This is a genomic window from Pseudomonas sp. TE4620 (genome assembly GCF_056279045.1).
The window spans coordinates 57,672-114,665 of sequence record NZ_JBWBQO010000001.1 but is presented as its reverse complement, the minus strand read 5'-3'; the positions used below and the strand labels follow the sequence as shown (position 1 = coordinate 114,665).

Here is a 56,994-nt window from a genome sequence, read left to right as displayed (position 1 = left end):
CAACCATCGCCATGCGCTGGCTGATCCCACGGCTGCCGGCCTTTCATGCCGCCCACCCGGACATTCACCTGCACCTGGTGGCGGCTGGCGGGCCGATCGATTTTGCCCGCAGCGGCGTCGACCTGGCCCTGCGCCGCGATGACTTTCGCTGGGACGCCAATCTGTACGCACTGAAGATCTGCGACGAATGGGTTGGCCCGGTGTGCAGTGCCACCCATAACTTTCCCGAACACGGCCTGGCCGGACAACGCCTGCTGCACAGCGCTTCGCGCCCCAACGCCTGGGCTACCTGGTTGCGTCATAGCGGGGAGTCGGCCAAGGGCAGTAGCCGCGCTGACTACGAGCACTTCTACCTGTGCATTCAGGCGGCGGCAGCCGGGCTGGGCGTGGCCATGGCCTCGCGCCTGATGGTCCAGGATGAAATCGACAGCGGCCAGTTGCAGGCGCCGCGCGGCTTTATCCAGGACCAGTCGGCCTACTACCTGCTCAGCCCCCGGGCGCTGCTCGACGACGACAAAAGCCGCTGCTTCGCCGAGTGGGTGATCGGCCAGTCACAGGCCTGCCTCGCTCACCTTGACTGAGCCTTGCTGGCGGTAGCCGGCGCACAGAAGGAGGAGCCGGCACTGAAGTCGCCACCCCAGGTGCGGTAGCCCGCCGTGTCGATGTGAATGCGCCCCGACGGGTAACGCCCCAGGCCCATGTTCCAGTCCTTGCCATGGGCCTGCCAGAAGCTGCACAGCGGGTTCGGGTCGGCCCAGGCAGGTAGCAGCAGGTCGACCGCAAAGGCGCGGGTATGGGCGCTGGCCACGGCGCCACCGGCGCAGCGGTTGAGCACCGGGTCGCGGTAGGCCGAAACCACTTCATAGCGCTTGAGCACGCCCTGTTCGCCCAGGGTCTTGAGCAGCAGTAGGGTCGAACGTACTGCCGGCCACTGCGCCGCGGGCGCAAGCGCAAACGGCTCGGCCTTGCACAAACGCCAGTCACTGGCCGAGCGCAGCAATTGGTGGATAGGCACCACGCCATACAGGCGTGCATCCACCAGCATTTCACGAAAGGGCCGGGTCTGATGATCGCCCGCCCACTGAGCAAACAGGTACAGGTCACGCTCGTCAGCCTGCGCCTGCCGGGCAGCGAGCGCTGTCAGTAAAAGTCCTGCACCGATCCCGGCCTTGCACCACGTTTTCATCAGCCTGCTCCCCCTTCCCAACCCCCGGGAAATTCCTCCAGTATGGCAACCCTCCCGACTGCGGGGAGGAACTGACAAGGAGTTAAGCATGCACACGACTGCTCCACTGACCTTCGCCCTGGCCGCCATGACCCTGAGCAGCGCCGCCCTGGCTGATGCCCGCATCGACCTGGGCAGCCAGGAACGGGTGACCCGGCTGTTTGCCTACCCCAACAACTGCAACGTCATCTGCTTTCGCAACTGGACCCTTGAGCAAACCGTGGAGAACTACCTGACCCAGAGCGTGCAACGCGACGGTTACGCCGCGGCGACGGTAAAGGTCAAGCGCGACAACGACACACTACATGCCGACATCCAGGGCGTACCGAGCGACTACAGCAAGCCCCTGCAAGCGCTGCTCGACACCGGCGAGCTGGCCTACCAGGGCGCCACCCGGCTCAACCGCGAAGGCAAGTGGGCCTACAACTGGAACCTGTTCCTGCCCCTGGGCATGGCCCTGGAAAAGCGCCGCAGCATCGAGCTGCTGCATTTTCCACCGGACTACTCGCTGACCCAGGCCCAGGACTACCTGCGTTCCAACACCACCGACCGCTGGGCCACGCTGCTGACCTTCAACGGCATTCCTGCCGAGCAGACCCCGGCCTACCAGACCATCGTCGACATCGCCCCGATCGCCGCGCCAGCCAGCGCCGGCAAAGACCTGGAGGGCGTGTATGGCTACTTCAAGGATTATCAGCTGCAAATGGTCAAAGAGATGACCCGAACCGGCAACGGCGCCGCCTTGCCGATGGTTGCCTTCGGCTCGCCGGTGCGCAGCTGGATCGAGCAGCAGTACGGACCCAGGCTCTATGTACTGGGCCTGGCCAGCATCAGCCCGACGCCTGGGCAAAAGGTGCCGGTGCTGGGCGCCAATCACCCGAGCGCAATCTGGTATGCGGCAGATAAAACCAACTATGGCGGCGACCAGGACAAGGCCGATCAGGCCGGCCTGAAGATGATGGGCCAGGATTTGAGCGCTGCCTGCTGGCAGGCGGGCATGGGCCGCAACCCGGCGGCGGATGCCAAGGCAACGCTGGGGGCCTGTACTCAGAAGTGGCAGGTGACGGCGAAGAAGCAGACCTGCGAGCTGTATTTTCGCAGCATTCGCAACATGACCCCGGAGCAGGCTGGGGCCAAGTGCAATACCGGGGCGGTGACGCGGACGTTGCGTGATTTGCAGAAGTCTTGAGGTGAAGCCAATCGCGGCGACCCGACTTGCCCCGCGATTGGCTCAGTCCTGCGGACGCAAGCGGTACTGCGGCGGCAACTGGTCGAGGCCGCTGATGGTCGCGTTCAGGCTCTTCCAGCGGCCATCCTTGATGCCATAGATGCAACCATGCACCGACAGGCTCTGGCCACGGTGCCAGGCATTCTGGACGATGGTGGTATGGCCGACATTGGCCACCTGCTGGATCACGTTCAGCTCGCACAGGCGGTCCACCCGCTCTTCCTCGGTCGCAAGCTTGGCCAGCTCCACGCGGTTCTCGTAGTACAGGTCGCGAATCGAACGCAGCCAGCCGTCGATCAGGCCCAATTGGCGATCCTGCATCGAGGCCCGTACCCCGCCGCAACCGTAGTGGCCGGTGACCAGGATATGCTTGACCTTGAGCACGTCCACCGCGTACTGGATCACCGACAGGCAGTTGAGGTCGGTGTGCAGCACCACGTTGGCGACATTGCGATGAACGAACAGATCGCCCGGCAACATGCCGACGATCTCGTTGGCCGGAACCCGGGCGTCCGAGCAGCCGATCCAGAGGAATTCCGGAGTCTGCTGACGCGCGAGTTTGGCGAAGAAATCCGGATCTTCCTGCTTGATCGCATCGGCCCAGCGTGCGTTGTTATCAATCAGTTCTTGTAGATCGTGCATGTTCAAGCCTCATGGTTGGTGCGCATCTTGTGACAGGCGCCGGCCCGTTCAGGTCACGCCTTTGAATCTTCGGCCAACCGTCAGGTCCACCGCATACGCCCACCCGCAGGAGGATCGACCATGAGCCAGGAACACCGCCCGCTGCACGCCCCGCAACCCGCCCCGATCGACACCGACGAAGACCGCATGGGCTCGGTTGAAGAACTGCACTTTGACAAGGATACCCCCAATGTCGATGCCGGTTTCGACCCAACCGACGACGACCTCGAGCCAGAAACCCTGATCCCTGAAGACGGCGCCCGCTCGCCCGGCGAAGCCGGTGCGGATCACCCGGCAGACTGGGATTTGAGCGTAGTCGACGAAGATGACATCGGCGGCGGCAACGGCCTGGATGAAGCGGAACTGGCCCGGCGCGATCCGCTGGACGGCAAGCGCGAACCCTGAGCCGTTACTCGAACAGGGTGCAGGCCATGACCAGGGCGTCTTCGCGACCGCCGGCAACCGGGTAGTAGTCACGCCGGCGGCCGATTTCATTGAAGCCGTAGCGCTCGTACAGGCGGTAGGCCGACTGGTTGCTGGCGCGCACTTCGAGGAAGCACTCGCGACCGTTGCTCGCGTAGGCGCGCTTCATCAGCTCTTCCAGCAGGCGCAGGCCCAGGCCCCTGCCCTGGCTTTCCGGCTTGACGGTAATGTTGAGCAGGTGCGCCTCGTCGATGATCACGTTGATCACGCCGTGGCCGACCTGTTGCTCGCCTTCGAACATCAGCCAGATTTCATAGGACTTGAGCCCGTCGAGGAAAATCCCGCGGGTCCAGGGGTGGCTGAAGGCGGCGTATTCGATCTTCAGTACGGCATCCAGATCCGCCTCGGTCATCCGGCGAAAGCTGATTGTGTCACTCATTGCTTGGTTTCCAGCGCGCCATCAGCCGGCGCATGGCTTGCCAGACGTGCGCCTTGCGCTGCGGCTCGTCCATCAACAGTTCGAGCCCCGGCAAGGCCCAGGCAGCGCCCAGGCCTTCAACCGGCAACTCGCGGTAATAAGCTTCGGCGTCGGCCTCACCGGCAAAGCGCACGGCAGGCAGGCCAATCAGCCACAGACAGACGCACGGCGCCTCTTCAAGCCGGGCCTGAATAAAGCCCTGGACGAAATCGGTCGCGGCCTGCGGGCCCTGGTCAAGGTTGCCGCGCACCAGCAACGGCCAGCGCACCGGCTCGCCGATGATCTGCGGGCTGTCCGGCAGGCCGGCGGCGCGCAGCATGTCCTTGAGCAGCAAGTAGGACGGGTCGCGGCTCTGGAACGGCTCGCCGGTGGCAAGCTCGACCAGCAGCAGGCAGTTGCCGGCACGCAGCAGTTGCAGGGCAAAGCGTGGCGGTGGTACCGGCGCAGGCCTGGCAACCACGGGCTTTTCGGCTTCGTCCACCGCCTTGGCCGTCACTTTCGGCGTACTGCCGGGGCGCGGGATCTCGATCTTCGGGCGCTCGCCAGAACGCACCAGCGGCGCGCTCGGCGCAACGCTGGCGGGGGCAGGTGCCTGCTCCTGCGGCTCGAACGCCGGTTCCTCGAGTGCCGCCACCGGCAACAACAGCTGCGGGCGCGACGGCGCGGCGAACGGCAGTTCGGCACGCGGCAGCCAGTGCACCACTTGCATGGCGTTGAGATAAGCGCGGCGGCGGGACTCGATTAACAAGAAGGATCGGCCATCTGTGGATAAGTCAGGGCCGATATTCTAACGTTGTTCGCCGCTCGGCGCCGCTGTTGATCGGCAGAAAACCGCCCGACAGCAGCTTGAAGCGATCAAGGGGGTGAATCGACAGGCGTCTGATGCAGTACAATCAGCGCTTTTATTTGGCAACGAGTCGACCCGCCAATGATCGAACCCAAGCGCGTCCTGCGCGCCCTAGCCGAACACTGGGCCCTGCTCGAGCCGTTGTGCGAGCGCTTCGACGGGGGCACCCTGAGCCTGGCCGAACTGCGCCAGCAACTGGCCACCCAGCAGCTGGAGAGCACGCCCCAGGACATCACCAGCCTGCTCGACGTGTGGATCCGCCTGGATATCCTGGTGCCGGTGGCAAAAAGCCCGAACCGTTTCGAGCTCAACGCCCAGATCCACGACTTTCTCGCTTACCTGCGTCGCGAGCACCGCCTGGGCCTGTGCCTGGAGATCGAAGCCTACCTGCGCCACCTCGAGCGCCTGGCCGGGCACATCCAGGACGCCTTCGAGATTCGCGACGGCAATGACCTGGCGCGCCAGCTGCGCCTGCTCGACATGCGCGTGCGCGATGTACTGAAGAAGCTCGACAACGACGAACAGGCGCTGGTCGCCGTGGCCGAACGCGCTAAGACCAGCGACCGGCAGATCCCCCTGCGCCAGCGTTACGCCGAAGTCCTGGCGACCTGGGACGAATACGTCGAACCGATGATCCAGCTGGTCAACGCCGATGGCGCCTTCGAGCAGGGCGTGCGCAAGGTCGAGACCGTGCTGCTGCGCCTGCTCGGCGAGCAGGCCCGCCTTGGCCATCTGGTCGACGACGACATGCTCCTGCGCACCCACGCGCGCATCCTCGAGATGCAGACCAGCGCCCAGCTGACCCTGCGCCACGCTCGTGAACTGCTGCTGCCGCTGCGTGAAGAAGCGCGCCGGCACAACGCCGTGACCCGCGGCGCCGCCCTGGCCCTGTCGGTAATCCGCCGCAAAGGCCTGGACGCCGTGCCGCAGGCGGCCATGCCGCTGTTCACCCGCCCGCAGAGCACCTTCCTCGGCAGCGCCAGCCAGGTCGAAGCCTACGTCTATGCCCTGGCCCGCTTCGAGCCCAAGCCTGCGCAGTTTCCCAAGGCCCACAAGAGCCACAAGGGCGATGCCCCGCGTGCGCCGCGTACGGTCAAGGAAATGCTCGAGCGCTGCGAAGACGCCCTGCCGCTGCCGGACCTGATGGTCTGGCTGCTCGACCAGGAGCCCGAAGGCGCCACCGACGAGCTGCTGTACTGGTTCTCGCGCCTGTCGCGGGAAAAACGCTTTACCCGCGCGCGCCTCGAGCGCCGCGAATACACCACCCGCGAACACCTGGTCAGCCTGCGTTCCTTCGCTCTGACATCGAGCCGCGAACCATCGCCTGAGCCAACTGCGAGCCCTGCCCATGCATCTTGATCTTTCCGAACTGTCCCAGCTCGCACCGATCTTCCGCGAGCTGTTCAAGGGCTTTCACATCAGCCGCCGCGACCCGGAGCTGTACGCCCAACTGTCGAATTTCCAGGACCAGTACCGCGGCCTGTTCAAGGCCCTGGGCTTTGAACTGGTGTGCGACACCCGCGGCTTCTACTACTTCGTCCCGGACCTGGCCGCGGCCCAGGTCAACAAGACTGCCCAGCGCCTGTCGCTGTTCACCTTCATCCTGGTCGAGCACCTGGCTGACCAGGGCCGCGACCCGATGTCGGTGCTCGACGGCGGCAGCCTGGGCCGCGACGAGCTGCCTTCGCTGCTGGAAAAATACCGCGACCTGTTCATCCAGGCCGAAGTACAGACCCCCGACGAGCTGGAAGAGAAGATCATGCGCCGCATGACCCAGCTCGGCTTTGCCCACGAAGAGAACGGCATCTACCGCTTCCTGCCGCCGATGCACCGTTTCCTCGACGTCTGCCTGTCGGTGCAGCAGGACCGCGACCTGGCTGCCAGCCTGCACAGCGCCCTGCCGCTGCCAACGCCGGTGCTGGTCGAGGAAGAGAGCCCGGAAGAACTCAACCGTACCGACGACCCGCTGGACCTCAGCCCGTTCGAAGAAAGCGAAGAAGACGCCCTGGCCCGAGCCATAGCGCAAGAGCAACAGGAGATTGACGCATGAGCCAGGAACGCTACGGCATTCGCCGCTTCGCACTGCTCAACACCGCCGGCTACAGCCTCGGCCTGTTCCCCCTGGAACACCCGCTGTCGGTCTACGGTGCCAACAACCTGGGCAAGAGTGCCTCGATCAACGCCTTGCAGTTCCCGATCCTGGCACGCATGTCGGACATGAGCTTCGGCAAGTACAGCCTTGAGCAGTCGCGCCGCTTCTACTTTGCCACCGACACCAGCTACATCCTCTGCGAAGTCAACCTGCCCCACGGCCCGCACGTGATCGGCGTGGTCGGCCGCGGCCCGGGTGGCGGTTTCGGTCACCAGTTCTTCGCCTATGCCGGCGAACTGGACCTGGCCCACTACCAGAAGAACGACACCTGCCTGCGCCAGAAAGAGCTGTTCAGCAACCTTGAGCGCAACGGCCTCAAGGCCTACGAGCTCAAGCCTGACGAGCTGCGCCGCCTGCTGGTCGGCGGCCACACCTCGATCCCGCTGGACCTGACCCTGATCCCGCTGCGCTCCACCAGCGAGCAGAGCCTGAAGACCTTCCGCGCGCTGTTCATCAACCTGCTGCACATGCGCGAGATTACCGCGGCCAAGCTCAAGCAGCTGTTCCTCGACGCCTTCGAGCACAGCCTGCGTTCGGGCAGCGTCGACTACATCGCCGCCTGCGAAGAGGCCTTCCGCGACGTGCGGCGCATGGAGCAGGACTACAACTCGCTGGTCGCCGCCGGCCCGCTGGTCGAGGCCCTGGCCAATGGCGTAGCCCAGCGCGACATCCTGCGCGGCAAGCTGCATCGCCTGTCGCCACTGCTCGACTCGCTGCTCGGTACCTGGCAGGACTACGCCAGCGCGCGCAAAGAAGAGCTGGTGATCCAGGCCGAGCACTACAAGAACGAACAGGACAGCCTGCAGAACGACCAGCGTGGCGGCACCCAGGAACTGATGCGCCTGGAGCGCGAGATCACTGGCGTGCAGCGCTGGCTCGGCGAGTTGTCGGTGCTCAAGCATCGCTTCGCCCTGGTCGATGACGTCAAGGTCCTTGAACAGCAACTGCTGGCCGCCAAGGACGCCCACGACGAACTGGCCGGTGCCCTGGCGCAGTCGCGCCAGTTCAGCGCCGAAGACCTCGAAGAGCGTCTGCGCGAGCTGGAAAAACGCCTCAAATCGGTCAAGCAGCAGCTCGACCACGCCGACAACAACAGCTACGCGCGCCTGCGCGAAGAGTTCTCGCAGCAGGACGTCGAGCGCCTGATGCGCCTGTTCAATGGTGCGCTGTTCAGCCTGCCGCTGGGCGAGCGCGGCATCGAGCTGGACGACAGCGATGTCTGGGTCAAATCCCTGGAAGCGGTGCTCGACGGCTTCAAGGGCGAGCGCTTCGAGGCCCCGGGTCTGTCCATCGACCTCTCGCACATCGAGCCGCCTGCCCTGCAGGCCCTGGCCGACCGCGCCGCCCTGCGCGACCAGAAAGAACGCCTGGAAAAAGAACTCAAGCAGCTCAAGACCCAGCAGGCGGTAGCCGCCGACCGCGCCGCGAGCAAGACCCAGACCGAAGCCCTGTACCAACAGGTGCTGGATGCACAAAAGGCCCTGGAAGACTTCCGCCGCAGCGAGACACTGTCCGCCGAGGAAGGCGACAAGCTCGAGCAACTGGCGCAGATGGAAGCTGCCCAGGACGAGCTCAAGCGCTCCAGCGACGCCTTCACCGAACGCGTCCAGCAGCTGTCGGCCAAGCTGCAACTGGTCGGCCGGCAGATCGCCGACATGGAAGCCAAGCAGCGCACCCTCGACGACGCCCTGCGTCGCCGCCAGCTGCTACCCGCCGACCTGCCGTTCGGCACGCCGTTCATGGAACCGGTCGACGACAGCATGGACAACCTGCTGCCGCTGCTCAACGACTACCAGGACAGCTGGCAGGGCCTGCTGCGGGTCGATGGCCAGATCGAGGCGCTGTATGCCCAGGTACGCCTCAAGGGCGTGGCCAAATTCGACAGCGAAGACGACATGGAGCGCCGCCTGCAATTGCTGATCAACGCCTACTCGCACCGTACCGAAGAGGCCCTGACCCTGGGCAAGGCGCGCCGCGCTGCAGTCACCGACATCGCCCGGACCCTGCGCAACATCCGCAGCGACTACGACAGCCTCGAGCACCAGCTGGCGCTGTTCAACCGCGAGATCAACAAGCGCCAGGTCTCCAACCTGCAGAGCTTCCGCATCGTTTTGGCACCAAACAAGGAAGCGCTCAAGCACATCGACCAGATCATCCACAGCGCCGGCCAGTACGAGGAAGGCGAGACCCTGTCGGTGTTCGACCTCAGCGCCAGCGCCGAGCAGGACAACAAGAACGAAGAGGCCAAGGAATACCTGGCGCGCCTGGTCGCGGCCAACCACAACCAGCTGGGCCTCAAGGACCTGTTCGAACTGGCCTTCGAGATCACCAAGGTCGGTGGCCAGCCGGTGATCCACACCGACATCGACGGTGCGGCGTCCAACGGCACCACCATGACCATCAAGGCGCTGACCAACATGTATTTGTTGCTGCACCTGATGGACCGCGACCTGGCCGGCCGCGTACGCCTGCCGTACTACCTGGACGAAGCCGCCGACATCGACGAACGCAACCAGGCAGCGCTGCTGGAAACCAGCTTGCAGCTGGGCTTCGTACCGATTCTGGCGAGCGTCAAGCCGCAGGTTTCGGCGCATGTCGCCATCGACCTGGAAGGCGGCAGCGGGCCGAACGGCATCTATATCGACGAGGCAGACTGGAAGTACATCAGCCGCCGGGATGTGGAGAAGGCGGTAGTGCGCAAAGAAGCTGAGGAAGAGACTTCAGCCTGAAAGTAATCGCGGGGCAAGTCGGGTCGCCGCACCGCCGCTCCCACCGGTCCAGTGGGAGCGGCGGTGCGGCGACCCGACTTGCCCCGCGATGAACTCAACCCGGTGTTACTGCTGGGCCCACGGCAGGATCGGAATCGCCGTCACCGCATTCTGCGGGCTGCCTTCGATGATCCGGTCGGAGTACACCAGGTAGACCAGCGTATTGCGCTTCTTGTCGAGGAAACGCACCACCTGCATGGTCTTGAACACCAGCGAGGTGCGCTCCTTGAACACCTCGTCACCGTCCTTGAGCTGCTCCTTGAAGCGAATCGGCCCGACCTGACGGCAGGCGATCGACGCTTCGGCGCGGTCTTCAGCCAGGCCCAGGCCACCTTTCAGTCCGCCAGTCTTGGCCCGTGACAGATAGCAGGTCACGCCCTCGACCTTGGGGTCATCAAACGCCTCGACAACGATGCGGTCATTCGGCCCGACGATCTTGAACACCGTCGATACCTGGCCAATCTCCTCGGCCGATGCCATTACCGGCAACGCCAGCAGCGCCGCTGCAATCATCCCTTTGAACACAGGTAGTTCCTCAGACCAGAATCAGGTTGTCGCGGTGCACCAGCTCCGGCTCGGCGATGTAGCCCAGCAGGCCCTCGATCGCGTCAGACGGCTGGCCAATGATTTTCTGTGCTTCCAGGGCGCTGTAGTTGGCCAGGCCGCGGGCGACCTCAAGGCCATCCGGGCCGACGCAAACCACCATCTCGCCACGGCGGAAGCTGCCCTGCACGGTCTTCACACCGACCGGCAGCAGGCTCTTGTTGTCCTTGCGCAAAGCCTTCGCCGCGCCCTCGTCGAGCACCAGGGTGCCGCGAGTCTGCAGGTGCCCGGCCAGCCACTGCTTGCGCGCGGCAAGCATGCCGCGCTCAGGCGACAGCAAGGTGCCCAGGCGCTCGCCCGCCTTGAGGCGGTCGAGCACGCGCTCAAGGCGCCCACCGACGATGATCGTGTGGGCACCGGAACGCGCCGCCAGGCGCGCGGCACGCAGCTTGGTCTGCATGCCGCCACGCCCCAGGGCGCCGCCGGTGCCGCCGGCCACGGCGTCGAGGCTCGGATCGTCGGCACGGGCTTCGTAAATCAGCTGCGCATCAGGGTTGTTGCGCGGGTCGGCGTCGAACATGCCGTCGCGGTCGGTGAGGATCACCAGCAGGTCGGCTTCGACCAGGTTGGCCACCAGCGCCGCCAGGGTGTCGTTGTCGCCGAAGCGGATCTCGTCGGTAACCACGGTGTCGTTTTCGTTGATCACCGGCACCACGCCCAGCTCCACCAGGGTGCGCAGGGTGCTGCGGGCATTGAGGTAACGCTTGCGGTCCGAGAGGTCGTCGTGGGTCAGGAGGATCTGCGCGGTATGCCGGCCCATGCTCGGCAAAGCTCGACTCCCAGGCCTGCACCAGGCCCATCTGGCCGATCGAGGCCGCCGCCTGCAGCTCGTTCATCGCACTCGGTCGCTTGGCCCAGCCCAATCGGCTCATCCCGGCGGCAACCGCCCCGGACGACACCAGCACCAACTCGACACCTGCCTCATGCAACGCCACCATCTGCTCGACCCAGACACCCATGGCCGCGCGATCCAGGCCCTTGCCATCTGCTGTCAGCAGGGCACTGCCGATTTTCACGACCCAGCGCTGCGCACCCGTCACCTTGCTCCGCATCTTCTTCCAACCTATTCAGATCTTTAGATACCAAAACGCCGCTCCTGAGAGCGGCGTTTAGTGTACTGCAACGAATCAGTCGCGCACGTAAATGATTTCCGGGCCGTCTTCGTCGTCCTCGTCCCAATCATCGTCATCGTCGTCGCCGATGTCGTGCACGCTCTTGACCCCGCTGCGGCGCAGGGCGCGAGCGTCGTCCAGGGCCTGCAACTGGGCACGGGCTTCGTCTTCGATGCGCTGGTCGAGCTCGGTCAGCTCTTCGGCGTAGGCCGGGTCGTTGGCCAGACGGTCGGCGCGGTCTTCGAGGTAGCGCATGATGTCGCGGCTGAGCTGCTCGGTGCCCTGCTTGGAGATGGCCGAGATCACATAGACCGGGCCTTCCCACTGCAGGCGCTCGACCACTTCCTTGACCCGCTCGTCACGCTCGTCGTCCATCAGCATGTCGGTCTTGTTCAGCACCAGCCAGCGATCACGCTCGGCCAGCGACGGGCTGAAGCGGGTCAGCTCGTTGACGATGACTTCGGCGGCATCGGCGCTGCTGCTTTCATCCAGCGGCGCGAGGTCGACGAGGTGCAGCAGCAGGCGGGTACGCGCCAGGTGCTTGAGGAAGCGGATACCCAGGCCGGCACCGTCGGAGGCACCTTCGATCAGACCGGGGATGTCGGCGATGACAAAGCTCTTCCAGCGGTCGACGCTGACCACACCCAGGTTCGGCACCAGGGTGGTGAACGGGTAGTCGGCGACTTTCGGCTTGGCGGCCGATACCGAGCGGATGAAGGTACTCTTGCCAGCGTTCGGCAGGCCCAGCAGGCCGACGTCGGCCAGTACTTTCATTTCCAGTTTCAGGTCACGCTGCTCACCCGGCTTGCCCGGAGTGGTCTGGCGTGGCGCTCGGTTGGTACTGGATTTGAAACGGGTGTTGCCCAGGCCGTGCCAGCCGCCCTGGACCACCATCAGCTTCTGGCCTGGCTTGACCAGGTCGCCGATGACTTCCTGGGTGGCCGAGTCGATCACCGTGGTGCCGACCGGCACGCGCAGGATCAGGTCGTCGCCCTTCTTGCCGGTGCAGTCGGTGCTGCCGCCGTTGGAGCCGCGCTGGGCTTCGAAGTGACGGGTGTAACGGTAGTCGACCAGGGTGTTGAGGTTATCGTCGGCAACCATGTATACCGAGCCGCCGTCGCCACCGTCACCGCCGTTGGGACCACCGTTCTCGATGAATTTTTCGCGGCGGAAGCTCATGCAACCGTTACCGCCGTCACCGGCTTTGACCCGGATCGATACTTCGTCAACAAACTTCATAAAAACCGCCTCTCGTCAGCTGGACGAGCTGAGTGACACAAAGACATAAGGCTCTTGCAAAAGTGAGCGCGGCGGCCCCGTCACGACAGTAACAACCCACGCCGGCAGCCCATACAAACAGCTTTGCAAGAGACTCACCCCACAAACGAAAAAGCCCCGTCGCGAGACAGGGCTTTTCCAGCGTTCGCGCGATTACTCGGCGACAACGCTCACGTAACGACGACCGAAGGCGCCTTTAACTTCGAACTTGATCTTACCCGCGATCTTGGCGAACAGGGTGTGATCTTTACCCATGCCAACGCCGTAGCCAGCGTGGAATTGGGTGCCGCGCTGACGCACGATGATGTTGCCAGGGATGATAGCCTGGCCGCCATACATCTTCACGCCAAGGCGTTTGGCTTCTGAGTCGCGACCGTTACGGGTACTACCACCAGCTTTTTTGTGTGCCATGGTTCAAATTCTCCAGAAATGGATTCAGGCGATTAAGCCGAAATACCGGTGATCTTGATTTCGGTGAACCACTGGCGGTGGCCCATACGCTTCATGTGGTGCTTACGGCGGCGGAACTTGATGATGCGCACTTTGTCGTGACGACCTTGGGAGATCACTTCAGCAACAACCTTGGCACCAGCAACGACTGGAGCGCCGATGTTCACGTCGTCGCCATTGGCAACCAACAGAACGCGGTCGAAAGTCACGGATTCGCCAGTGGCGATTTCCAGTTTTTCGATTTTCAGGTATTCACCTTCGGCGACTTTGTACTGCTTGCCACCGGTAACAATTACTGCGTACATGGGTATTTCTCCGATAATCCTGCTCACCCAGCTCTTTATAGGAAGAGTATTGGCTGGCATGGCTGCATAGGGCTGGAACGGCCCAGTGCAATTGCGTAAGGCAGGTGCTGCCCAGGAAGTTCAGGGTGCGCGATTGTACGCAAGCCCCGCTTTGCTTGCAAGTCCCACCCCCGGCCCGCGGGCAGCGCGCCTTGACACGCCGGGACCCGCGACCTAGCATGCCGCGCAACCTTTATGGAGCACCTGTGGCCGATGCAACCCCAAGCTTTCTACCGTGCGGTAGCGGACGACTTCAGCGCCGTTGACGAGATTATCAAGAAACAGCTGACTTCGCGTGTACCGCTGGTATCGAAAATCGGCGACTACATTACCTCGGCCGGCGGCAAGCGCCTGCGCCCGCTGCTGGTGCTGCTGTGCGGCAAGGCCCTGGGCCGCGAAGGCGACGACCTGCGCCTGCTGGCCGCCACCATCGAGTTCCTGCACACCGCCACCCTGCTGCATGACGACGTCGTCGACATGTCCGGCATGCGCCGTGGCCGCTCCACCGCCAACGCCCTGTGGGGCAACGCGCCGAGCGTGCTGGTCGGTGACTTCCTGTACTCGCGCTCGTTCGAGATGATGGTCGAACTGGGCTCGATGCCGGTCATGCAGATCCTCTCCAAGGCCACCCGGGTCATTGCCGAAGGCGAAGTCCTGCAGTTGTCCAAAGTGCGCGACGCCAGCACCACCGAAGAAGTCTACATGGACGTCATCCGCGGCAAGACCGCGATGCTGTTCGAGGCCTCGACCCACAGCGCCGCAGCCCTGGCCCAGGCCACCGAGGAGCAGAGCGAAGCCCTGCGCACCTTCGGCGACCACCTGGGCGTGGCCTTCCAGCTGGTCGACGACCTGCTCGACTACAAGGGCGATGCGCAAACCCTGGGCAAGAACGTCGGTGACGACCTGGCCGAAGGCAAGCCGACCCTGCCGCTGATCTACACCATGCGCGAAGGCACCGCCGAACAGGCTGCGCTGGTCCGCCAGGCCATCCAGAAAGGCGGCATCGAAGACCTCGAGAGCATCCGCGCGGCCGTTGAAGCCTCGGGCTCGCTGGACTACACCGCCAAGCTGGCCCGCGACTACGTGGCCCGCGCCATCGCCTGCCTGGACGTGCTGCCGGCCAGCGAATACCGCGATGCACTGGTCGAACTCAGCGAATTCGCCGTCGCCCGCACACACTGATTCGCCACCTCCCTAGTCGCGGGGCAAGCCCGCTCCCACACGGTGGGAGCGGCCGTGCGACGCCTCGACTTGCCCCGCGATTGCATTCGCCCCACGACAACAAAACCCTATACAATGTAGGTTTTGTACCTGTACGTCTTGAGGAACCTTAGTGAGCACTTTGCCACCCTGCCCCAAATGCAACTCCGAATACACCTACGAAGACGGCGCCCAGCTGATCTGCCCCGAGTGCGCCCACGAGTGGTCGGCTGCCGGTGAAGCCGAAGCGGCCAGCGACGAAGCGGTGAAAAAGGATGCAGTGGGCAACGTCCTGCAGGACGGCGACACCATCACCGTGATCAAGGACCTCAAGGTCAAGGGCACCTCGCTGGTGGTCAAGGTCGGCACCAAGGTCAAGAACATCCGCCTGTGCGATGGCGACCACGACATCGACTGCAAGATCGACGGCATCGGCCCTATGAAGCTGAAATCGGAATTCGTCCGCAAGGTCTGATTCTGCCGGGTTTCGGGGTCGCGCTGCGGCCTCGACAACCCACCGGCGGGAAAAAACCGCCAATAGGCACTTGCTATTTTGATAATAAGAATTATTCTCATTGAACGCTTTCAAGGAGAATAGCCATGACTTATCTGATAGACGCCTGGCTTGACCGCCCCCATCCTTACCTGCGCATCCTGCACCGGGAAACCGGCGAGGTGTGTGCCGTGCTTGAAGAAGAAGCACTGGACGAACTGCGCGACCAGGGCGACCTGGATCTCAATGGTTTGAATTCAAGTGAGCCAAGTGTGCTCAAGGAGCTGGTGAGGAACCTGTTCCTGTTTTGCTATGCCCGGGCGTTGCGCCCTGGCGGTGGAACCGATTGGAACTGAACAGCATCGCGGGGCAAGCCCGCTCCTACCCGAATTGTGTAGGAGCGGGCTTGCCCCGCGATAGGTCTTACAGAACGTCCAGCAGCTCGACGTCGAACACCAGCACGCTGTGCGGCGGGATGCTGCCAACGCCCTGAGCGCCGTAAGCCAGCTCGCTCGGCACGTACAGGCGCCATTTGCTGCCGGCGTTCATCAGTTGCAGGGCTTCGGTCCAGCCGGCGATCACACCGCTGACCGGGAACTCTGCTGGCTGGCCGCGCTCGTAGGAGCTGTCGAACACGGTGCCGTCGATCAGGGTGCCGTGGTAGTGGGTACGCACGCTGTCGTCGCGGCTTGGCTTGGCGCCTTCGCCAGCAGTCAGTACTTCGAACTGCAGGCCCGAAGCCAGGGTGGTGATGCCGTCACGCTTGGCGTTTTCAGCCAGGAAAGCCTTGCCTTCGCCAGCGGCAGCTTCGGCCTTGGCCGCAGCTTCGGCTTGCATGATTTCGCGGATAACCTTGAAGCTGGCCGACAGGTCGGCTTCGCTGACGCGGCTGTCCTGGCCGTTGAAGGCGTCGGTCAGGCCGGCCAGGATGGCGTCCAGGTTCACACCTGGTGGCGGGTTGTCACGCAGTTGGCCACCCAGCTGACGGCCGATGCCGTAGCTGACGCGAGTTTCGTCGGTAGACAGGTTGAGTTCGGACATTTGCTTGCTCCGCTGCAGGGCGCACGACAGCCGCGCCCTTTATGAAAAGGGCGAGCAGCCTAGCACACTGCGCTTGCGCAGATCAGCTACCAGGCCGAACGTCGTGGCATCGGGATTTTCAGGTCGCCATCACCGGCGTCGGCGCCACCGCACATCTCGTCGTCCATCGACCAGTGCACCAGGTGCAGCGGCACAGCGGGCAAACCGTCGAGCAGGCGCTGCGCGTCGACCACCGAATGCACTTGCACACGCTTGCCGTGCTTATCAACCAGCGGATGGGCATGGCCTCTTACCCGGGCCTCGATAACGAACTCACCGCCTTCGAGGGCAATCAGGTTGAACTCATCGACATGACCGGCCCTGGCCTCGGTGTTCAGTTGTTGAAGGTTCATTGCGATACCTCGTTACTGGAACTTCGAGTGACCGTTCATTTTTTGTACAGCGGCAGGCAAAGCACAAGGCAAAAACGCAACCGCCCGTCCGTTTTGCAACGGACGGGCGGTATTTGACTGGCACAACGCCTGATCAGTGCTTGGTGACCTTGTCCAGGTAACCCATGGCAAAGGCCGAGACCACGAAGGTCATGTGAATGATCACGTACCACATCAGGTACTGGGGTTCGATGTTGCGCGCGTCCATGAACACCCGCAGCAGGTGGATCGAGGAAATCGCCACGATCGAGGCTGCGACTTTCATCTTCAGCGAAGACGAGTCCATCTTGCCCAGCCAGCTGAGTTTTTCCTTGTCTTCGTCGATATCCAGCTGCGAGACGAAGTTCTCGTAACCGGAAATCATCACCATCACCAGCAGGCCGCCGACCAGGGCCATGTCGATCAGCGACAGCAGCACCAGGATCAGGTCGGCTTCAGCCAGGGCGAAGACGTTGGGCAGGACGTGGAAGATCTCCTGGAAGAACTTCAGTGCCAGCGCCAACAGGCCCAACGACAGACCAAAGTAGATGGGCGCGAGCAGCCAGCGCGAGGCATACATCGCATTTTCGATAATACGTTCCATTGAAAACTCGTCAGGTTGGCAAAAAAGCGAGCGCGAGTATAACAGCCACCCATGACAGAAAAAGCCCGTGGCACGCTGCCACAGGCGCGGCGCAGGCGTCTCAGGTTTCCGGATGGAACTGGAAGTCGCCGACGTGATGCACGCGTTCGCCGTTGATCCGGCGCAGTTGCGCTTGCAGGTGCACGCACCAGATCTGCGGATCGTCAGCCAGTTGGTAACCGTGCAGGGTCAGGCTGTCGACAATGGCGTTGAGCACCGATTCGGCCACGAATGGCCCGTGAAACGGCCCCTGGGCCTTGATCGCAGAGGGCTGCTCGCCAGCCATGCCGGCGGCAAACAGCAGGGTCCACATGCCGTTGTCACCGGCCAATGGGCGGATGCTGCATTCAATGCGGGTCACCAGGCCCAGGCATTGACGGGTGAGGCTGAGGCTGCGCGGCATGGCGGAGGTCCTCGGTAAACCCTTGTTCAGCCTTCAGGTGAAGGCTGTCTCTTCCTGTACCTACCACTGTCCCTGAACTGAAGAATAGAAGAATTCCGCCCATGCGTGGAAAAACCGGCGCCGAATGGTCATGTTCCATTTAGCGCCGTTTTTTTGACTCGTACCACTCAGGTCAGGACGGTTTGACCTGGGCCAGGGCCTGCTCGGCGTGCTCCTTTTCTGCCTCCTTGAGGTCCTCTTCGCTGATCATCTCGGCAATCACCCGCAAGCGCTCGACGACCCGGGCGTTGACACTGCCTTCCGGGAACTGGCCTTCTTCGTCCGGCTCACCGGCAGGTTCACCGACCAAAAGGCTCAGGGCCTCGTCGGCCTGGCTTACGGCGTAGACGTGGAACATGCCGGCGCGTACCGCCTGCAGCACCCGCTCGTCGAGCATCAGCGTGGCAACGTTGGCACGCGGGATGATCGCGCCCTGCTCGCCAGTCAGGCCACGGGCTTCACAAAGGCGGAAGAAGCCCTCGATCTTCTCGTTGACCCCACCGACCGCCTGCACTTCACCGAACTGGTTGATCGAGCCGGTGATGGCGAAGCACTGCTTGAGCGGGGTTTTCGACAAGGCCGAGATCAGCGTGCAGGCCTCGCCCAGCGAGGCGCTGTCGCCGTCGACATAACCGTAGGACTGCTCCAGGGCGATACTCGCGGAGATCGCCAGGGGGAATTCCTGGGCATAACGGCTGCCCAGGTAACCGGTGAGGATCATCACCCCCTTGGAGTGGATCGGCTGGCCGAGGTTGACCTCGCGCTCGATGTCGACGATACCGCTGCCGCCAGGGTAGACCGTGGCGGAGATCCGCGCCGGCACCCCGAAGGCTGAATCGCCGACTTCCAGTACGGTCAGGCCGTTGCACTTGCCCACCGCGGCGCCGTCGGTATCGATGAGGATGATGCCGGCCAGCATGTCGTCGAGAATCCGCGCCGACACACGGCCGGTGCGCGTGGCCTTGGCCTTGAGCGCACGTTCGATGTGCCCGGCGTCGGTCATTTCGTCATTGGCCAGGTGGCGGATGAAGTCCGCCTCGCTGACCAGCTGGAACAAATCACCAATACGCGCCGACAAACGCCCCTGGTGCTCGGCCAGGCGCGCGCTGTAGGTCGCCAGGCGCGCCACCGCGTCGGCGCTCAGCGGCGCCATGCCCTCCTCGCTGGTGCGGGTCTTGAGCAACTGGGCGAACTGCTCCAGGCTCTCGTCGACCATGGGGATGTCTTCGTCGAAGTCGACCAGCACCCGGAACATCTCCTGGAAGTCCGGATCGTGATCCTGCAGGGCGTAGTACAGCTGGCGCGCACCGATGATCACCACCTTGATGTTCAGCGGGATCATCTGCGGGTTGAGGGTCACGGTGGCCAGGCGGCCGAATTCGCCCAACGGCGATTCCATCTTCAGCTTGCGCGACTGCAGGGCGCGCTTGAGCGCGTCCCAGACAAACGGCTCGCTGAGCATCTTCTCGGCTTCCAGAATCAGGAAGCCGCCGTTGGCCCGGTGCAGGGCCCCCGGGCGCAGTTGCCGATAGGTGGTGTACAACGCGCCCTGGTCGGTGCTGTATTCGATACGGCCGAACAGGTTGTCGTAGGTCGGGTGCGGCTCGAACACCACCGGCGCACCGCCGCTGGCGTGATGGCCGACCACCAGGCTCGGTGCGTACTGCTCTTCGAGCAGCTTGCGCGCCTGGGCGTCGGTCTTGCTGTCATCAACCAGTTGCTCGACCACAGTGCGCAGCAGGTAGACCTGCATGGCTTGCAGGTAGGCACAGACGGCGGCGTTCTCAGCGTACTTTTCAGACAGCGGCGCCAGCAATGGTTGCAGCGCCAGAGTGATGGTTTCTTCGTTGAGTTGACGCAGCTGGTTGCTCGATTCGCGCTTCCATTGCGGCAGGCTCGCCAGTTCTTCGTTGAGGCGTTCTTCCAGCGCGGCGATATCGTCGTGGAAACGCTCGCGCTCGGCTTCCGGCAACTGCGCAAATTCCGCTTCGTCCAGCGCCTTGCCGTCGGCCATCGGGGTGAAGGCAACGTTGCTGCTGTCGCGGTACAGGGCCACGTCCTTTTCCAGCGAGGCGCGCTCGATCACATCCAGGGCACGGTCGTATCGCTGGTTGAAGGCGCGGTCGATGGCGCTTTTTTTCTGCTGGTAGGACGGGTGCTCGAACACTGCCGGAAAGGTTGCCAGCAGGTTGTCGATCAGGCCACCGATGTCGCTGATGAACGCCCCGGCGCTGCCCGGTGGCAACTCCAGCGCGCGCGGCTCGCGTGGCTCGTCGTAGTTGTTGACATAGACCCAGTCCGACGGCGTTTGCAGGCGCTTGCCTTCGGCCTTGAGGTAGCGTTTGACGAACGAGAAACGGCCAGTGCCGGGCTCGCCCATGACGAAGACGTTATACCCGGGACGCGGCATGGCGACGCCGAACTGCAAGGCTTCGACTGCACGCTCCTGGCCAAGCACACCGCGAAAAGGCTCCAGATCATTGGTGGTGGAAAAAGCGAACTGTTCAGCGGAAAACGGCCGGGTCAGGGCTTCGGGCGCAAGACGCAGGCTCGCAGCGACAGGATCGGGCATCGGGCTTCCTTACTTCGGCGGGGCGGATGTCAGCATTCTGGCGCCGTGCGCGTGCACGTTGCAAGGCTCATCGCTGCTAATTGTCGCAGGGGCGAAAAGCCGATCTACGTCAATATTTTCAGGCAATCTTTCGCAATAAATCACGGAACCCTTAGATCGTGCCTAAACTCCAAACTGCGCGGCTGGGTAAATAACCGACCCGCCCTGGCAACTGGTCCTACAGATATGCCAGACAACCCTGACCTTTGGTATGTAATTCTAGAAAGAGAACAATGCTATGAAACGGATTCTTCTGGGTACTCTGTTCACCGCGGTCTCCCTCAATGCCATGGCCCAGGCCCCTGGCGGACCGGATTGCGGCTGGGGCAACATGCTGTTCGAGGGCCAACGCGGCACACCGGCCCACTTCCTTGCATCCACCACCAACGGCACCTCCGGCAACGCCACTTTCGGCATGACCTCGGGCACCAACGGCTGCTCGACCAACGCTGCGCTGACCTATGGCGGTAAATCATGGTTCGCCATGAACGGCATGATGAACGAACTCTCCGAAGACATGGCCAAGGGTCAAGGTGAAGCACTGACCACCTATGCCGTGGTGCTCGGTGTCGCACCGGAAGATCGCGCGCACTTCGCCGCGGTTACCCATCAACACTTCCAGGACATCTTCAAGACCGCCGATGTCACGGCTGAAGATGTACACAGCAACACCCTCGCAGTGCTGAAAAGCGATCCACGCCTGGCCAAGTACGTCACCCAGGCTTAAGCTCGGCCCACCCGCCCCTTCACCGGGGCGGGTTGTTGTCCGCCTCTATCGGCATCATTCAGACTTAGTTGCCCGACATGCTCAAACGCCTTGCCTACCTGGCGCTCTGTGCCTGCGCCCCGCTGCATGCTGCCCCTTCATTCGATGAAGCACGCCTTAAGCAACTGGCGGCCGACCGCTACTGGATCGCCCTCGGCCATTACGAGACGGCCAAGCTGGGCGGCTGGCGCAGTTACGTCGATGACCAACGCTTCTTTCTTGCCGAAGACGGCGCCCATCACCCGGACCAGGAGCTGCGCGCCACCGTCAAGGCGCTGTACGCACCGGCGAGCCTGGGCGACAAACATGCCCAGTGCGTGTTCCCGGCACGTACCCGCTGGCTGCGCGAGCAGTTGCAACTGGACGACCTGCCGAGCCCGGACTGCAAGGACTACACCCAGTGGTTCAAGGACGTCTCGCCGCACAGTGCGGTGATGATCTTCCCGGCCGCCTACCTCAACAGCCCCTCGTCGATGTTCGGCCATACCCTGCTACGCATCGACCAGGCCGACGTGCAGAGCAACGAAACCGCCCTGCTCAGCTACGCGATCAACTTCGGCGCCTATATCGAAGGCAGCGACAACAGCATCCTCTATGCCTGGAAGGGCCTGATGGGCGGCTACCCGGGCCTGTTCGCCCTGGTGCCCTACCAAGAGAAACTCTCCGAGTACCGTAGCCTGGAAAACCGCGACCTGTGGGAATACCGGCTGAACCTGACCCCGGAAGAAACCGGGCGCATGGTCGAGCACGTCTGGGAACTCAAGCAGATCCAGTTCGACTACTTCTTCTTCGACGAAAACTGCTCCTACCGCCTGCTCGAGCTGCTGCAGGTGGCGCGCCCGAGCCTGGACCTGACTTCGCAGTTCCCGCTGACCGCGATCCCCACCGACACGGTCAAGGCGGTCAAGCAGGCCGGCCTGGTCGAGCGTATCGACTACCGGCCGTCGCGCGAGCGCGAACTGCTGGAGCGCGCCAAGCCGCTGGAGGCCGAGGAACAGCAACAGGTGCTGGCCGTCAGTGCCGACACCGCGCAGCTACAGAGCCCCGCGTTCACCGCCCTGCCCCGCGAGCGCCAGGCCCTGGTGCAGGACGCCGCCTACCGCCTGGAGCGTTACCGCGCCAACGGTCAGGAGCGCGACCCGGCGCGGACCAAGCGCAGCTTCGAGCTACTGCGGGCAATCAACCGCAACCCGCCGCCGGAGCTTGAGATCGAGCGCCCCGGCTTGCCTGAGGACGGCCACCAGTCACGTACCTGGCAATTGGGCCTGGGCAGCCGCGATGATCGCGCCTACGCCGAATATGGCCTGCGCATGGCCTATCACGACCTCAACGACAACGCCTACGGCTTCCCCCTCGGCGCACAGATCGAGATCCTCCAGCTCAAGCTGCGCCAGTACGAAGGCAACGACTGGCAGGTGCAGCGTCTGGACCTGGCGACCATCCGCTCGCTGACCCCGCGCAACGCCCTGCTGCAACCCTGGTCCTGGCAGGTCGCCGGGGGGCTTGAGCGAGTGCTGGGCAAGCACGGCGACGAGGTGCTGGTCAGCCACGTCAATGGCGGCGCCGGCGCTACCTGGCAGTTGGCCGATGACGTACTGGGCTTTGCCCTGGGCACGGTGCGCGTCGAGCACAACAATGACTTCGCCGGCTTCATTGCGCCGGCTGCAGGCTTCAATACCGGGATGCTGTGGCGCAACCCGCTGGGCAACCTGAGCGTCGAGGCCAAGGCCGACTACTTCACCAATGGCGAGGTGCGCCGTAGCCTGAGTCTGAATCAGCAGTGGGAGCTGTCCCGCGATCTGGGTGTACGTTTGAGTGCCAGCCGCGACTTCAGCAAGCTTGCGTCAGCGCAGAACGAGGTGATGCTGGAGCTCAAGTGGTATCACTATTAGCAAGGCCCCAATACCTTGATCACATCCTTTTGACGCGCCGCCGACAATTGCCCGCCTAGACTTTCCCTGGCAAGCGGAGAGTCTGAACATGCGGCGGTACTGGCTGGTAATGGTGGTAATGGGTGTGCTCACAGGTTGCCAGACAACCCATGAGCAATTGATCAATCAAGGTTACCCACCGGCCTATGCCGATGGCTTCCAGGACGGTTGCAGCAGCGGTCGCCAGGCCGCCGGGGTGATGGCCGGGGACTTTCGCAAAGACGTGCCGCGCTACCTGCACAACCGCCAGTACGAGTCCGGCTGGGACGACGGCTTTCGCCAGTGCCACGCCATGCAGGAGAACCAGGACCTGCAGGAGTATCGCGCCCGTCACTGGGATGAGCGCGATGAGCAGTGGCAGGAAGAAAAGGATCGCGACGCCGCGCGCGCCTATCGACACAAATAGGCCGCAAGCACCCGAAGTCGTCGCCGTCGAGCCCGAGACTTAAACCACGCCCTGGGCCAGCATGGCATCGGCAACCTTGACGAAGCCGGCGATGTTGGCGCCTTTGACGTAGTTGATGCGGCCGTTCTCTTCGCCGTAGTGCACGCAGGCATGGTGGATCGACTGCATGATGTTGTGCAGCTTGCTGTCCACTTCACCGGCGGTCCACAGCAGGCGCATGGCGTTCTGCGACATCTCCAGGCCACTGACGGCCACCCCGCCGGCGTTGGACGCCTTGCCCGGGGCGAAGAGGATGCCGGCCTCGATGAAGATATCCACAGCCTCGAGGGTGGTCGGCATGTTGGCGCCTTCGGCCACGCAGAGGCAGCCGTTGCGCAGCAGGGTGCGGGCGTCTTCGGCGTCCAGTTCGTTCTGCGTCGCGCATGGCAGGGCAATGTCGCAGGCCAGGTTCCAGGGGCGCTGACCCTTGCGGAACTCCAGGCCGAAACGTTCGGCCAGCTCGCTGATACGGCCGCGCTTGACGTTTTTCAGCTCCATCAGCGCATCCCACTGCTCGTCGCTCATGCCGGCTTCGCAGTACAGGGTGCCTTCGGAGTCGGACAGCGAGATCACCTTGCCGCCCAGGTCCATGACCTTGCGCGCCGCATACTGGGCAACGTTGCCGGAGCCGGAGATGGCCACCCGGCGACCGTCGATGCGCAGGTCCTGGCGCTTGAGCATTTCTTCGGCGAAGTACACGCAGCCGTAGCCGGTGGCTTCCGGGCGGATCAGGCTGCCGCCGTAAGTCATGCCTTTGCCGGTCAGCACCGAGGTGAACTGGTTGGCCAGGCGCTTGTACTGGCCGAACAGGAAGCCGATCTCGCGGGCGCCAACGCCGATATCGCCGGCCGGCACATCGAGGTCGGCGCCGATGTGGCGGTACAGCTCGCTCATGAATGCCTGGCAGAAGCGCATGACTTCAGCATCGCTCTTGCCCTTCGGATCGAAGTCCGAGCCTCCCTTGCCGCCGCCCATGGGCAGCGAGGTCAGGGAGTTCTTGAATACCTGTTCGAAGGCCAGGAATTTGAGCACGCCAAGGTTCACCGAGCGGTGGAAGCGCAGGCCGCCCTTGTACGGGCCGATGGCACTGCTCATCTGGATGCGGTAGCCGCGGTTGACCTGGACCTTGCCCTGGTCATCGACCCACGACACGCGAAACAGGATCGCCCGCTCAGGCTCGACCATACGCTCGAGGATACCGGCCTGCAGGTAGTGTGGATTGGCTTCGAGGAACGGCCAGAGGCTGCGCAGCACCTCTTCGACCGCCTGATGGAATTCAGGCTGGGCCGGGTCGCGTTGCTTGAGGCGCGCGAGGAAATCTTCGACAGATTCGATCATGTAGACATTCACCAGATGGAGTTGGACTTATGTTTTTTCCTCGACTTTACCAAGAAGCCACGGCACCGCAACAGGGCGCAATGTCGTTTTTATGAAATTAAATGGTGCATTTGTATAAGTGTATACATGTTAAGCCGTATCGCGAGGCAAGCCCGATCCTACAGGGCCGGGGTAAATTTCGAGCAAAAAAAACGGGACCCGAAGGCCCCGTTTCAGTGCAAACCCCTGAGGGTCATGCCAGTTTTTTGTGCCGTACGCGGTGCGGCTGGGCAGCCGCTTCGCCCAGGCGTTTCTTGCGATCGGCTTCGTACTCGGTGTAGTTGCCTTCGAAGAACACCGCCTGCGAATCGTCTTCGTAGGCCAGGATGTGGGTCGCCACGCGGTCCAGGAACCAGCGATCGTGAGAAATCACGATAGCGGCGCCCGGGAAGTCCAGCAGGGCTTCCTCCAGCGAACGCAGGGTTTCGACGTCGAGGTCGTTGGACGGTTCGTCGAGCAGCAGGACGTTGGCGCCCTCTTTCAGGGTCAGGGCCAGGTGCAGACGGCCGCGCTCACCACCGGAGAGGTCCTTGACGAACTTCTGCTGGTCGCCGCCCTTGAAGTTGAAACGGCCAACGTAGGTGCGCGACGGAATCTCGTAGGTGCCGATGCGCAGCTGGTCGGAGCCGTCGGAGATCTGCTGGAACACGGTCTTGTTGCCGTCGAGGTCTTCACGGCTCTGGTCGACGCAGGCCAGTTGCACGGTTTCACCGATCTCGATGCTGCCCGAGTCCGGTTGTTCCTTGCCCATCAGCATGCGGAACAGAGTCGATTTACCGGCACCGTTACCGCCGATCACGCCGACGATCGCGCCTTTTGGCATGGAGAACGACAGGTTATCGATCAGCACGCGATCGCCATAGCCCTTGCTGACGTTCTTGAACTCGATGACCTTGTCACCCAGGCGCGGACCGGCCGGGATGTAGATCTCGTTGGTCTCGCTGCGCTTCTGGAATTCCTGCGACTGCATTTCTTCGAAGCGTTGCAGGCGGGCCTTGGACTTGGACTGACGTGCCTTGGCGCCTTTGCGCACCCACTCCAGTTCTTCCTTCATGGCCTTTTCATGGGCCGACTGCTGCTTGGATTCCTGGGCCAGACGATCGGACTTGGCTTCCAGCCAACCCGAATAGTTGCCTTCATACGGAATACCGGCGCCGCGGTCGAGCTCGAGGATCCAGCCGGCAACGTTGTCGAGGAAGTACCGGTCGTGGGTAATCGCGACCACGGTGCCCGGGAAGTCGTGAAGGAAGTGTTCCAGCCAGGCGACGGAATCGGCGTCCAGGTGGTTGGTCGGTTCGTCGAGCAGGAGCATGTCGGGGGCCGACAGCAGCAGGCGGCACAGGGCCACACGGCGCTTCTCACCACCGGACAGGTGCTCGACCTTGGCTTCCCACGCTGGCAGGCGCAGGGCGTCGGCGGCCACTTCCAGCTGGCGCTCGAGGTTGTGACCGTCGCTGGCCTGGAGGATGGCTTCGAGTTTGGCCTGTTCGGCGGCCAGCTTGTCGAAGTCGGCATCCGGCTCGGCGTAGGCGGCGTAGACTTCGTCCAGGCGGGCCTGGGCGTCCTTGATCACGCTGACCGCTTCCTCGACCACTTCACGCACGGTCTTGGACGGGTCCAGCTGTGGCTCCTGCGGCAGGTAGCCGATGTTCAGGTCCGGCATCGGACGGGCTTCGCCGTCGAACTCGGTATCGACACCCGCCATGATTTTCAGCAGGGTGGATTTACCCGAGCCGTTGAGGCCGAGCACGCCGATCTTGGCGCCGGGGAAGAAGGACAGCGAAATGTTCTTGAGGATTTCCCGCTTCGGCGGGACAACCTTGCCCAGCCGATGCATGGTATAGACGTATTGAGCCATGGAAAAACCTAGCGTCAGAGACGAAAAAATAGAAACGAAACAGATGAAGGGCGCCGTGGCGCCCAGGAAAGGGCCAAAGCTACCGTAATGCGCCGGGTTGGGCAAACCGCCGACGAACAGGGCTGGCACTTTGCCACGTTTGCGGGCATGCTAGCCGCCCTTCGGGCGTCCGGCTTATAGTGCGCAACCGGAGCCGTCGCCAGGAACGCGGCACTTGCCAACCAGCAGCTCTAAACCTGCCATCCAGCCATACCGCAGGATCAACGTTTGACCAATCTCACTCAGCCGTCATCCCTGCGCAAGCCGGCCACTGCGTCAGGCTCGCCGCTGCGCGGCTCATTGAAAGGCGCGCTGGCCCTGTTGGTGCTGTTGCTGCTAGGCCTGCTGCTGTGGCAGTTGATCGCCCAGTTCCGTCATACCCAGGCTGACCAGTACCAGCACAGCCTGAACGCCAGCGCCGAGCTCGCCGACCACATGAGCCTGAACATGGCGCTCAAGGCCCAGGTGGCGCTCAACCAGATCCAGCCCTACCGCTCATCGCCTGCCCCTGAGCAACTGGCGCAGGTCATCGCGCAACTGCGCCAGCAGCAGCCCAAGCTGCTCAGCGTCGCCTGGATTGGTGCCGATGGCAGCCTGCAGGCCGACAGCCTGAAGGATACACCCGATTACCAGGCACTGGACGAACTGCTGCGACTCAACCAGGGCCGCGACTTCTATTACAGCAACAGTGCCGACAACCAGCAGGTCTACCTGTTGCTGCGCCAGCCGGGCGAGGCGCCCAGCGGCTACTGGTTCCTGCGCCTGGCCCCGGGTTACTACAGCGACCTGACCAACCACCTGGACCGCCCCAATCACCCGTTGTGGCTGCTGGAAAACAGCCGCACCGGCGAGATCATCAACCGCCATCAGCCGACCCCCGGCAGCGACGAGCCGCTGCAAAGCGTGATGCTGGCGTTCCTCGACAACAGTACCTGGCAACTGCGCGGCCTGTTCGATGCCGGCCTTGCCCGCCAGCAACTGCTGCCGGCGCTGATCGGCAAATGCATGCTCGGGCTGTTCTGCGCGCTGATCCCGCTGCTGGCGCTGATCAACATGCGCCGCCGCCATCGCCTGCTGCAGGAAAGCCGCCGACGCTATCACGATATCTTCGAAGGCACCGGGGTCGCCCTGTGCGTGCTCGACCTCTCGGGCCTACCCGGCCAGCTCGAGCGCTATCGCCTGCGCAGCCGCCCGGCGCTGGAACAGCGCCTGGCTTTCGACCAGCCATTGCGGCGGATTTTGCTCCAGGAGCTGAAAGTCACCGAGGTCAACCAGGTGGCCTTGCAACTGCTGGGCGTCAACTGTTGCGACAGTGCCTGGCAACGCCTGGTCGAAGGCTCGCAGACCGGCAACGAAGGCATCGGCATCCAGCTCCTCGGGGCGATCCTCGACAACCAGCAGCAGCTGGAGCTGGAAGTGCGCCTGCCGGTGCCCGGTGGCGACGACCTGCACCTGTGGCTGATGGTGCGTTTCCCGCAGCAGCGCCGCGATTACCAGGCAGTGATCCTCAGCATCAGCGACATCACCAGCCGCAAGCAGGTCGAGCTGTCGTTGCTCGAGCGCGAAAGCTTCTGGTCGGATGTGGTGCGCACCGTGCCCGACCAGTTGTACGTCCAGGACGTGCATAACCAGCTGATGATCTTCAGCAACCGCAACCTCGGCCAGACCCTGGGTTACAGCCGCACCGAGCTTGCGCAGATGGGCGACCATTTCTGGGAGGTGCTGCTGCACCCGGACGACGCCCAGCTCTATCACCAGTTGCGCCAGCAGCAACGCGATTCGGGCTACGTCGAGCAACTGCATTGCCAGTTGCGCTTCCGTCACCACGACCAGCGCTGGCTGCGTTTCGACATCCGCGAGCAGGCCCTGACCCGCGACAGCGCAGGTTGCGTGACGCGGATCATCGGCGTCGGCAAGGACGTTACCGAGCAGATCGAGGCCAGCGAGTCTCTGCGCGACAGCGAACAGCGCTACCGCATGCTCGCCGAAAGTATCAGCGACGTGATCTTCTCCACCGACAGCCAGTTGCAACTGAACTACGTCAGCCCGTCGATCCAGGCGGTGCTGGGCTTTGAAGTGGAGTGGATTTTCGAGAACGGCTGGCACTCGACCATCGCCAACCCGGCCCAGCTCACCGGTATCTACAGCCTGGTCGAGCGGGTCAACAAGGCCCTGGGCGACCCCGAACAGATGGAACTGCTGCGCACCCAGTTGCCGACCCAGCTGTTCCTGTTCGATTGCCTGCGCGCCGACGGCCGCAAGATCCCGATCGAGCTGCGCCTGGTGCTGGTCTGGGATGACCAGGAGCGCTTCGAGGGCATCCTTGGCGTGGGCCGCGACATCAGCCAGCAGCGCCGCGCCGAGAAAGACCTGCGCATGGCCGCCACGGTGTTCGAGCACTCGACCTCGGCGATCCTCATTACCGACCCGGCCGGCTACATCGTCCAGGCCAACGAAGCCTTCAGCCGCGTCAGCGGCTATGCCGTGGCCGACGTGCTGGACCAGTTGCCGAGCCTGCTGACCGTCGATGAGCACCAGGATGCACACCTGCGCTACGTGCTCAAACAGCTGCACCAGCGCGGCACCTGGGAAGGTGAAGTGTGGCTCAAGCGCCGCAGCGGCGAACATTACCCGGCCTGGGTCGGCATTACCGCGGTGCTCGACGATGAAGGCGACCTGGCCAGCTACGTGTGCTTCTTTACCGACATCAGCGAGCGCAAGGCCAGCGAACAGCGCATCCATCGCCTGGCCTACTACGACGCCCTGACCCACTTGCCCAACCGCACCCTGTTCCAGGACCGCCTGCACACTGCCCTGCAGCAAGCCGAGCGACAAAAGGCCTGGGTGGTGCTGATGTTCCTCGACCTCGACCGCTTCAAGCCGATCAACGACTCCCTCGGCCATGCCGCGGGCGACCGCATGCTCAAGGACATGGCCGAGCGCCTGCTCGACTGCGTCGATGACGACGACACCGTGGCGCGCATGGGCGGCGACGAGTTCACCTTGCTGCTGCAACCGCGCGCCACCCGCGAAATGGCCCTGAACCGGGCCATTCACGTGGCCGAGCAGATCCTTGGCAGCCTGGTGCGGCCATTCGTGCTGGAGAACCGCGAGTTCTTCGTCACCGCCAGTATCGGCATCGCCCTGAGCCCGCAGGACGGCAGCGAACTCAGCCAGTTGATGAAGAACGCCGACACCGCCATGTACCACGCCAAGGAGCGCGGCAAGAACAACTTCCAGTTCTACCAGGCCGACATGAACGCCAGTGCCCTGGAGCGCCTGGAGCTGGAAAGCGACCTGCGCCATGCCCTGGAGCAGAACGAATTCATCCTCTATTACCAGCCGCAGTTCAGCGGCGACGGCAAGCGCCTGACCGGTGCCGAGGCGTTGCTGCGCTGGCGTCATCCACGGCGCGGGCTGGTACCGCCGGGGGATTTCATCCCGGTGATCGAGGAGTTGGGCCTGGTGGTCGATGTCGGCGACTGGGTACTCAAGGAAGCCAGCCGCCAGCTCAAGGCCTGGCACCAGGCCAAGGTGCGGGTGCCGAAGGTGTCGGTGAACATTTCGGCGCGGCAATTCTCCGACGGTCAACTGGGCGAGCGCATCGCCACCATCCTCAAGGAAACCGGCCTGCCGCCGGCATGCCTGGAGCTGGAGCTGACCGAAAGTATCCTGATGCGCGAGGTCAACGAGGCCATGGTGATCCTCGACAGCCTGAAGAACCTCGGCCTGAGCATCGCCGTTGACGACTTCGGCACCGGCTATTCGTCGCTCAACTACCTCAAGCAGTTCCCCATCGACGTGCTGAAGATCGACCGCACCTTCGTCGACGGTCTGCCTGAGGGCGAGCAGGATGCACAGATCGCCCGGGCGATCATCGCCATGGCCCACAGCCTGAACCTGGCGGTGATCGCCGAGGGCGTCGAGACCCACGAACAGCTGGAGTTCCTCCGTGAACACGGCTGTGACGAAGTGCAGGGCTACCTGTTCGGGCGACCGATGCCGGCGCATCAGTTCGAGGCGCAGTTCAGCAACGAAACCCTGTTCATGTTCGAATAGGCAGGAAGCTGCAAGCCTTAAGCTACAAGCGGCAAGTTAGAAGCGTTACGCGTCCGGCCTTTGACTTGCCGCTTGAAGCTTGAAGCTTGAAGCTTGAAGCTTGAAGCTTGCAGCTTGTCGCTCATGAGCCCCATTTGTCTGCGACATGATGCCCTTTCATATGCCAGACAAAAGCTGATGAGGTAGAATGCCCGCCTATTTCAGCACGATCCTTGAGGACCGCCATGTTCAGCCGTGATTTGACCATTGCCAAGTACGACGCCGATCTCTTTGCCGCCATGGAGCAAGAAGCTCAGCGCCAGGAAGAACATATCGAGCTGATCGCCTCGGAAAACTACACAAGCCCCGCTGTCATGGAAGCCCAGGGCTCGGTGCTGACCAACAAGTACGCCGAAGGCTACCCGGGCAAGCGCTACTACGGCGGTTGCGAATACGTCGACGTGGTCGAGCAGCTGGCCATCGACCGTGCCAAGGAGCTGTTCGGCGCCGATTACGCCAACGTCCAGCCGCACGCTGGCTCGCAAGCCAACAGCGCCGTCTACCTGGCCCTGCTGTCGGCCGGCGACACCATCCTGGGCATGAGCCTGGCCCACGGCGGTCACCTGACCCACGGCGCCAACGTCAGCTCCTCGGGCAAGCTGTACAACGCCATCCAGTACGGCATCGACGCCAACGGCCTGATCGACTACGACGAAGTCGAGCGCCTGGCGGTCGAGCACAAGCCGAAAATGATCGTTGCCGGTTTCTCGGCCTACTCGCAGATCCTCGACTTCCCACGCTTCCGTGAAATCGCCGACAAGGTCGGTGCCTACCTGTTCGTCGACATGGCCCACGTTGCCGGCCTGGTCGCTGCAGGCGTGTACCCGAACCCGGTGCCATTCGCCGACGTGGTCACCACCACTACCCACAAGACCCTGCGCGGTCCACGTGGCGGCCTGATCCTCGCGCGTGCCAACGCCGAGATCGAGAAGAAGCTCAACTCCGCAGTATTCCCGGGCGCCCAGGGCGGCCCGCTGGAGCACGTGATCGCCGCCAAGGCCATCTGCTTCAAAGAAGCGCTGCAGCCTGAGTTCAAGACCTACCAGCAACAAGTGGTGAAGAACGCCCAGGCCATGGCCGGTGTGTTCATCGAGCGCGGTTTTGACGTGGTCTCCGGCGGTACCCAGAACCACCTGTTCCTGCTGTCGCTGATCAAGCAGGAAATCTCCGGTAAAGACGCCGACGCCGCCCTGGGTCGCGCCTTCATCACCGTCAACAAGAACTCGGTACCGAACGACCCACGTTCGCCGTTCGTCACCTCCGGCCTGCGCTTCGGCACCCCGGCTGTGACCACTCGTGGCTTCAAAGAGGCCGAGTGTAAAGAACTGGCAGGCTGGATCTGCGACATCCTCGCCGACCTGAACAACGAAGCGGTGATCGACGCCGTTCGCGAGAAGGTCAAGGCCATCTGCGCCAAGCTGCCGGTATACGGCAACTAAGCTCAGTTGTGATGTGAAAAAGCCCGGCTCTAGAGCCGGGCTTTTTTGTACCTGTAGGAGCGGGCTTGCCCCGCGATGCAATAGTGATCGCACCATCGCATCGCGGGGCAAGCCCGCTCCTACAGAGTCAAAGCCTCAAACCCTTCGCGAATCTTCGCCTCCGGCAAATCGTCGGCAATGAACACCATCACACTCTCGCGCACTTCCCCCTCTGCCCACTCGGTATCCCAATCAAAGCCATAAAGCTTGAGCACCCCCTGGAACACCAGGCGCCGATCCTCGCCGGCAATGTTCAGCACGCCTTTGTAGCGAAGCAGTTGCTTGCCGTGCTCTTCAAGCAACTGGTTCATGAACTCGCTGAGGCGGTCGATATCCAGCGGCAGGTCGGTGCGCAGGACCATGCTGGAGATCCGGTCGACACTCGGCGCCGCTACTACCGGGCGCACGTTCAGACTGGCATTGAGGTTGAAACCCCGCACATCGAGCAACTCGGCCAGATCGATCTTGCCGTGTTCCACCACCCGGATCGGCGCACGGCGGTTGATCCGCCCCAGGCGCTCGCTCAGGGCCTGGAAGCTGGCGGCGTCGACCAGATCGGTCTTGCTCACCAGCAGGCGGTCGGCAAAACCGACCTGGGCCTGGGCAATGGCCTGGGTCAGGTGCTGATCGGCGTGCGCGGCATCCACCAGGGTGATGATGCCGTCGAGGATGTAGCGCTCGCGCAGCTCTTCATCGATGAAGAAGGTTTGCGCCACCGGCGCCGGGTCGGCCAGGCCCGTGCATTCGATCACCAGCCGGTCGAAGGCGATCTCGCCGCTGTCCAGGCGCTCGAGCAGCAGGAACAGCGCCTTGGTCAGGTCGGTGTGGATACTGCAGCACACGCAGCCGTTGGCCAGGGTCATGACCTGCACCGGCTCGTCGCCGAGCAGTTGGGTATCGATGCCGGCATCGCTGAATTCGTTTTCGATCACGGCAATCTTCAGGCCGTGCTCGGCCTTGAGCAGGTGGCGCAGCAAGGTGGTCTTGCCGGCGCCGAGAAAGCCGCTGAGCACGGTAACGGGAATTGGAGGTAACAAACCGAATACTCCTGAACGCTGAAAATGACTGTGGGAGCCCGGCGCGAACCGGGCTCCCACAGCTTTGTCACTGGCCTTGCATGCCGCTTTTCAACAGCACTTTGGCCCACCCTTGCCGCCGTAACGTGCCTCCTGGCGTTCGCGGAAGAACTCCTCGTAGGTCATTACCGGCTTGTCCGGGTGCTTGGTCTGCATATGCTCGACGTAGTTGTCGTAGTCGGGCATGCCGACCATCAGGCGGGCTGCCTGCCCCAGGTACTTACCCAGTCGACCGAGATCGTTGAACATCACTGCATTCCTCTTGGGTTACGCATCCGGCAGGGCCTGGAACGGGGACTCTTTGTCAGTCCGCTCTTTTTTGCCCAGGGCAGCGATGCCGACCTTGAGGGCGAAGAACAGAATGCTGAAGACCACGAACAGGAACAGGCCGGTCAGGGCCGCGTTGGTGTAGGCGTTGAAAATCACGTGCTGCATCTGCCCGATGTCCTTGGCCGGGGCCAGCACCTGGCCGGCGTCGAGCGCGGCGCTGTACTTGTTGGCCAGGGCCAGGAAGCCAACCGCCGGGTTCGGGTCGAACAGCTTGATGAAACCGGCGGTGGTGGTGCAGATCAGCAGCCATACCGCAGGCAGCAAGGTGACCCAGATGTAGCGCTGGCGCTTCATTTTGATCAGCACCACCGTGCCGAGCATCAGGGCGATACCGGCGAGCATCTGGTTGGAGATGCCGAACAGCGGCCACAAGGTGTTGATACCACCTAGCGGATCGATCACGCCCTGGTACAGCAGGTAACCCCAGAGCGCCACGCAACCGGCGGTGGCGAGCAGGTTGGCGCCCCACGATTCGGTGCGTTTGAGCGCAGGCACGAAGCTGCCCAGCAGGTCCTGGAGCATGAAGCGCCCGGCACGGGTACCGGCGTCCACCGCTGTGAGGATGAACAGCGCCTCGAACAGGATCGCGAAGTGGTACCAGAAGGCCATGGTGTTTTCACCCGGCAGCACCTGGTGAAGGATCTGCGCGATACCCACTGCCAGGGTCGGCGCACCGCCGGCACGGGCCAGGATGGTGTGCTCGCCGATGTCCTTGGCGACCGCTTCGAGGGCATCAGGGGTGATGGCAAAGCCCCAGCTGCTGACGGTTTGCGCTACCGAGACGACATCAGAGCCGACCACCGCGGCCGGGCTGTTCATGGCGAAGTACACGCCAGGCTCGATCACCGAAGCGGCAACCATGGCCATGATCGCCACGAACGACTCCATGAGCATGCCGCCGTAGCCGATGTAGCGGGCGTTGACTTCGTTATCCAGCAGCTTGGGCGTGGTCCCTGAGGAAATCAGCGCATGGAAGCCCGATACCGCGCCGCAGGCAATGGTGATGAACAGGAACGGGAACAGGGTGCCCTTCCACACCGGGCCGGTACCGTCGGTGAACTGGGTCAGCGCCGGCATTTTAAGCTCCGGGGCGATGATCAGGATGCCGATGGCCAGGCCAACGATGGTGCCGATCTTGAGGAAGGTCGACAGGTAGTCACGCGGCGCCAGCACCAGCCAGACCGGCAGCACGGCGGCGACGAAACCGTAGCCCACCAGCATCCAGGTGATCTGCACGCCGGTAAAGGTGAACGCCGGGCCCCAGACCGGGTCGGCGGCAACCTGGCCCCCCAGCCAGATCGACAGCAACAGCAGCACCACGCCGATCAGCGAGATCTCGCCGATATGGCCCGGGCGGATGTAGCGCATGTAGATGCCCATGAACATCGCGATCGGGATGGTCGCCATCACCGTGAACATGCCCCACGGGCTCTCGGCCAGGGCCTTGACCACGATCAGCGCCAGCACCGCGAGGATGATGATCATGATCAGGAAGCAGCCGAACAGGGCGATGGTGCCCGGGATCCGGCCCATTTCTTCACGGACCATGTCACCCAGCGAGCGGCCGTTGCGGCGGGTGGAGAGGAACAGGATCATGAAGTCCTGTACCGCACCGGCCAGCACCACCCCGGCAATCAGCCAGAGCGTACCGGGCAGGTAGCCCATCTGCGCCGCCAGCACAGGACCGACCAACGGGCCGGCGCCGGCAATCGCGGCGAAGTGGTGGCCGAAAAGAATGTGTTTGTTGGTCGGCACGTAGTCCAGACCGTCGTTGTTGACCACTGCCGGGGTGGCCCGACGCGGGTCCAGCTGCATCACCTTGGTGGCGATGAACAGGCTGTAGTAGCGGTAGGCGACCAGGTAGATGGCCACCGAGGCGACGACGATCCACAAGGCGTTGATGGCCTCGCCACGACGCAGGGCAACCACACCCAGCGCACAGGCTCCTATGACTGCCAGCGCCAGCCACGGAATGTGGCGTAGCAGGCTATTATTGTTGTTCATGGTTTGCTTCCAGCTAGTGGATAAAAGACAGCCTTTCGAGTCTAGCGATACTGGCAGGAAAGGCCAGCCCCCACGTTGGTCTAGAGCCTTCCAGCGTGGTTGAACAAATCTCGTTATGCGCCCTTGCGCGGGCCTTGGCAAGTGCTGAGCTATAGTCAGGAAGAACCCCGGAGTGCCTGAACATGAGCGACCACCTAGAACGTCGACGTTTCAAACGCATTGCCTTCGACGCCCCCACCGAACTGGTGCAAGGCGAACACCGTTGGCAGGTCAGCCTGCTGGACATCTCCCTCAAGGGCATATTGATCGAATACCCCGAACCCTGGGACGCCGACCTCGAAGAGCTGTTCGATGCGGTGATTCACCTGGGTGAAGGCGCGCAGGTCGAGATGCAGGTGCAACTGCGCCATATCGATGAACAGCAGCTCGGCTTTATCTGCCTGCACATCGACCTGCCTTCGCTGGAGCATCTGTGCCGCCTGATCGAGCTTAATCTGGCCGATCGCACCGAACTGGAGCGCGAGTTCCACCAACTGATCGAAGTTTAGAAACTCTTAGCTTCCTACCTACCTTCCCCCAAATACCTTTCTTGTCCGTTTGGACAGCTTTATAGCCAGCCCCACGGTGCCCGCACGAGGCCCTGTGGCGCTGGCCTGTGGCTCTTGGAACAGAATCTGCATCCAGCCCTGAAGCCAAACCATGGGTAGGACTGTTCCTACGCAAATCTAAAAATTGTATACAATTGTTCTGGCATTCACGTGTAGGACTTGTCTACAGTAGCGCCACAACAATAAAACTGAGAACTTGCCCCATGAATACGTCCTCCCCTAGCACGTCTTCAGCCCAGCGTCCCGAAGACGAGAACCTGGGCCTTGGCGCCAACCTGGCTTATGGCCTGCAGCATGTTCTGACCATGTACGGCGGTATCGTCGCCGTGCCGTTGATCCTCGGCCAGGCGGCCGGCCTGGGCCCTGCCGACATCGGCCTGCTGATCGCCGCCTCGCTGTTTGCCGGTGGCCTCGCCACCCTGCTGCAAACCCTCGGCCTGCCGTGGTTCGGTTGCCAGCTGCCGCTGGTGCAGGGCGTGTCGTTCGCCGGTGTAGCAACCATGGGCGCAATTCTCAGCAGTGAAGGTGGCGGTGGCTTGCCCGGGGTACTGGGCGCGGTCATGGCGGCGTCGCTGATCGGCTTTCTGATTACCCCGGTGTTCTCGCGGATCACCAAGTTCTTCCCGCCGCTGGTGACCGGCATCGTCATCACCACCATCGGCCTGACCCTGATGCCAGTGGCCGCGCGCTGGGTCATGGGCGGCAACAGCAAGGCCCCGGATTTCGGCAGCATGGCCAACATCGGCCTGGCCGGGCTGACCTTCGTCATCGTCCTGGTGCTGAGCAAGCTGGGCAGCGCGACCATCTCGCGGCTGTCGATCCTCCTGGCCATGGTCATCGGTACCCTGATTGCCTGGTCGCTGGGCATGGCTGACTTCAGCAAGGTCCTCGACGGCCCGCTGGTGGCGATGCCGACGCCGTTCCACTTCGGCATGCCGACCTTCCACATCGCCGCCATCCTGTCGATGTGCATCGTGATCATGGTGACCCTGGTGGAAACCTCGGCGGACATCCTCGCAGTCGGTGAAATCATCGACACCAAGGTCGACTCCAAACGCCTGGGCAACGGCCTGCGCGCCGACATGGCCTCGAGCATCCTGGCGCCGATCTTCGGCTCCTTCACCCAGAGCGCCTTCGCCCAGAACGTCGGCCTGGTGGCCGTGACCGGGGTCAAGAGCCGCTACGTGGTGGCCACCGGCGGGGTGATCCTGGTAGTGCTCGGCCTGCTGCCGATCATGGGCCGGGTGATTGCCGCGGTGCCGACCTCGGTACTCGGTGGCGCCGGCATCGTGCTGTTCGGCACCGTTGCCGCCAGCGGTATCCGCACCCTGTCCAAGGTCAGCTACAAGAACAACGTCAACCTGATCATCGTCGCCGCCTCCCTGGGCTTTGGCATGATCCCGATCGCTGCGCCGAACTTCTACGCGCAGTTCCCCAACTGGTTCGAGACCATCTTCCACTCCGGCATCAGCTCGGCAGCGATCATGGCGATCGTCCTCAACCTGGTGTTCAACCACTTCACCACCGGCAACTCCGACCAGCAGTCGGTGTTCGCTGCCGCTTACGAACGCACCATCCACTACTCGGACATCTCCGCCCTGCGCGATGGTGACTACTTCGAAGATGGCAAGCTGTTCAACGCCGAGGGCATAGAAGTGCCGGTGATGAGCGAGGGCGAGCATGGAGAACCGCCGGCGCGACGAGAGACGGTTTCGGAACACTGAATGAGTTAGCGGTTGAATCTTCGGGGCCGGTGCACATGCACCGGCCTTTTTGTTTCAGTGCGAAGCAAAGTAGCCATTCAATTGCTGCAAATCCTGCGGCTCCAGCACCCCGGCCAGATAACGTAACTGCAGCCAGGCGCGCAGGTAGTCGTAGCGCGCCTGGGCCAGGTCGCGGCGGGCGCTGTAGAGCTGCTGCTCGGCATCGAGCACGTCGAGGTTGACCCGCTCACCGCCGGCCACGCTTCTGCGCGTAGCGCTAATCAAGCCGCGGGCGGATTTGACTGCCAGTTCATAGGCACGGATCTTCGCCGTGCTGCTGGCGCAGAGATTGAATTGCTTGCGCAGCTGGTTGACGGTATCGGCGATCTGCCCGTCGAGGCTGAAACGCGCACTGTCACGCTCGGCAGCTGCCTGGCGGGTCGCGGCCGACACCCCGCCGCCGGCGAACAGCGGCAGGCTGATCTGGATGCCGATGCTGTCGGTGTCATAGCGCTGGTCGTAGCTGCTTTCCGAGCTTGAGCTGGATTTGCCGCTGCTGGCGTAGGCGCTCAACGTTGGCAGGTGACCGGCGCGCTGGCGCTCGACGGCGTAGTCGGCGGCAACCAGGGCGTGTCGTTGGGAGGCCAGCTCGGCGTTGTGGGCAACCGCCAGGTCGCGCCAGCTTTCAAAACCCAGGGGCTGCAAAGGTTGAACGCGAAATTCGCCACTCAAGGGCGCCAGGTCGGCGACTTCCAGCGGTTCGCCGATGATCGCCTGCAGGCTCCGCAAGGCCGCATCGAGGTTGTCGCTGGCTTCGATTTCCTGGGCCTGGGCCAGCTCGTAACGGGCCTGGGTTTCCAGCAGGTCGGTGCGGGTGCCCTCGCCGCCCTTGAGCAGGCGCCGGTTCAATTGCAGTTGCTCGGCATAAGCGCGCCGCTGGGCCTGGGCCAGGGCGATCTGTTCGTTGGCGAACAGTGCTTCGCTGTAGGCGGCGAACACCCGCACCGCCAGTTCCTGGCTGCGGCTGCGAAAGCGCTCGTCGGCCAACAGCGCCTTGGCCACGCCCTGGCGGTACTCGGCCCAGGCGCCATAGTCGAATAGCGGCTGTTGCAAGGTCAGGGTCGAGGAATAGCTGCGGTAGTCACGCTGGCTGGTGACGTTGCCGCGGGCGTTGGTCTGGGTCACTTCGGAGTCGTTGCGGGCATTGTTGTAGCGGTAGGACAGGTTCGGCAGCAGCGCCGCACGGCCAATGGCGCGGCTCTCAAGGCCGGCATCGCGTTCGGCGATGGCGGCATGGAAGACCGGATCGTTACGCACCGCCAGGGCATAGGCATCGCCCAGGTCGACGGCGGCGGCCGAAAGGCTGGCACCCAGCAACAGCAGGCAGCATATCGCACGCATCGACATCATTCCTCCGCCAGGGCGACATGCACCCGGTCGGTCAACGGCTTGAACAGATAATTGAGCATCGAGCGCTCGCCGGTACGCACGAAGGCTTGCACCGGCATGCCGGGGCGAATGTCCTGGCCGGCCAGTTGCTGCAAGCCGGCATCGCTGACCTTGGCGCGCACCTGGTAGTAAGGTTGCTGGGTTTGCTCATCGACCAGGCGATCGGCCGAGACCAGGGTCAGTTCGCCATCGACGCGCGGAGTTTTGCTCTGGTTGAAGGCGACGAACATGATCTCTACCGGCAGGCCCGGATGCAGGCGATCGACCAGCTCCACCGGGGCGCGCGCATCGATCAGCAAGGGCGCGTCCATCGGGACGATCTCCATCAGTTGCTGACCACGGGCAATCACCCCGCCATTGGTGAACACGCTCAGGCCCACCACCGTGCCGCTGGCCGGGGCGCGCAGTTGGGTGTTGGCCAGTTCGAAGGCGGCGCTGCGCAGGCGGTTGCCGAGGTCTTCAGCACTGGACTGCATGTCGCTCAACTGCTGGCCGACTTCGCGCTGGTATTCCTGCTGACGTTGGGCCATGCGCAGTTTCAGCTCCAGGACCTGGCGGCGGCTGCGGCCGATATTGCCCAGGTCTTCGGAAATCGCGCCGTTGATCTGCGCGTACAGGCGTTCGCTGTCGAGCAGGCGGTTGCGCGGGATATAGCCGTCACGGGCCAGTTCGCGCAGGCCCTGCAATTGCTCGGCAAGCGCGGCGCGCTGTTCCTGCTTGTGGCTCATCGAGCCCTGCACGCCAGCCAGCATGGCCTCGGCGCCGGCGATGTTTTCGCGCAGGCCGGCCAGTTCCATGTCCAGCGACTGGCGTCGGCTGCTGCGCAACTGGCGTTGCAGTTCCAGGGCGGTGGCGACCCATGGCTCGCTGACCAGTGCCTGCAACTCGGCCGGGAAAGTGATGCTTTCCAAGCCGTCACGCTCAGCTTGCAGGCGCGCCTCGCTGGCCCGGGCGTTGACGTATTGCACCCGCAACGAATCATGCTGGGCCTGGGCCTGGGTGGCGTCCATCTGCACCAGCACCTGGCCGGCGCTGACGCTGTCGCCATCGTGCACCAGCAGGCGTTCGATAGTGCCGCCGGTGGGATGCTGCACCGCCTGGCGGCTGCCGGCGACCACCACGTTGCCCGACACCGGCACGCCCTTGTCCAGCGGCGCCAGGGCTGCCCAGAGGATGAAACCGCCAAAGCCGCCGATCACCAGCCAGCGGCCCAGGCGGCTGTGACGGCGGGCATCGAGGCTCAGCAGGTTGTCGGGAATGGCTTGAGCGTGAAGCGACTGAGGGGCGGTCATGATCAGGATCTCGGGGTGCCATAGCTCATGCTGACGCTGGCCGCGCTGCGCAGCGCCGGAGTCGGAGCAGGCGTGGGAATGCCGGCTGGTTTGTGGCTGCGCTGCAAATCCTGCAGCACCCGCGCGGTCGGGCCGAAGGCCTGCATCTGGCCGTTCTGCAGCACCAGCAGCTTGTCTACTGCGGCCAGCAGGCTGGATTTGTGGGTAATCAGGATCAGCGTGCGCTGTTGCGCCTTGACCTGGCGGATCGCCTCGAGCAAGGCGCGTTCGCCGAAGTCATCGAGGTTGGAGTTGGGTTCATCGAGCACGATCAGTGCGGGTAGACCGTATAGCGCTCGGGCCAGGCCGATGCGCTGGCGCTGGCCACCGGAGAGCCCCGCCCCGCCTTCACCAAGCTGGGTGTCATAGCCATTGGGCAGTTTCAGGATCAGCTCCTGGACACCGGCCAGTTGCGCAGCAGCCACCACCTGGTGTGAATCGACTTCACCCAAGCGGGCGATGTTCTCGGCAATGCTGCCGGCGAACAACTGCACGTCCTGGGGCAGGTAACCGATGTGCGCGCCGAGCAGGCCCTTGTCCCATTGCTGTAGCTCGGCGCCATCCAGACGCACCTTGCCGGCAGCCGGAGTCGCCGCGCCAACCAGCAAGCGCGCCAGGGTCGACTTGCCCGAGCCCGACGCACCAATGATGCCCAGGCTGTCGCCGGCCGCCAGTTCGAAGCCGAGGTTGGCCAGGCACGGCTTGCGCGTGCCCGGCTGCAGGGCGCTGAGTTGCTCCACCAGCAAGCGCCCGCTGGGTGCCGGCAACGGCATGCCGAGTGCACGCGGCGGTTGCTCGCTGAGCAAGCTGTGCAAGCGCTCATAGGCCTGGCGGGCCGAACCCCACTGGCGCCACACGGCAATCAATTGGTCGATTGGCGCCAGCACCCGGGCCATAAGGATGGAGCCGGCGATCATCATCCCCGGGGTAATCAGTTGCTCGATTGCCAGCCACGCGCCCAGGCCCAGCACCAGCGATTGCAGGGTCAGGCGCAGGCTCTTGGACACCGCAGTCACTGCCGCCGTGCGCTCGCTGCCCAGGTTCTGGCGCAGGAGAAAACCATGGTGCAAGCTGGCCCAGCGCTGGCCCACCGCCGCCAGCATGCCCATGGCTTCCATCACTTCGGCATTGCGCAGGTTGGCGCCAGCCTGTTGCCCGGCCTGCTGCGCCAACTGCCCGGCTTCGGCGAACGGCGCCTGAGTCAGGCGCTCGTTGACCCAGGCGAGAATCGTCAACAGCACCGCGCCCACCAGCGCCATCAAGCCCAGCCATGGGCTGAACAGAAACATCACCAACAGGTACACCGGGAACCACGGCGCATCGAAAAAGGCGAACAGCGCCTGGCCGGTGGCGAACTGGCGCAAGGTGGTCAGGTCGCTCAGCACCTGGTTCGCTGCACCCTTGTGGCCGGCCAGACTGGCTTGGTAAGCGGCCTCGAACACCCGCGGGTTCAAGCGCATGTCCATTTGCGTGCCAAGGCGGATCACCACCAGGCTGCGTACCCATTCCAGCAGGCCCATGAAGGCGAACAAGCCCAGCACCATCAGGCTGAGCATCAGCAGGGTCATCTCGTTGCCCGAGGACAGCACCCGGTCGTAGACCTGCAGCATGTACAGCGCCGGCGCCAGCATCAGCAAGTTGATCACCGCAGTGAACAGGCCGATGTTGGCAAAGCCGGCGCGGCAGGCCTTGAGCGCCTGCAACACTTCGTTGGCAGGGCGGGAGCGGGTGGCTTTCATGAACGTCCTCGACAGGGCAAGCCTGCGGGCGATTGACCTCGCCGGCGCAGGCTCGCAGAATTCGCACCACCGCCACCTGGGCCCGGCAAAGACGCAGGCGGCGGGGTAAGCAAGCAGCGAATGGAGGAGTGATCTTCCATTCGCTTTTTTTTACCTGGGGTCAGGCGGCCAGGGCGAAGTCGTCAGCCAGGGCCTGGACACCCACGACATCGGCCGAGGCCACGCTCAGCGGGCCGGCAGCCAATGCAGCACTGACCACGTCGAAGCTGTCGTCGGTAGACACGCCGTAACCGGCCAGCAGGTTGTCCAGCACGCCTTCCAGGGCCGAGGTGTTGCCCTGCATCAGGCCGTAGATCACGCTCTGTACTTCGTTGCCGGCACGACCGGCGCCCAGCGCGGCGTCCAGGTCCAGGCCGTTGAAGCTGACCACGTAGTTGCTCAGGGTGAAGTCGCTACCGCTACCGCCGCCCAGCACCTGGCCCAGGGAAACGTTGTCCAGTTCGCCCCACAGGTAGTGGTTGAGGTTGTCACCGGCTGGCAGGCCGCGGTCGAACACATAGTGCAGACCATTGGCAGTGTTGCTGTCGGCGATGAATGCGTAGTCGGAGCCCTGGCTACCATGGGTAGCGTACTGGTCGCCGCTCAGGCTGCCGTTGCTGAAGCCGCCGGTATTGCTTTGTCCATGACCTGCAGTGACGAAGCCCGAAGTCCAGAACGCCAGGTAGTCATCGATCGACGAGCTGGAGAAGGCGGCATCGTAAGTAACGGAAAGAGTCATAACGGTTCCTCGTTGCATTGCATGATTGCGAAGGCGTATTCCCTGCCTTCGTGTCGCCCGACATGGGCAAACCCGGTGTGGATCAGAATTTGTATTCGAGCATCCCGCTCAAGGTCCGGCCGCGGGCCAGCGACAGGTTGTCGGTGTCGCCCATGGCCACGAAATAGGCTTCGTCGGTGGCGTTCTCCAGCGACAGCGCGAGGTTCAGGCTCGGCGTCATCCAGTAGCTGGCGTACAGGTCGTAGACCTTGTATTTGGGCCACTGCGCCTGGTCGATCAGGCGGTAGCCGTGGTCGTTGAGGTTCTCACCATTGCCCTTGCTGTAACGCAGGCGGGCGCCGACATCGAGGGTGCGGTCCAGAAAGCGCATGCCGACCGTCAGCGAGCCGCGATCTGCCGGCATGTAGCTGGCGTTGCCCATGATGTGACCGCAGCTGACTGTCTGATCGAGGTCGGCAGCGTCCTCGGCCCGCGAAACGCGCACTGGCAACATGATCACGCGGCTGCCGACCCGCACCGGGCGCAGCACCGTCCCGGCGCTGACCAGGCGCTGCCCTCCCCCCATGTACAACTGCTTGGAGCAGAAATCGTTGCTGCCAATCATGTGGGTATAACTGAGCTGGCTGTAGTAACGCCCGGCGTCGTAGTCGAGGCTGTATTCGACCCCGCGAAAACGCGTCTGCTCCAGGTTGTTCTGATACGCCGAGCGCCCGAGTGAAGTCCCCAGTGCAGAGGCGCCGGGCACATCGGCGTTGACATCCATGAACGAGAAATTGTCGATGCGGGTGTCGAAATAGGCGACCTTGGCGCCAAAGCGATCACCTTCCTGCAGCAGCGATTCCTTGAACAGGTTCACCCCCAGTTCCCAGTTGTGCGACTCCTCGGGCTTGAGGAAGGGGTTGGGATAGAGCATCTCGCTACCGCCACCATGGGGACGACCGCTCATGAACACTTCAGTCACTGACGGCGGACGCCAGCCACGTCCCCAGCGGGTGTAGACCTGCATCCAGTCGACACCGGGCTTCAGCGCAATGCCGAAGGTGGGCGAGAAACGGCCCTGCTCCTGTTCTTCGTCAAAGATCAGGTGAGTCTGCACGCGCTGAAGGTTTTCACCCGTGACACCCCTTGGGTACATCCAGGTGGTGATGCCGGTTTCGCCGGTGAGGCGGTAACGGTCGTAGCGCAATCCGGCATCGACCGTCAGCCAGTCGCCATGCTCGTACTGCACATCGCCGAACAGGCTGGCCATGATGCGCTTGCCTTCAGGCGTGGCCCCCTGAACGTAAGGCAAAGCCTGTTCGTTGAGTGCCGGGACCCGATCGGTTTTCGGTTTGAAGCGATCCTGGAAGAGTTCGGTGCCGTAGTTAAAGGTGAGCTTGTCGGCGTCCCCCAAATAGAAGCGCGAAGTATTTTCCAGTTGCAGACCCCAGGTATCGGTCTGAAAACGATCGTCATACGCCTCGACGCGGTTGTTGCTGCTGGCCGAGGCGTCATTACCGGCGTTCCAGCGATCCTGGCGGGTCGAAACGAAATACAGCTTGGCCTTCAGATCGACCAGGTCGTTGTCCGGGCTGTAGCTGTAGTCGAGCGAGGCGTTGCGGGCGTTGAAATCACTGCTGCCGGTGCGCTTGTAATAGAACTGCCGAGTCTGATTGTCGTAATAGGTCCAGGCGTCTTTGCTGTCCGTGTCGGTTTCCATGTAGTTGAGCTGCAGGCGCTGGTCGTTGGGCAGGTTCAGGCCCAGCTTGAGCAGTTGCGAGCGCGTGACGCTACCGGTCTCGCCGACCTCGGAGTGCAGCCAGTCCTTCCAGGCTTCGGGGTAGCTGGTCTTGCCGCGGATCTGGGTGCCGAGGTTGTCAGCGTTGTTGGTGCCGGCGCGGTAATCACCGAAGTGCCGCTCACTGACGCCCAGCAGTACATCGCCTAGCTCATTGCCGAAGGCAAACAATGCGCTGCCATTGAAGTTTGTGCCATTGCCCAGCTCACCGATGCCGTTGCCGGCGCGCAGGCGGCCACCGTACTCCTTGTCGGGGCCGAGAAAATCACGGGCCTGGACCGTGTTGAAGCTGGCAATACCGCCAATAACACCAGCACCGCCCATGCCCGCCTGGGTACCTTTTTCGATCTCGATGGAGCTGATGAACTCCGGGTCGATGAACATCACCCCGTTGCGCTGCTGATGGCCGTTGACGTTGAAGTTCTGGCGCATGCCGTCGATGTTCATGTTGACCCGGCCATAGTCCTGCACGCCGCGAATGTTCACCGACAGCCCCGGATCGCGCTGGTTGACCGCGGTGTAGACGCCGGCGGTTTCTTCGAGCATGTCAGCGGCGTGGCGCGGTGGGCGCTTGTCGATCTGCTCGCGGGTGATGACGCTGACCGAACGCGGCGTCTGGTAGACCCAGTCGGCATCGCTGTTGGAGTCGACATGGGTGGTACCCAGCTCGAGGGTCTGGCCATCATCACTGACCCGCTCCAGGCCGACCCGGTCAGTGCCGCTGAAGCGATAGCGCACGGGCGAACCGCGCAACAACAGGCCAAGCCCTTGCTGAGCCGAGTGCTCGCCGCGCAAACCCTCACTGCGCAGGCCAGCCAGTTTGCGGCTGTCGAAAAACACCTGGACCCCAGCCTGTTCGGCGAAGGCCAGCACGGCGCTGTCCAGCGCCTGGGCGGGAATGTCAAAGCGGATCAGGGCAGTAGTTTGGCTCGGGTGAGCGGGCTCGGCGGCCTGCACGCTACCGATCCCCATCGGCAAGGTCCAGGCCGCCAGCATCAGGCTGCTGGCAAGGGCTACCCGACCGAACGGCCGGGTGCGTCGTTGTTGTTGATTGCTCACGTCTGTTGCTCGCTGTGTTGGCGTTTTCTAGTAATGAAAATCAATCTCAACAAACAGACGTGCAACGCGGGAAAAGTCAGTAACGAAAGTTCAAAAGAATTTCAGGGTGCTTGTTTCAGACGCCGCAGGTGAGCGCCGACAGCCCTTGTTGGCGGGCCTTGTCGCTGGTTTCGATGATCGATGCGGTGACCGCGACCTCATCACCACTGGCCGACATGTCACCGTCTTCGGCCACGCGGTAGCCCAGTTGGCGAAACAGCGAACGCACCTGCTCGGGCGGCGCATCAAAGTAGATCCCGTGCCATTCATAGCCGATGAACACCGCTGTGACCTTGATGCCGTGGAAGGGCAGATCGACCGGGTAGCTCACCTCCTCTTCCTGCGCCTGGGCAGGCAACGCCTGACGTTTGGCGATGGCCTTGTCGTAGTACGGCTCAAGCTTTGCGCCGAACTCGCACGTAGCGGGATCGAATTGCACCAGGTCGTCGGCCGCCAGCACGTGAGTGCTGGACACTCCGAACAGCAAGGCGCCACAGATGGATGAAGCAACACACGCGAGAAAACCACTGGCCATATCCCTGCCTTGAGATCGTCGTCAAAATGCCAGTTTCGTGGAAAACAGCGCAACCGACAATCGCCGGCGCAGCGATCAATAGATCAGCGTCAGCCCGGGCAGGTCGAGGCGGCTGGCCTTGAGCTCTTCAGTCAGCATGGCCAGCGCGGCATCGAGGTTATCCAGGCGAAACATGCCGCTGACCTCACGCCGGGCCAGGGCCTGGTCGCTGATCAGCACATGACCGCTGCGATAGCGATTGAGCTGTGCGGCCACCTCGGCCAGCGGTTCGCGCTCGAACACCAGCACGCCGCGCTGCCAGGCGCTGGCGCGACGCACGTCCTGCTCAGGCCATGGGCGAATGCCATGGGCGGCGTCGTAGCGCAGGCTTTGACCTTCCTTGAGCACCTGCTCGGAACTGCCCGCTTGCGGGCTGGCCTGCAAGGTCACGGCAACACTGTGTTCGAGCATGCCGACCCAGGTGCCGCCGTCAGGCTCGGGGCCCACCACGAAACGCGTGCCCAGGGCGCGACTGCTGCCCCCTGCCCGCTCGACCACAAAGGGCCGTTGTTCAGCGCCAGAAACCGCTGCAACGGTGAACACTGCTTCACCGGCCAACAGGCGCACGCGGCGCTCACTGTCGTTATAGGCCAGCTCGATGCCACTCTGGCTGTCGAGGTCGACCTGGCTGCCATCGGGCAGCGTCACCTGGCGAACCTCACCCTTGGCCGTGGCGTAGTCGGCGCGCAATGCCAGCGCCAAGTTCGGCGCCTGCTCCACGCCCACTACCGCCAGCACCAGCAGCGCCGCCGTACTCAGCGCCCAGCGCAGGCGTGAACGGCGCCGACGCCCGGCCAGTGGCCGAGCCAGCGCCGGGGCTGCCATTGGCGCGGACTGGTGCATGCGCCCAAGACGGCCGAGATCAGCCCAGGTCGCCTGGGCAAAATCCAGCGCCTGGGCATGGCGCGGATCACAGGCCAGCCAGCGCGCCAGCGCCTGCGTCTGTTCGGGGTTCAACGGGCCGGCGCAGCGCAGCACCGCCCACTCGGCGGCCTGCTCGCGAATGGCTTGCTCTGGCGAGTTCTGGCTGGTCACACGGTTCTCTCGAATTCTGGTTATGTGAGTGCTGACGTCTGAAGGCGCATTTCCCAGTAAACCGTTCGTCATCCTGGTTCCTGCAGACACTGCATCACATAGGCCAGGGCCTTGGCCAGATGCTTCTGTACCGAGCTGTCGGAAATATCCAGCGCCCGCGCCACCTCGGCGTGGGTCATGCCCTCAAGGCGGTTCAGACGAAACACTTCCTGGGTGCGTGGCGGCAAGTCGGCCAGGGCCCGGCGCAGGCGGCGCATGTGCTGCTCGGTGGCGGCGTTTTCGTCCAGGCCCGGGCTGTCCTCGACGATGGTTTCCAGTGCTTCGTGGGGCACCGAATCGGTCTTTCGCCGTTGCTGCTGGCGAACATGATCGATCATCAGGTTGTGCGCGGTGCGATACAGGTAGGCCGGGGTGTTGTCGATTCGTTCGCGGCCCTGTTGCTCGGCCAGGCGCAGGAAACTTTCCTGCACCAGGTCGGCAGCCAGCTGCGGGTCACGCACCTTGCGCGTCAGCAACCCCTGCAAGGTTTTCGCGTGCTTGAGGAACAGCCGCTTCAAGTCGGACTCCGCCACGCGAACTCCCTGTGGATGGCCGGAAAGAAGGCGGTATGCTACTCGTTAGTGAGAATCAGTTGCAACTTCACCCCGGCACGCCTTGCACGTGCCGGGATGCGAAGATCACTCGAACAGCGCGTCCAGCGCCTGTTCAAGGCGGGTCACGGCAATCACCTGCAGCCCAGGCGGCGCTTCCTTCGGGGCGTTGCCCTTGGGCACGATGGCGCGCTTGAAGCCATGCTTGGCCGCTTCCTTCAAACGCTCCTGGCCGCTCGGCACCGGGCGCACTTCGCCAGACAAGCCAACCTCGCCAAACACCAGCAGGCCGTTGTCCAGCGGGCGGTTGCGCAGGCTGGACATGATCGCCGCCATCAGCGCCAGGTCGGAGGCCGTCTCCAGCACCTTGACGCCGCCGACCACGTTGAGGAACACGTCCTGGTCATGGGTAGGGATGCCGCCATGGCGATGCAGCACCGCCAGCAGCATGGCCAGGCGGTTCTGGTCCAGGCCCAGGGTGACCCGCCGCGGGTTGGACAGGTGGCTGTCGTCGACCAGGGCCTGGACCTCCACCAGCATCGGCCGGGTACCCTCCCAGGTGGCCATGACCACGCTGCCCGGTACTTCTTCCTGGGCACGCGTAAGAAAGATCGCCGAGGGGTTGGAGACTTCCTTCAGGCCACGGTCGGTCATGCCGAACACGCCCAGCTCGTTGACCGCGCCAAAACGGTTTTTCACCGCGCGCAGCAAACGCAAGCGGCCGTCGGATTCGCCCTCGAAATACAGCACGGTATCGACCATGTGCTCGAGCACCCGTGGCCCGGCCAGCGCGCCTTCCTTGGTCACGTGACCGACGAGGAAGATCGCCGTGCCGCTCTGCTTGGCATAACGCACCAGCAAGGCTGCGCTTTCGCGCACCTGGGAAACACCGCCAGGCGCCGACTGCAACTGCTCGGTGAAGATGGTCTGGATCGAGTCGATGACCATCACCTTGGGCTTCTCCAGCCGGGCGGTGGCGATGATGGTCTCGATACAGGTTTCGGTCATCACCCGCAGCTTGTCCTGGGGCAGGCCCAGGCGCCGGGCGCGCATCGCCACCTGCTGCTGGGACTCTTCGCCGGTGACGTACAGCGCCGGCATGCGCGTAGCGATGTTGCACAGGGTCTGCAGGAGGATGGTCGACTTGCCGATGCCCGGATCACCACCGATCAGCACCACCGAACCGTCGACCAGGCCGCCGCCGAGTACCCGGTCGAGTTCGGCACTGGCGGTAGTGAAGCGCGGGATTTCCTCGACACTGACTTCGGCCAGGGTCTTGATCTGCGCCTGCTGCCCGGCCCAGCCGGTGCGCCCGCTCGGTGCGGCGGCCGCGCCACTCTCTAGCACGGTCTCGACCAGGGTGTTCCAGGCACCGCATTCAGCGCATTGCCCGGCCCATTTCGGAAAGGTCGCGCCGCACTCGGTGCAGCCGTACATGCGCTTGGCCTTGGCCATGGGGACGGTCCTCTGGAAAAAGGCACCATCATAGCCGACCTCGGACGCCCCGGCGGGCAGAGAAAACGACAAAACTATTCGGTATAACCGCAGTCTGTTGCAGCAGCGCGGAGCATGAAGCGCATAGCTGAATTACACTGCGTTTACCCAACTCATCTGTTACAAGGAATAAACCATGGGCGTGCTCAATGAATTCAAGGCCTTCGCGGTCAAAGGGAATGTCGTCGATATGGCCGTCGGTATCATTATCGGCGCCGCCTTTGGCAAAATCGTTTCATCTTTTGTAGGTGACGTGATCATGCCACCGATCGGTTTGCTGATCGGCGGCGTCGATTTCAGCGACCTCGCGGTCACCCTCAAGGCCGCCGAAGGCGACATACCGGCGGTGGTGATGGCCTATGGCAAATTCATCCAGACCATCCTCGACTTCATCATCGTCGCCTTCGCGATTTTCATGGGCGTCAAGGTCATCAACCGCCTGAAACGCGAAGAAGCCGCCGCGCCGACCCTGCCGCCGGTGCCGACCAAAGAAGAAGAGCTGCTCACCGAAATTCGCGACCTGCTCAAGTCGCAGAATCGGCAACCCTGAACCCAGGGCTAAAAAAACGGCGCCTGCGGGCGCCGTTTTTGTTGGCGCTTACCAGTAGGTCTCGACCGCGACCTGACCGGGGCGGCGGCTGAGGCTGAGGTTCATGTCGCGCTGCTTGAGCACTTTGCGGGTGTCGTCGATCATCTGCGGGTTGCCACAGAGCATTACCCGCGAATGTTCCGGAGTCAGCGCCAGGCCCGCCGCGCGTTCAAGCTCGCCGTTCTCGATCAGGGTGGTAATGCGCTGGTTCAGCGCTCCCGGATGCTGCTCGCGGGTGACGATCGGGATGAACTGCAGCTTGCCGGCGTACTCGGCCAGGTAGTCGCGCTGCTCCAGGCCGGCGATCAAATCCAGGTAGGCCAGCTCGCGGGCCTCACGCACCGAATAAACCAGTTTGATCGACTCGAATCGCTCCCACACTTCGAAGTCCTGGAGGATCGACAGGAATGGCGCGATACCGGTGCCGGTCGCCAGCAGCCAGAGGTCGCGGCCATCAACGAAGCGGTCGAGGGTCAGGTAACCGAAGGCCTGGCGATCGATCAACAGGCTGTCGCCGGCGCCCAGGCGGCTCAGCTCACTGGTGAATTCGCCGCCCGGCACTACGATGGAAAAGAAATCCAGATGCTCGTCGAACGGTGAGGACACCATCGAATAGGCGCGCCAGACCACACTACCGTCTGCCTTGGTCACCCCAAGACGGGCGAACTGCCCGGCACGAAAACGAAAGCCCTGGTCGCGGCTGGTTCGCAGGCTGAACAGGCTGGGGGTCAGCGGCTGGACGTCGAGCAGCGTCTGGCGGGTGAACTTTTCAGCACTGGCAGTCATGGCTTGCTCCAAAAAACAGATGCCCCAGTGTCGCGCAAACGCCGAGGGATAAACACCGTTGGTTTGTAGTGGCATCAACCGCGGGCGCGGTACCAGCCGCACAAGCGACGCCGAAGGGAGAAAAACCCCTTGTCACAACACTTCAACAGCGACAGGAGAAAATCACTGCACGATGCCGGTAATAGCCCAATGATTTCGAACTGATATCAAGAAGATCGCTAAAGAACAGGCCTGCCAAAATGTTCACATTTCTATAGCCAAAAAACCCAACAAAACCGTGGGACATTTCCTACACTACTTTGCACCCTGCCAGATCTTGGATCCACCCCCTTGAGATCTCCCCCATGCCGCACTGGAAAGAACAGCAACTCGAGCAGTTGCTAGCCGAAACAGATGAACAACGGATGTTTGACCTGGCGGTTTCCCTGGCCCAGCAACTGGACATGGAGTACCTGTGTTTCGGCATGCGCGTGCAGATAGCCACTTTCGCGCCGCAAATGCGATTCTTCAACAACTATCCCGACGCCTGGAACGAACGCTACCAACGTTGCAACTACGTGGACATCGATCCCACCGTCGCCCATTGCCACCACTCCCTGATGCCATTGCTGTGGTGCGATGATGTGTTCCGAGAGACACCGGAATTTCGCGAAGAGGCAAAATCCTTCGGCTTGCGCCACGGCTGGAGCCAGTCGGCCCACGACATGCGTCACAACGAAAGCATCCTCAGCATCGCCCGCAGCCAGGGCGCAATCAATCTAGACGAACTCTATGACAAGGCCGGCCAGACCATCTGGCTGTGCAACCTGCTGCACACGCTGATGATTGACCGCCAACTCGGGCAAGCAACCCCGGCGTACAACCTTTCGGAGCGGGAAACCGAAGTGCTCAAATGGTCGGCCGCCGGCAAGACCGCCGCCGACATCGCCTGCATCCTCTCGCTGTCACAGAGCACGGTGAACTTTCACATCCGCAGCATCATCACCAAAACCAACGCCAGCAACAAAGCCGGCGCAATCGCCATTGCGGCGATGCGTGGCCTGATCTGAGCCAACGCCCCCGTACCTTCGCAAAGCACGGTAGAATCACGGCCCTGTAGAGCGCGCCGCACGCACGCACATCAATGCCCCAGAGCCTTACACCATGCCCCTGCTGACCAGCCCCTTCGCCGAACTCGACCTGCTTCGCCAGCCCGAACAAGCCAACGATCCCCTGCAAGCCTTCGATGCTGCCGACGAGTACCTGCTGGAGCACCTGGCCGAACAGGCACCTACCGCGACCAGCCGGGTTTTGGTGCTCAACGACAGTTTCGGCGCCCTGGCCATCAGCCTGGCAGCGCATGTGTCGGTGCTCAGCAGCGGCGATTCGCACCTGGCGCATCTGGCCCTGGAAAAGAACCTGGTGCGCAATGGCCTGGCCTTCGACGCGGTGCCCTTCGTGGCGGCCAGCAATACCTGGCAAGGCCCGTTCGACCGGGTACTGGTACGCGTGCCAAAGACTCTTGCCCTGCTCGAAGAGCAACTGATTCGCCTGCAGGGCCAGCTGGCGCCCGGCGCACAGGTGGTGGCTGGGGCCATGATCAAACACTTGCCGCGCGCCGCCGGTGACTTGCTGGAGAAATACATCGGCCCGGTGCAGGCATCGCTGGCGAAGAAAAAGGCCCGGCTGTTGATTGCTACCTTCGAGCCGAAGCCGGCGTTCGATTCGCCCTACCCGACCCGCTACCAACTCGACGCGCCACCCCTGGTGCTGCTCAACCACGCCAACGTGTTCTGCCGCGAAGGCCTGGACATCGGCACCCGGGCGTTCCTGCCGCACCTGCCCAAGGACCTCGGCGATGCACGTGTCGCGGACCTCGGTTGCGGCAATGGCGTGCTGGCCATCGCCAGCGCCCTGGCCAACCCGCAGGCGCAGTACACCCTGGTCGACGAGTCATACATGGCCGTGCAGTCGGCACTGGAAAACTGGCAGGCGGCGTTGGGCCCGCGTGAAGTCACGGTGCGCGCCGACGACGGCCTGGCCGGGCAGCCAGCGCAGTCGCTGGATGTGGTGCTGTGCAATCCGCCGTTCCATCAACAGCAGGTAGTCGGTGACTTCCTCGCCTGGCGGATGTTCCAGCAAGCGCGCGAGGCGCTGGTGGTCGGTGGTGCGCTGTATATCGTCGGCAATCGTCACCTGGGTTATCACAGCAAGCTGGCGCGCTTGTTCCGTGGGGTCGAGCAGGTGGCGGCGACGCCCAAGTTCGTGGTGCTCAAGGCGCGTAAATAGGCCAGTACCGCGTCGCCTGAATCACGGGTCAAGCCGCCCCCACAGGGCAAAAAAAACCCTCCGCAGCTGATGCTGCGAAGGGCTGTAAATCCGCCGCAAGGCGGGATGGGAAATATCGTACTAGTGCGTGCTCAGTCCGGCCGCACTCATGAACAGGCGCATCAGCCAGGCGACCAGGGCCAGGCTCACCACGCTGCCGACCCAGATCGCTACCAACCAGCCCAGGCGCTGCCAGAGCGGTTTCTTCTCTTCGTCCATCGTGCCTTTGCCAGTCATTGCCATGCTCCCCTAGTGGTAGCCATCTTCGTGGGTCACCTTGCCGCGGAACACGTAATAGCTCCAGAAGGTGTAACCGAGGATGAACGGGATGATGAACAAGGTCCCGACCAGCATGAAGCCCTGGCTTTGCGGCGGCGCGGCAGCGTCCCAGATCGAGATCGACGGCGGAATGATGTTCGGCCACAAGCTGATGCCCAGGCCGCTGTAGCCGAGGAAGATCAACACCAGGGTAAGCAGGAACGGGGTGTAGTGTGCGTTCCGCGCCACCGCCCGGAGCAAACCGTAAAGGGTTACCAGGACCAGGATCGGTACCGGCAGGAACCAGAACAGGTTGGGCAGGCTGAACCAGCGCTCGGCAATGTCCGGGTGGGCCAGCGGCGTCCAGATACTGACGATGCCGGTCACCGCCAGCAGCACCAGGGCCAGCGGCCGCGCCAGGTCGTGCATCTGCAGTTGCAGCTTGCCTTCGGTCTTCATGATCAGCCAGGTGCAGCCGAGCAAGGCGTAAGCCACGATCAGGCCCAGGCCGCAGAACAGGCTGAACGGGGTCAGCCAGTCGAGGCTGCCGCCAGCGTAGCTGCGATCGACCACCTCAAAGCCTTCGATGAAGGCGCCCAGGGCCACGCCCTGGAAGAAGGTAGCCGCCAGCGAGCCGCCGATGAAGGCCTTGTCCCACAGGTGACGCTTGGCTGCAGTGGCCTTGAAGCGGAACTCGAAGGCCACGCCGCGAAAGATCAGCCCGATCAGCATCAGCATCAACGGCAGGTACAGCGCTGAAAGCACCACGGCGTAGGCCAGCGGGAAGGCGCCGAACAGCGCCGCGCCACCGAGCACCAGCCAGGTTTCGTTACCGTCCCAGACCGGGGCGACAGTGTTCATCATCACATCGCGGTCCTGCTCGCCCTTGACGAACGGGAAGAGGATGCCGATGCCAAGGTCAAAGCCGTCCATGACCACATACATCATGATGCCGAAGATGATGATGATGGCCCAGATAAGCGGAAGATCAACACCCATGGTTCAGTTCCCCTTGTTCAGGCTGGCGTGCTCGCCATTGTCATGATCGTCATCGGCGGCAGACAGCGGCCGTGCCGGGGTGCGTTGCTGGCCGGGGCCACCCGGGTTGGTCTCGTCGCCTTCACCGGTTTTCGGCCCTTTGCGCACCAGGCGCATCATGTAGCCAAGGCCGGTACCGAACAGCGCGAAGTAGACCACCACGAACATCACCAGGGTCAGGCCGAGCTGGCCGTAGCTGTGGTTCGAGGCGCCATCGGCGGTGCGCATCAGGCCGTAGACCACCCAGGGCTGGCGACCGATCTCGGTGGTGAACCAGCCGGCGAGGATCGCGATCAGGCCGGAGGGGCCCATCCACAAGGTCAGGTACAGGAACGGCCGCGAGCTGTAGAGCTTGTCGCTCTTGCGCAGCCACAGGCTCCAGAGGCCGACGAAGATCATCAGCATGCCAAGGCCGACCATGACCCGGAACGACCAGAAGACGATGGTCGAGTTAGGCCGGTCTTCTTTCGGAAACTCCTTCATCGCCGGCACTTGCTTGTCCAGGCTGTGGGTCAGGATCAGGCTGCCCAGCGCCGGGATTTCCACCTTGAAGCGGGTGGTCTCGGCTTCCATGTCGGGGATACCGAAGAGGATCAGCGGGGTCGGTTCGCCTGGCTTGTTTTCCCAGTGGCCTTCGATAGCAGCGATTTTCACCGGCTGGTGCTTGAGGGTATTGAGGCCGTGGAAGTCGCCGATCACCGCTTGTACCGGGGCGACGATCAGGGCCATCCACATGGCCATCGAAAGCATCTTGCGAATCGCCGGGTTATCGCGGCCGCGCAGCAAGTGCCAGGCGGCCGAGGCGCCGACGAAGAACGCTGTAGCAACAAAGGCGGCAGTCGCCATGTGCGCCAGGCGGTAAGGGAACGACGGGTTGAAGATCACCGCGAACCAGTCCACCGGCACGACTACGCCGTTGACGATTTCGTAGCCCTGGGGGGTCTGCATCCAGCTGTTGGAGGCGAGGATCCAGAAGGTCGAGATCAAAGTGCCGATGGCCACCATGACCGTGGCGAAAAAGTGCAGCCCACGGCCGACGCGGTTCCAGCCAAAGAGCATGACGCCAAGGAAACCGGCTTCAAGGAAGAAGGCGGTGAGAACTTCGTAAGTGAGCAGCGGCCCGGTGACGGAGCCAGCGAAATCGGAGAACTTGCTCCAGTTGGTGCCGAACTGGTAGGCCATGACCAGACCGGAGACCACCCCCATGCCGAAGTTGACGGCAAAGATTTTCGACCAGAAATGGTAAAGGTCACGGTAGACGCTGTTGTTGCTCTTCAGCCACAGCCCTTCGAGAACAGCCAGGTAGCTCGCCAGGCCAATGGTGATGGCCGGGAACAGGATGTGAAAGGACACGGTAAACGCGAACTGAATTCGGGCGAGATCTAGAGCCTCTAATCCGAACATAGTGCTTCCTCTGTCAGGTAATCCGGCGTCAGGCGGTGGCCTTGGCGCCAACTGCCCCCACGGTAGTTGAGTGCGGCAAGTTGGAATTGTTCTGTAAACATCACATCGCAGGGAATTCGGCCGTCTGGCCATGCCGTTGCAAATGAAACAATTGATCCAGATCAACGGATGCCTGAAAGGATAGTCCTGAACGGGCTGTGCGCTTGTGTGGTTGATTGCCGCGTGACCGGTTGTCTCACCCCCTTTACCGCGCCCCAAAACAGTGCGTTTACCGCACACAGGTGCCATTCCTCGCAACTTGCTGTTACAAAGTGGTGATAACCTGCAGCGTCGATCCCTGCGCCGAGGCTCTGTTTCGCCGATGTCAGACCCCGTTTTGCTGCTGCGTCATCACCGTCCCTTCCTGGCCTTCTGGCTGGCCCGGGTATTTACCGCCAGCGGCTTTCAGATGCTTACCGTGGCGATCGGCTGGCACCTCTACCAAATGACCGGCAATGTCCTCGACCTGGGCCTGGTGGGCCTGGTGGAATTCGCCCCGCGGGTGCTGTTCATGCTGCACACCGGACACGTCGCCGACCGCTATGACCGGCGCCGGGTCGCCGCCC

General features: G+C 63.1%; 51 protein-coding genes and 1 pseudogene (2 of these 52 running past the window's edge). 20 read left to right on the top strand and 32 right to left on the bottom strand.

The features are described from left to right. On the top strand, window positions 1–581 hold the 3' portion of the coding sequence (locus tag ACZ9A3_RS00505) for a LysR substrate-binding domain-containing protein (RefSeq protein WP_476252034.1). Its footprint begins 298 nt before the window's first position; the window shows 581 of its 879 coding nt (coding positions 299–879); its start codon lies beyond the left edge, outside the window; it ends in the stop codon at window positions 579–581. On the opposite strand, the gene ACZ9A3_RS00500 is transcribed toward ACZ9A3_RS00505, so the two are convergent. Continuing rightward, complete coding sequence (locus ACZ9A3_RS00500) at window positions 569–1,186, bottom strand: D-Ala-D-Ala carboxypeptidase family metallohydrolase (protein WP_045195956.1); 618 nt, start codon at window positions 1,184–1,186, stop codon at window positions 569–571. The genes ACZ9A3_RS00505 and ACZ9A3_RS00500 overlap by 13 nt on opposite strands. 88 nt (window positions 1,187–1,274) lie before the next feature. On the opposite strand from ACZ9A3_RS00500, the gene ACZ9A3_RS00495 reads away from it, so the two are divergent. Continuing rightward, window positions 1,275–2,414 (top strand): hypothetical protein, encoded by a 1,140-nt coding sequence (locus tag ACZ9A3_RS00495; RefSeq protein WP_476252033.1) that lies wholly within the window; start codon window positions 1,275–1,277, stop codon window positions 2,412–2,414. A 42-nt stretch (window positions 2,415–2,456) separates the two neighbouring features. On the opposite strand, the gene can is transcribed toward ACZ9A3_RS00495, so the two are convergent. After that, complete coding sequence (gene can, locus ACZ9A3_RS00490; RefSeq protein ID WP_038614773.1) at window positions 2,457–3,095, bottom strand: carbonate dehydratase; 639 nt, start codon at window positions 3,093–3,095, stop codon at window positions 2,457–2,459. Between the two features lie 120 nt (window positions 3,096–3,215). Between can and ACZ9A3_RS00485 the strand changes: the two genes are divergently transcribed. After that, window positions 3,216–3,539, top strand: a complete 324-nt coding sequence (locus ACZ9A3_RS00485) for a hypothetical protein (RefSeq protein ID WP_045195953.1) — start codon at window positions 3,216–3,218, stop codon at window positions 3,537–3,539. Window positions 3,540–3,543: 4 nt separating this feature from the next. Here the strand turns inward: ACZ9A3_RS00485 and rimI are convergent, their stop codons facing one another. Continuing rightward, a complete protein-coding gene (gene rimI / locus ACZ9A3_RS00480; RefSeq protein ID WP_093387901.1) occupies window positions 3,544–3,996 on the bottom strand; it encodes a ribosomal protein S18-alanine N-acetyltransferase in 453 nt (150 codons plus the stop codon). Continuing rightward, complete coding sequence (locus ACZ9A3_RS00475; RefSeq protein ID WP_045195949.1) at window positions 3,989–4,783, bottom strand: hypothetical protein; 795 nt, start codon at window positions 4,781–4,783, stop codon at window positions 3,989–3,991. Before ACZ9A3_RS00475 ends, rimI begins: the two co-directional genes overlap by 8 nt. A 180-nt stretch (window positions 4,784–4,963) precedes the next feature. Here ACZ9A3_RS00475 and mksB point away from each other — a divergent pair, with 180 nt between their 5' ends. Genes mksB through mksF form a run of 3 tightly spaced genes read left to right on the top strand, consistent with a single transcriptional unit; the run spans window position 4,964 to window position 9,763 of the window. Then, window positions 4,964–6,241 (top strand): Mks condensin complex protein MksB, encoded by a 1,278-nt coding sequence (gene mksB / locus ACZ9A3_RS00470; RefSeq protein ID WP_045195947.1) that lies wholly within the window; start codon window positions 4,964–4,966, stop codon window positions 6,239–6,241. After that, window positions 6,231–6,932 (top strand): Mks condensin complex protein MksE, encoded by a 702-nt coding sequence (gene mksE, locus ACZ9A3_RS00465; protein WP_010225708.1) that lies wholly within the window; start codon window positions 6,231–6,233, stop codon window positions 6,930–6,932. Before mksB ends, mksE begins: the two co-directional genes overlap by 11 nt. Beyond that, window positions 6,929–9,763: an Mks condensin complex protein MksF gene (gene mksF, locus ACZ9A3_RS00460; RefSeq protein WP_476252032.1), complete on the top strand. Its 2,835-nt coding sequence runs from the start codon at window positions 6,929–6,931 to the stop codon at window positions 9,761–9,763. The genes mksE and mksF overlap by 4 nt, the downstream gene beginning before the upstream one ends. Before the next feature lie 105 nt (window positions 9,764–9,868). Here mksF and ACZ9A3_RS00455 read toward each other — a convergent pair whose 3' ends face one another. The 5 genes and pseudogenes from ACZ9A3_RS00455 to rplU form a co-directional block, all read right to left on the bottom strand. Further along, window positions 9,869–10,315, bottom strand: coding sequence for a CreA family protein (locus tag ACZ9A3_RS00455; RefSeq protein ID WP_093388208.1), 447 nt, complete (start codon window positions 10,313–10,315; stop codon window positions 9,869–9,871). A 22-nt stretch (window positions 10,316–10,337) separates the two neighbouring features. After that, window positions 10,338–11,457: pseudogene (gene proB / locus ACZ9A3_RS00450) on the bottom strand (glutamate 5-kinase). 75 nt (window positions 11,458–11,532) lie between these two features. Then, window positions 11,533–12,756 carry an Obg family GTPase CgtA gene (cgtA, locus tag ACZ9A3_RS00445; RefSeq protein WP_093387895.1) on the bottom strand — a complete coding sequence of 408 codons (1,224 nt, stop codon included), beginning with the start codon at window positions 12,754–12,756 and terminating at the stop codon, window positions 11,533–11,535. A gap of 192 nt (window positions 12,757–12,948) precedes the next feature. Then, window positions 12,949–13,206, bottom strand: a complete 258-nt coding sequence (rpmA, locus tag ACZ9A3_RS00440; protein WP_010225698.1) for a 50S ribosomal protein L27 — start codon at window positions 13,204–13,206, stop codon at window positions 12,949–12,951. 32 nt (window positions 13,207–13,238) lie between these two features. Next, window positions 13,239–13,550 (bottom strand): 50S ribosomal protein L21, encoded by a 312-nt coding sequence (gene rplU / locus ACZ9A3_RS00435; RefSeq protein WP_010225695.1) that lies wholly within the window; start codon window positions 13,548–13,550, stop codon window positions 13,239–13,241. Between the two features lie 252 nt (window positions 13,551–13,802). Here rplU and ACZ9A3_RS00430 point away from each other — a divergent pair, with 252 nt between their 5' ends. From ACZ9A3_RS00430 to ACZ9A3_RS00420, 3 genes are all read left to right on the top strand, one after another. Beyond that, window positions 13,803–14,771, top strand: a complete 969-nt coding sequence (locus tag ACZ9A3_RS00430) for a polyprenyl synthetase family protein (RefSeq protein WP_038997216.1) — start codon at window positions 13,803–13,805, stop codon at window positions 14,769–14,771. 151 nt (window positions 14,772–14,922) lie between these two features. Then, a complete protein-coding gene (locus ACZ9A3_RS00425; protein ID WP_045195941.1) occupies window positions 14,923–15,264 on the top strand; it encodes a zinc ribbon domain-containing protein YjdM in 342 nt (113 codons plus the stop codon). A gap of 125 nt (window positions 15,265–15,389) precedes the next feature. Then, complete coding sequence (locus ACZ9A3_RS00420; protein WP_038997219.1) at window positions 15,390–15,638, top strand: PA4570 family protein; 249 nt, start codon at window positions 15,390–15,392, stop codon at window positions 15,636–15,638. Window positions 15,639–15,705: 67 nt separating this feature from the next. Here ACZ9A3_RS00420 and ACZ9A3_RS00415 read toward each other — a convergent pair whose 3' ends face one another. From ACZ9A3_RS00415 to ACZ9A3_RS00395, 5 genes are all read right to left on the bottom strand, one after another. Then, on the bottom strand, window positions 15,706–16,323 hold the full coding sequence (locus tag ACZ9A3_RS00415; RefSeq protein ID WP_045195939.1) for an FKBP-type peptidyl-prolyl cis-trans isomerase: 618 nt from the start codon (window positions 16,321–16,323) through the stop codon (window positions 15,706–15,708). A gap of 86 nt (window positions 16,324–16,409) precedes the next feature. After that, complete coding sequence (locus ACZ9A3_RS00410) at window positions 16,410–16,715, bottom strand: DUF6482 family protein (protein WP_045195937.1); 306 nt, start codon at window positions 16,713–16,715, stop codon at window positions 16,410–16,412. 133 nt (window positions 16,716–16,848) lie between these two features. Then, on the bottom strand, window positions 16,849–17,337 hold the full coding sequence (locus tag ACZ9A3_RS00405) for a TIGR00645 family protein (RefSeq protein WP_010226381.1): 489 nt from the start codon (window positions 17,335–17,337) through the stop codon (window positions 16,849–16,851). A gap of 100 nt (window positions 17,338–17,437) precedes the next feature. Next, window positions 17,438–17,779: a PA4575 family protein gene (locus ACZ9A3_RS00400; protein ID WP_010226382.1), complete on the bottom strand. Its 342-nt coding sequence runs from the start codon at window positions 17,777–17,779 to the stop codon at window positions 17,438–17,440. Between the two features lie 172 nt (window positions 17,780–17,951). Beyond that, on the bottom strand, window positions 17,952–20,390 hold the full coding sequence (locus tag ACZ9A3_RS00395; protein WP_045195935.1) for a Lon protease family protein: 2,439 nt from the start codon (window positions 20,388–20,390) through the stop codon (window positions 17,952–17,954). Window positions 20,391–20,667: 277 nt separating this feature from the next. Between ACZ9A3_RS00395 and ACZ9A3_RS00390 the strand changes: the two genes are divergently transcribed. From ACZ9A3_RS00390 to ACZ9A3_RS00380, 3 genes are all read left to right on the top strand, one after another. Then, window positions 20,668–21,156: a DUF3015 domain-containing protein gene (locus ACZ9A3_RS00390; protein WP_093387889.1), complete on the top strand. Its 489-nt coding sequence runs from the start codon at window positions 20,668–20,670 to the stop codon at window positions 21,154–21,156. Between the two features lie 77 nt (window positions 21,157–21,233). Beyond that, a complete protein-coding gene (locus tag ACZ9A3_RS00385; RefSeq protein WP_476252031.1) occupies window positions 21,234–23,087 on the top strand; it encodes an Lnb N-terminal periplasmic domain-containing protein in 1,854 nt (617 codons plus the stop codon). Between the two features lie 88 nt (window positions 23,088–23,175). Beyond that, window positions 23,176–23,532 (top strand): lipoprotein, encoded by a 357-nt coding sequence (locus ACZ9A3_RS00380; RefSeq protein ID WP_045195929.1) that lies wholly within the window; start codon window positions 23,176–23,178, stop codon window positions 23,530–23,532. A gap of 39 nt (window positions 23,533–23,571) precedes the next feature. On the opposite strand, the gene gdhA is transcribed toward ACZ9A3_RS00380, so the two are convergent. Continuing rightward, window positions 23,572–24,909 (bottom strand): NADP-specific glutamate dehydrogenase, encoded by a 1,338-nt coding sequence (gene gdhA / locus ACZ9A3_RS00375; protein WP_045196574.1) that lies wholly within the window; start codon window positions 24,907–24,909, stop codon window positions 23,572–23,574. Window positions 24,910–25,141: 232 nt separating this feature from the next. Next, window positions 25,142–26,806 carry an energy-dependent translational throttle protein EttA gene (gene ettA / locus ACZ9A3_RS00370; RefSeq protein WP_045195926.1) on the bottom strand — a complete coding sequence of 555 codons (1,665 nt, stop codon included), beginning with the start codon at window positions 26,804–26,806 and terminating at the stop codon, window positions 25,142–25,144. 267 nt (window positions 26,807–27,073) lie between these two features. Between ettA and ACZ9A3_RS00365 the strand changes: the two genes are divergently transcribed. After that, window positions 27,074–30,904, top strand: coding sequence for a sensor domain-containing protein (locus ACZ9A3_RS00365; RefSeq protein ID WP_476252030.1), 3,831 nt, complete (start codon window positions 27,074–27,076; stop codon window positions 30,902–30,904). A gap of 224 nt (window positions 30,905–31,128) precedes the next feature. Beyond that, entirely contained in the window at window positions 31,129–32,382 is a 1,254-nt protein-coding gene (glyA, locus tag ACZ9A3_RS00360; protein ID WP_093387878.1) for a serine hydroxymethyltransferase, read from the top strand. 119 nt (window positions 32,383–32,501) lie between these two features. Here glyA and yjiA read toward each other — a convergent pair whose 3' ends face one another. From yjiA to ACZ9A3_RS00345, 3 genes are all read right to left on the bottom strand, one after another. Beyond that, window positions 32,502–33,458, bottom strand: coding sequence for a GTPase (gene yjiA, locus ACZ9A3_RS00355; RefSeq protein WP_093387875.1), 957 nt, complete (start codon window positions 33,456–33,458; stop codon window positions 32,502–32,504). Between the two features lie 90 nt (window positions 33,459–33,548). Beyond that, window positions 33,549–33,746 (bottom strand): YbdD/YjiX family protein, encoded by a 198-nt coding sequence (locus ACZ9A3_RS00350; RefSeq protein ID WP_010226397.1) that lies wholly within the window; start codon window positions 33,744–33,746, stop codon window positions 33,549–33,551. Between the two features lie 18 nt (window positions 33,747–33,764). Then, the gene (locus ACZ9A3_RS00345; protein WP_045195915.1) at window positions 33,765–35,831 is read right to left on the bottom strand and encodes a carbon starvation CstA family protein; all 2,067 of its coding nucleotides are present in this window, start codon (window positions 35,829–35,831) and stop codon (window positions 33,765–33,767) included. A gap of 182 nt (window positions 35,832–36,013) precedes the next feature. On the opposite strand from ACZ9A3_RS00345, the gene ACZ9A3_RS00340 reads away from it, so the two are divergent. Together ACZ9A3_RS00340 and ACZ9A3_RS00335 are read left to right on the top strand one after the other, a co-directional pair. Next, on the top strand, window positions 36,014–36,379 hold the full coding sequence (locus tag ACZ9A3_RS00340) for a PilZ domain-containing protein (RefSeq protein WP_093387872.1): 366 nt from the start codon (window positions 36,014–36,016) through the stop codon (window positions 36,377–36,379). 263 nt (window positions 36,380–36,642) lie between these two features. After that, window positions 36,643–38,163 (top strand): nucleobase:cation symporter-2 family protein, encoded by a 1,521-nt coding sequence (locus ACZ9A3_RS00335; RefSeq protein ID WP_045195912.1) that lies wholly within the window; start codon window positions 36,643–36,645, stop codon window positions 38,161–38,163. Between the two features lie 54 nt (window positions 38,164–38,217). Here the strand turns inward: ACZ9A3_RS00335 and ACZ9A3_RS00330 are convergent, their stop codons facing one another. From ACZ9A3_RS00330 to radA, 9 genes are all read right to left on the bottom strand, one after another. Continuing rightward, on the bottom strand, window positions 38,218–39,543 hold the full coding sequence (locus ACZ9A3_RS00330; protein WP_476252029.1) for a TolC family outer membrane protein: 1,326 nt from the start codon (window positions 39,541–39,543) through the stop codon (window positions 38,218–38,220). Window positions 39,544–39,548: 5 nt separating this feature from the next. Beyond that, complete coding sequence (locus tag ACZ9A3_RS00325) at window positions 39,549–40,883, bottom strand: HlyD family type I secretion periplasmic adaptor subunit (protein ID WP_093387869.1); 1,335 nt, start codon at window positions 40,881–40,883, stop codon at window positions 39,549–39,551. Between the two features lie 2 nt (window positions 40,884–40,885). Beyond that, window positions 40,886–42,661: a type I secretion system permease/ATPase gene (locus tag ACZ9A3_RS00320; RefSeq protein ID WP_476252028.1), complete on the bottom strand. Its 1,776-nt coding sequence runs from the start codon at window positions 42,659–42,661 to the stop codon at window positions 40,886–40,888. A gap of 160 nt (window positions 42,662–42,821) precedes the next feature. Next, on the bottom strand, window positions 42,822–43,439 hold the full coding sequence (locus tag ACZ9A3_RS00315; RefSeq protein ID WP_093387863.1) for a heme acquisition protein HasA: 618 nt from the start codon (window positions 43,437–43,439) through the stop codon (window positions 42,822–42,824). 82 nt (window positions 43,440–43,521) lie between these two features. Further along, window positions 43,522–46,212, bottom strand: a complete 2,691-nt coding sequence (locus ACZ9A3_RS00310; RefSeq protein ID WP_476253309.1) for a TonB-dependent receptor — start codon at window positions 46,210–46,212, stop codon at window positions 43,522–43,524. Window positions 46,213–46,390: 178 nt separating this feature from the next. Then, window positions 46,391–46,849 (bottom strand): hypothetical protein, encoded by a 459-nt coding sequence (locus ACZ9A3_RS00305; RefSeq protein ID WP_258609288.1) that lies wholly within the window; start codon window positions 46,847–46,849, stop codon window positions 46,391–46,393. A 75-nt stretch (window positions 46,850–46,924) separates the two neighbouring features. Next, a complete protein-coding gene (locus ACZ9A3_RS00300; RefSeq protein ID WP_476252027.1) occupies window positions 46,925–47,923 on the bottom strand; it encodes a FecR family protein in 999 nt (332 codons plus the stop codon). Window positions 47,924–47,991: 68 nt separating this feature from the next. Next, a complete protein-coding gene (locus ACZ9A3_RS00295; protein WP_045195901.1) occupies window positions 47,992–48,495 on the bottom strand; it encodes an RNA polymerase sigma factor in 504 nt (167 codons plus the stop codon). Between the two features lie 105 nt (window positions 48,496–48,600). Further along, a complete protein-coding gene (gene radA / locus ACZ9A3_RS00290; RefSeq protein WP_045195900.1) occupies window positions 48,601–49,968 on the bottom strand; it encodes a DNA repair protein RadA in 1,368 nt (455 codons plus the stop codon). A gap of 175 nt (window positions 49,969–50,143) precedes the next feature. Between radA and mscL the strand changes: the two genes are divergently transcribed. Continuing rightward, complete coding sequence (mscL, locus tag ACZ9A3_RS00285; RefSeq protein WP_093387855.1) at window positions 50,144–50,557, top strand: large-conductance mechanosensitive channel protein MscL; 414 nt, start codon at window positions 50,144–50,146, stop codon at window positions 50,555–50,557. A gap of 48 nt (window positions 50,558–50,605) precedes the next feature. On the opposite strand, the gene ACZ9A3_RS00280 is transcribed toward mscL, so the two are convergent. Beyond that, on the bottom strand, window positions 50,606–51,382 hold the full coding sequence (locus ACZ9A3_RS00280; protein ID WP_093387852.1) for a ferredoxin--NADP reductase: 777 nt from the start codon (window positions 51,380–51,382) through the stop codon (window positions 50,606–50,608). Between the two features lie 344 nt (window positions 51,383–51,726). Between ACZ9A3_RS00280 and ACZ9A3_RS00275 the strand changes: the two genes are divergently transcribed. Together ACZ9A3_RS00275 and ACZ9A3_RS00270 are read left to right on the top strand one after the other, a co-directional pair. Beyond that, window positions 51,727–52,431 carry an autoinducer binding domain-containing protein gene (locus ACZ9A3_RS00275; protein ID WP_476252026.1) on the top strand — a complete coding sequence of 235 codons (705 nt, stop codon included), beginning with the start codon at window positions 51,727–51,729 and terminating at the stop codon, window positions 52,429–52,431. 94 nt (window positions 52,432–52,525) lie between these two features. Continuing rightward, window positions 52,526–53,650, top strand: a complete 1,125-nt coding sequence (locus ACZ9A3_RS00270; protein ID WP_213602491.1) for a methyltransferase — start codon at window positions 52,526–52,528, stop codon at window positions 53,648–53,650. A 120-nt stretch (window positions 53,651–53,770) separates the two neighbouring features. Here the strand turns inward: ACZ9A3_RS00270 and ACZ9A3_RS00265 are convergent, their stop codons facing one another. The 3 genes from ACZ9A3_RS00265 to ACZ9A3_RS00255 are packed head-to-tail and all read right to left on the bottom strand — an operon-like array spanning window position 53,771 to window position 56,389. Beyond that, window positions 53,771–53,926 (bottom strand): DUF2474 domain-containing protein, encoded by a 156-nt coding sequence (locus tag ACZ9A3_RS00265; protein ID WP_045195893.1) that lies wholly within the window; start codon window positions 53,924–53,926, stop codon window positions 53,771–53,773. 12 nt (window positions 53,927–53,938) lie between these two features. Next, complete coding sequence (cydB, locus tag ACZ9A3_RS00260; RefSeq protein WP_045195891.1) at window positions 53,939–54,946, bottom strand: cytochrome d ubiquinol oxidase subunit II; 1,008 nt, start codon at window positions 54,944–54,946, stop codon at window positions 53,939–53,941. A 3-nt stretch (window positions 54,947–54,949) separates the two neighbouring features. Next, the gene (locus ACZ9A3_RS00255) at window positions 54,950–56,389 is read right to left on the bottom strand and encodes a cytochrome ubiquinol oxidase subunit I (RefSeq protein ID WP_045195889.1); all 1,440 of its coding nucleotides are present in this window, start codon (window positions 56,387–56,389) and stop codon (window positions 54,950–54,952) included. 361 nt (window positions 56,390–56,750) lie between these two features. Between ACZ9A3_RS00255 and ACZ9A3_RS00250 the strand changes: the two genes are divergently transcribed. Continuing rightward, a protein-coding gene (locus ACZ9A3_RS00250) for an MFS transporter (protein ID WP_476252025.1) crosses the window boundary here: on the top strand, window positions 56,751–56,994 show its 5' portion. The gene runs 974 nt beyond the window's last position; the window shows 244 of its 1,218 coding nt (coding positions 1–244); the start codon lies at window positions 56,751–56,753; the stop codon falls past the right edge of the window.

Coding starts and splice junctions, on each gene's coding strand:
- rimI (WP_093387901.1), bottom strand. CDS start 3,996: ATGAGTGACACAATCAGCTTTCGCCGGATGACCGAGGCGGATCTGGAT.
- ACZ9A3_RS00455 (WP_093388208.1), bottom strand. CDS start 10,315: ATGATTGCAGCGGCGCTGCTGGCGTTGCCGGTAATGGCATCGGCCGAG.
- ACZ9A3_RS00340 (WP_093387872.1), top strand. CDS start 36,014: ATGAGCGACCACCTAGAACGTCGACGTTTCAAACGCATTGCCTTCGAC.
- ACZ9A3_RS00395 (WP_045195935.1), bottom strand. CDS start 20,390: ATGCCCGATCCTGTCGCTGCGAGCCTGCGTCTTGCGCCCGAAGCCCTG.
- mksE (WP_010225708.1), top strand. CDS start 6,231: ATGCATCTTGATCTTTCCGAACTGTCCCAGCTCGCACCGATCTTCCGC.
- ACZ9A3_RS00270 (WP_213602491.1), top strand. CDS start 52,526: ATGCCCCTGCTGACCAGCCCCTTCGCCGAACTCGACCTGCTTCGCCAG.
- ACZ9A3_RS00330 (WP_476252029.1), bottom strand. CDS start 39,543: ATGCGTGCGATATGCTGCCTGCTGTTGCTGGGTGCCAGCCTTTCGGCC.
- ACZ9A3_RS00335 (WP_045195912.1), top strand. CDS start 36,643: ATGAATACGTCCTCCCCTAGCACGTCTTCAGCCCAGCGTCCCGAAGAC.
- ACZ9A3_RS00405 (WP_010226381.1), bottom strand. CDS start 17,337: ATGGAACGTATTATCGAAAATGCGATGTATGCCTCGCGCTGGCTGCTC.
- can (WP_038614773.1), bottom strand. CDS start 3,095: ATGCACGATCTACAAGAACTGATTGATAACAACGCACGCTGGGCCGAT.
- ACZ9A3_RS00310 (WP_476253309.1), bottom strand. CDS start 46,212: ATGCTGGCGGCCTGGACCTTGCCGATGGGGATCGGTAGCGTGCAGGCC.
- ACZ9A3_RS00495 (WP_476252033.1), top strand. CDS start 1,275: ATGCACACGACTGCTCCACTGACCTTCGCCCTGGCCGCCATGACCCTG.
- glyA (WP_093387878.1), top strand. CDS start 31,129: ATGTTCAGCCGTGATTTGACCATTGCCAAGTACGACGCCGATCTCTTT.
- ACZ9A3_RS00350 (WP_010226397.1), bottom strand. CDS start 33,746: ATGTTCAACGATCTCGGTCGACTGGGTAAGTACCTGGGGCAGGCAGCC.
- ACZ9A3_RS00485 (WP_045195953.1), top strand. CDS start 3,216: ATGAGCCAGGAACACCGCCCGCTGCACGCCCCGCAACCCGCCCCGATC.
- mksB (WP_045195947.1), top strand. CDS start 4,964: ATGATCGAACCCAAGCGCGTCCTGCGCGCCCTAGCCGAACACTGGGCC.
- rplU (WP_010225695.1), bottom strand. CDS start 13,550: ATGTACGCAGTAATTGTTACCGGTGGCAAGCAGTACAAAGTCGCCGAA.
- ACZ9A3_RS00385 (WP_476252031.1), top strand. CDS start 21,234: ATGCTCAAACGCCTTGCCTACCTGGCGCTCTGTGCCTGCGCCCCGCTG.
- ACZ9A3_RS00500 (WP_045195956.1), bottom strand. CDS start 1,186: ATGAAAACGTGGTGCAAGGCCGGGATCGGTGCAGGACTTTTACTGACA.
- ACZ9A3_RS00380 (WP_045195929.1), top strand. CDS start 23,176: ATGCGGCGGTACTGGCTGGTAATGGTGGTAATGGGTGTGCTCACAGGT.
- radA (WP_045195900.1), bottom strand. CDS start 49,968: ATGGCCAAGGCCAAGCGCATGTACGGCTGCACCGAGTGCGGCGCGACC.
- ACZ9A3_RS00305 (WP_258609288.1), bottom strand. CDS start 46,849: ATGGCCAGTGGTTTTCTCGCGTGTGTTGCTTCATCCATCTGTGGCGCC.
- ACZ9A3_RS00400 (WP_010226382.1), bottom strand. CDS start 17,779: ATGCCGCGCAGCCTCAGCCTCACCCGTCAATGCCTGGGCCTGGTGACC.
- ACZ9A3_RS00265 (WP_045195893.1), bottom strand. CDS start 53,926: ATGACTGGCAAAGGCACGATGGACGAAGAGAAGAAACCGCTCTGGCAG.
- mscL (WP_093387855.1), top strand. CDS start 50,144: ATGGGCGTGCTCAATGAATTCAAGGCCTTCGCGGTCAAAGGGAATGTC.
- ACZ9A3_RS00275 (WP_476252026.1), top strand. CDS start 51,727: ATGCCGCACTGGAAAGAACAGCAACTCGAGCAGTTGCTAGCCGAAACA.
- ACZ9A3_RS00430 (WP_038997216.1), top strand. CDS start 13,803: ATGCAACCCCAAGCTTTCTACCGTGCGGTAGCGGACGACTTCAGCGCC.
- ACZ9A3_RS00415 (WP_045195939.1), bottom strand. CDS start 16,323: ATGTCCGAACTCAACCTGTCTACCGACGAAACTCGCGTCAGCTACGGC.
- ettA (WP_045195926.1), bottom strand. CDS start 26,806: ATGGCTCAATACGTCTATACCATGCATCGGCTGGGCAAGGTTGTCCCG.
- rpmA (WP_010225698.1), bottom strand. CDS start 13,206: ATGGCACACAAAAAAGCTGGTGGTAGTACCCGTAACGGTCGCGACTCA.
- mksF (WP_476252032.1), top strand. CDS start 6,929: ATGAGCCAGGAACGCTACGGCATTCGCCGCTTCGCACTGCTCAACACC.
- ACZ9A3_RS00255 (WP_045195889.1), bottom strand. CDS start 56,389: ATGTTCGGATTAGAGGCTCTAGATCTCGCCCGAATTCAGTTCGCGTTT.
- ACZ9A3_RS00280 (WP_093387852.1), bottom strand. CDS start 51,382: ATGACTGCCAGTGCTGAAAAGTTCACCCGCCAGACGCTGCTCGACGTC.
- ACZ9A3_RS00345 (WP_045195915.1), bottom strand. CDS start 35,831: ATGAACAACAATAATAGCCTGCTACGCCACATTCCGTGGCTGGCGCTG.
- ACZ9A3_RS00320 (WP_476252028.1), bottom strand. CDS start 42,661: ATGAAAGCCACCCGCTCCCGCCCTGCCAACGAAGTGTTGCAGGCGCTC.
- ACZ9A3_RS00410 (WP_045195937.1), bottom strand. CDS start 16,715: ATGAACCTTCAACAACTGAACACCGAGGCCAGGGCCGGTCATGTCGAT.
- gdhA (WP_045196574.1), bottom strand. CDS start 24,909: ATGATCGAATCTGTCGAAGATTTCCTCGCGCGCCTCAAGCAACGCGAC.
- ACZ9A3_RS00390 (WP_093387889.1), top strand. CDS start 20,668: ATGAAACGGATTCTTCTGGGTACTCTGTTCACCGCGGTCTCCCTCAAT.
- cydB (WP_045195891.1), bottom strand. CDS start 54,946: ATGGGTGTTGATCTTCCGCTTATCTGGGCCATCATCATCATCTTCGGC.
- cgtA (WP_093387895.1), bottom strand. CDS start 12,756: ATGAAGTTTGTTGACGAAGTATCGATCCGGGTCAAAGCCGGTGACGGC.
- ACZ9A3_RS00325 (WP_093387869.1), bottom strand. CDS start 40,883: ATGACCGCCCCTCAGTCGCTTCACGCTCAAGCCATTCCCGACAACCTG.
- ACZ9A3_RS00315 (WP_093387863.1), bottom strand. CDS start 43,439: ATGACTCTTTCCGTTACTTACGATGCCGCCTTCTCCAGCTCGTCGATC.
- ACZ9A3_RS00420 (WP_038997219.1), top strand. CDS start 15,390: ATGACTTATCTGATAGACGCCTGGCTTGACCGCCCCCATCCTTACCTG.